The sequence below is a fragment of the Selenomonas sp. oral taxon 138 str. F0429 genome, assembly GCF_000318175.2.
GTDB classification, from domain to species: Bacteria; Bacillota; Negativicutes; order Selenomonadales; family Selenomonadaceae; genus Centipeda; species Centipeda timonae.
In genome coordinates this window covers 114,853-172,523 of record NZ_KB290930.1, presented here as the reverse complement: position 1 = coordinate 172,523, position 57,671 = coordinate 114,853, and the positions used below count along the sequence as shown (strand labels likewise).

Annotated in this window: 50 protein-coding genes, 2 tRNA genes, 2 pseudogenes and 1 riboswitch (1 of these 55 running past the window's edge); of the genes and pseudogenes, 35 read left to right on the top strand and 19 right to left on the bottom strand. The window is 58.2% G+C overall.

What is annotated here, in order from left to right:
* From HMPREF9163_RS02350 to HMPREF9163_RS02315, 9 genes are all read left to right on the top strand, one after another.
* Positions 1-164, top strand: the 3' end of a protein-coding gene (locus HMPREF9163_RS02350) for an MFS transporter (RefSeq protein WP_009440040.1). Its footprint begins 1,177 nt before the window's first position; only the last 164 of its 1,341 coding nucleotides appear in the window; its start codon lies beyond the left edge, outside the window; its stop codon occupies positions 162-164.
* A 165-nt stretch (positions 165-329) separates the two neighbouring features.
* On the top strand, positions 330-2,267 hold the full coding sequence (locus HMPREF9163_RS02345; RefSeq protein WP_009440039.1) for a SpoIVB peptidase S55 domain-containing protein: 1,938 nt from the start codon (positions 330-332) through the stop codon (positions 2,265-2,267).
* Positions 2,268-2,289: 22 nt separating this feature from the next.
* On the top strand, positions 2,290-3,585 hold the full coding sequence (murA, locus tag HMPREF9163_RS02340; RefSeq protein WP_009440038.1) for a UDP-N-acetylglucosamine 1-carboxyvinyltransferase: 1,296 nt from the start codon (positions 2,290-2,292) through the stop codon (positions 3,583-3,585).
* A 54-nt stretch (positions 3,586-3,639) separates the two neighbouring features.
* Entirely contained in the window at positions 3,640-3,777 is a 138-nt protein-coding gene (scfA, locus tag HMPREF9163_RS11570) for a six-cysteine ranthipeptide SCIFF (RefSeq protein ID WP_006691237.1), read from the top strand.
* A 191-nt stretch (positions 3,778-3,968) separates the two neighbouring features.
* Positions 3,969-5,366, top strand: a complete 1,398-nt coding sequence (gene scfB, locus HMPREF9163_RS02335) for a thioether cross-link-forming SCIFF peptide maturase (protein WP_009440036.1) — start codon at positions 3,969-3,971, stop codon at positions 5,364-5,366.
* Between the two features lie 80 nt (positions 5,367-5,446).
* Positions 5,447-5,522, top strand: a tRNA-Gln gene (locus HMPREF9163_RS02330).
* A 124-nt stretch (positions 5,523-5,646) separates the two neighbouring features.
* Positions 5,647-6,063: a DUF4418 family protein gene (locus HMPREF9163_RS02325; protein WP_009440034.1), complete on the top strand. Its 417-nt coding sequence runs from the start codon at positions 5,647-5,649 to the stop codon at positions 6,061-6,063.
* On the top strand, positions 6,060-7,265 hold the full coding sequence (locus HMPREF9163_RS02320) for an ABC transporter permease (RefSeq protein WP_009440033.1): 1,206 nt from the start codon (positions 6,060-6,062) through the stop codon (positions 7,263-7,265). Before HMPREF9163_RS02325 ends, HMPREF9163_RS02320 begins: the two co-directional genes overlap by 4 nt.
* Positions 7,262-7,942 carry an ABC transporter ATP-binding protein gene (locus HMPREF9163_RS02315; protein WP_009440032.1) on the top strand — a complete coding sequence of 227 codons (681 nt, stop codon included), beginning with the start codon at positions 7,262-7,264 and terminating at the stop codon, positions 7,940-7,942. The genes HMPREF9163_RS02320 and HMPREF9163_RS02315 overlap by 4 nt, the downstream gene beginning before the upstream one ends.
* Positions 7,943-8,001: 59 nt before the next feature.
* On the opposite strand, the gene HMPREF9163_RS02310 is transcribed toward HMPREF9163_RS02315, so the two are convergent.
* The 4 genes from HMPREF9163_RS02310 to moaC form a co-directional block, all read right to left on the bottom strand.
* Positions 8,002-9,048: a sulfate/molybdate ABC transporter ATP-binding protein gene (locus tag HMPREF9163_RS02310; protein ID WP_009440031.1), complete on the bottom strand. Its 1,047-nt coding sequence runs from the start codon at positions 9,046-9,048 to the stop codon at positions 8,002-8,004.
* Positions 9,045-9,716, bottom strand: a complete 672-nt coding sequence (gene modB / locus HMPREF9163_RS02305) for a molybdate ABC transporter permease subunit (protein WP_009440030.1) — start codon at positions 9,714-9,716, stop codon at positions 9,045-9,047. Before modB ends, HMPREF9163_RS02310 begins: the two co-directional genes overlap by 4 nt.
* Positions 9,716-10,519, bottom strand: a complete 804-nt coding sequence (gene modA, locus HMPREF9163_RS02300) for a molybdate ABC transporter substrate-binding protein (RefSeq protein ID WP_009440029.1) — start codon at positions 10,517-10,519, stop codon at positions 9,716-9,718. Before modA ends, modB begins: the two co-directional genes overlap by 1 nt.
* Positions 10,513-10,649: riboswitch (molybdenum cofactor riboswitch) on the bottom strand. (Overlaps the previous gene by 7 nt.)
* A 19-nt stretch (positions 10,650-10,668) precedes the next feature.
* Positions 10,669-11,151: a cyclic pyranopterin monophosphate synthase MoaC gene (moaC, locus tag HMPREF9163_RS02295; protein WP_037345721.1), complete on the bottom strand. Its 483-nt coding sequence runs from the start codon at positions 11,149-11,151 to the stop codon at positions 10,669-10,671.
* A 305-nt stretch (positions 11,152-11,456) separates the two neighbouring features.
* On the opposite strand from moaC, the gene HMPREF9163_RS02290 reads away from it, so the two are divergent.
* The 19 genes from HMPREF9163_RS02290 (at position 11,457) to HMPREF9163_RS02200 (ending at position 37,765) form a co-directional block, all read left to right on the top strand.
* Complete coding sequence (locus HMPREF9163_RS02290) at positions 11,457-12,485, top strand: molybdopterin-binding protein (protein WP_009440026.1); 1,029 nt, start codon at positions 11,457-11,459, stop codon at positions 12,483-12,485.
* Between the two features lie 81 nt (positions 12,486-12,566).
* Positions 12,567-13,772, top strand: a complete 1,206-nt coding sequence (gene glp, locus HMPREF9163_RS02285; protein WP_037345719.1) for a gephyrin-like molybdotransferase Glp — start codon at positions 12,567-12,569, stop codon at positions 13,770-13,772.
* 214 nt (positions 13,773-13,986) lie between these two features.
* Positions 13,987-14,982, top strand: a complete 996-nt coding sequence (moaA, locus tag HMPREF9163_RS02280) for a GTP 3',8-cyclase MoaA (RefSeq protein ID WP_009440024.1) — start codon at positions 13,987-13,989, stop codon at positions 14,980-14,982.
* 1 nt (position 14,983) lies between these two features.
* Positions 14,984-15,907, top strand: coding sequence for an MOSC domain-containing protein (locus tag HMPREF9163_RS02275; protein ID WP_009440023.1), 924 nt, complete (start codon positions 14,984-14,986; stop codon positions 15,905-15,907).
* A complete protein-coding gene (gene mobB, locus HMPREF9163_RS02270) occupies positions 15,904-17,037 on the top strand; it encodes a molybdopterin-guanine dinucleotide biosynthesis protein B (RefSeq protein WP_009440022.1) in 1,134 nt (377 codons plus the stop codon). The genes HMPREF9163_RS02275 and mobB overlap by 4 nt, the downstream gene beginning before the upstream one ends.
* A gap of 24 nt (positions 17,038-17,061) precedes the next feature.
* Positions 17,062-17,859: a formate dehydrogenase accessory sulfurtransferase FdhD gene (gene fdhD, locus HMPREF9163_RS02265; RefSeq protein WP_009440021.1), complete on the top strand. Its 798-nt coding sequence runs from the start codon at positions 17,062-17,064 to the stop codon at positions 17,857-17,859.
* Between the two features lie 100 nt (positions 17,860-17,959).
* A complete protein-coding gene (gene fdnG / locus HMPREF9163_RS02260) occupies positions 17,960-20,980 on the top strand; it encodes a formate dehydrogenase-N subunit alpha (protein WP_009440020.1) in 3,021 nt (1,006 codons plus the stop codon).
* Positions 20,981-21,066: 86 nt separating this feature from the next.
* Entirely contained in the window at positions 21,067-21,939 is an 873-nt protein-coding gene (locus HMPREF9163_RS02255; protein WP_009440019.1) for a formate dehydrogenase accessory protein FdhE, read from the top strand.
* Positions 21,940-21,975: 36 nt separating this feature from the next.
* The gene (locus HMPREF9163_RS02250) at positions 21,976-22,800 is read left to right on the top strand and encodes a 4Fe-4S dicluster domain-containing protein (protein ID WP_009440018.1); all 825 of its coding nucleotides are present in this window, start codon (positions 21,976-21,978) and stop codon (positions 22,798-22,800) included.
* A gap of 5 nt (positions 22,801-22,805) precedes the next feature.
* Positions 22,806-23,501, top strand: coding sequence for a formate dehydrogenase subunit gamma (locus HMPREF9163_RS02245; RefSeq protein WP_009440017.1), 696 nt, complete (start codon positions 22,806-22,808; stop codon positions 23,499-23,501).
* Between the two features lie 115 nt (positions 23,502-23,616).
* Positions 23,617-25,614, top strand: a complete 1,998-nt coding sequence (locus HMPREF9163_RS02240) for a penicillin-binding protein (RefSeq protein ID WP_037345895.1) — start codon at positions 23,617-23,619, stop codon at positions 25,612-25,614.
* Between the two features lie 169 nt (positions 25,615-25,783).
* Positions 25,784-26,719, top strand: a complete 936-nt coding sequence (cysK, locus tag HMPREF9163_RS02235; protein ID WP_009440015.1) for a cysteine synthase A — start codon at positions 25,784-25,786, stop codon at positions 26,717-26,719.
* 270 nt (positions 26,720-26,989) lie between these two features.
* Entirely contained in the window at positions 26,990-29,122 is a 2,133-nt protein-coding gene (locus tag HMPREF9163_RS02230) for an NAD(P)-dependent oxidoreductase (RefSeq protein ID WP_037345716.1), read from the top strand.
* Positions 29,119-30,024, top strand: coding sequence for a hypothetical protein (locus HMPREF9163_RS02225; protein WP_009440013.1), 906 nt, complete (start codon positions 29,119-29,121; stop codon positions 30,022-30,024). The genes HMPREF9163_RS02230 and HMPREF9163_RS02225 overlap by 4 nt, the downstream gene beginning before the upstream one ends.
* Positions 30,017-31,843, top strand: coding sequence for a DUF2194 domain-containing protein (locus HMPREF9163_RS02220; protein ID WP_009440012.1), 1,827 nt, complete (start codon positions 30,017-30,019; stop codon positions 31,841-31,843). Before HMPREF9163_RS02225 ends, HMPREF9163_RS02220 begins: the two co-directional genes overlap by 8 nt.
* Positions 31,843-33,282 carry a GT4 family glycosyltransferase PelF gene (pelF, locus tag HMPREF9163_RS02215; protein ID WP_009440011.1) on the top strand — a complete coding sequence of 480 codons (1,440 nt, stop codon included), beginning with the start codon at positions 31,843-31,845 and terminating at the stop codon, positions 33,280-33,282. Before HMPREF9163_RS02220 ends, pelF begins: the two co-directional genes overlap by 1 nt.
* Positions 33,263-34,735, top strand: a complete 1,473-nt coding sequence (pelG, locus tag HMPREF9163_RS02210; RefSeq protein WP_009440010.1) for an exopolysaccharide Pel transporter PelG — start codon at positions 33,263-33,265, stop codon at positions 34,733-34,735. The genes pelF and pelG overlap by 20 nt, the downstream gene beginning before the upstream one ends.
* Positions 34,736-34,737: 2 nt before the next feature.
* A complete protein-coding gene (locus tag HMPREF9163_RS02205; RefSeq protein ID WP_009440009.1) occupies positions 34,738-36,729 on the top strand; it encodes a Tat pathway signal sequence domain protein in 1,992 nt (663 codons plus the stop codon).
* A gap of 16 nt (positions 36,730-36,745) precedes the next feature.
* Positions 36,746-37,765 carry an endo alpha-1,4 polygalactosaminidase gene (locus tag HMPREF9163_RS02200; protein ID WP_009440006.1) on the top strand — a complete coding sequence of 340 codons (1,020 nt, stop codon included), beginning with the start codon at positions 36,746-36,748 and terminating at the stop codon, positions 37,763-37,765.
* A 55-nt stretch (positions 37,766-37,820) separates the two neighbouring features.
* On the opposite strand, the gene HMPREF9163_RS02195 is transcribed toward HMPREF9163_RS02200, so the two are convergent.
* Positions 37,821-38,990, bottom strand: coding sequence for a MalY/PatB family protein (locus tag HMPREF9163_RS02195; RefSeq protein ID WP_009440005.1), 1,170 nt, complete (start codon positions 38,988-38,990; stop codon positions 37,821-37,823).
* A gap of 5 nt (positions 38,991-38,995) precedes the next feature.
* Positions 38,996-40,150 (bottom strand): PLP-dependent aspartate aminotransferase family protein, encoded by a 1,155-nt coding sequence (locus HMPREF9163_RS02190; protein ID WP_037345710.1) that lies wholly within the window; start codon positions 40,148-40,150, stop codon positions 38,996-38,998.
* A gap of 222 nt (positions 40,151-40,372) precedes the next feature.
* On the opposite strand from HMPREF9163_RS02190, the gene HMPREF9163_RS02185 reads away from it, so the two are divergent.
* From HMPREF9163_RS02185 to HMPREF9163_RS02165, 5 genes are read left to right on the top strand one after another with little or no spacing between them, the layout of a single operon-like run.
* Complete coding sequence (locus HMPREF9163_RS02185) at positions 40,373-41,380, top strand: uroporphyrinogen decarboxylase family protein (RefSeq protein ID WP_037345708.1); 1,008 nt, start codon at positions 40,373-40,375, stop codon at positions 41,378-41,380.
* Between the two features lie 15 nt (positions 41,381-41,395).
* Complete coding sequence (locus HMPREF9163_RS02180) at positions 41,396-42,256, top strand: transporter substrate-binding domain-containing protein (RefSeq protein ID WP_037345705.1); 861 nt, start codon at positions 41,396-41,398, stop codon at positions 42,254-42,256.
* 18 nt (positions 42,257-42,274) lie between these two features.
* Entirely contained in the window at positions 42,275-43,033 is a 759-nt protein-coding gene (locus tag HMPREF9163_RS02175; protein WP_009440001.1) for an amino acid ABC transporter permease, read from the top strand.
* Positions 43,017-43,724 carry an amino acid ABC transporter permease gene (locus tag HMPREF9163_RS02170; protein WP_009440000.1) on the top strand — a complete coding sequence of 236 codons (708 nt, stop codon included), beginning with the start codon at positions 43,017-43,019 and terminating at the stop codon, positions 43,722-43,724. The genes HMPREF9163_RS02175 and HMPREF9163_RS02170 overlap by 17 nt, the downstream gene beginning before the upstream one ends.
* Positions 43,725-43,736: 12 nt before the next feature.
* Positions 43,737-44,501, top strand: a complete 765-nt coding sequence (locus HMPREF9163_RS02165) for an amino acid ABC transporter ATP-binding protein (protein ID WP_009439999.1) — start codon at positions 43,737-43,739, stop codon at positions 44,499-44,501.
* A gap of 61 nt (positions 44,502-44,562) precedes the next feature.
* Here the strand turns inward: HMPREF9163_RS02165 and HMPREF9163_RS02160 are convergent, their stop codons facing one another.
* Entirely contained in the window at positions 44,563-45,303 is a 741-nt protein-coding gene (locus HMPREF9163_RS02160) for a hypothetical protein (RefSeq protein ID WP_009439998.1), read from the bottom strand.
* 128 nt (positions 45,304-45,431) lie between these two features.
* Here HMPREF9163_RS02160 and HMPREF9163_RS12715 point away from each other — a divergent pair.
* Positions 45,432-45,539 (top strand): annotated as a pseudogene (locus HMPREF9163_RS12715) (secretion protein HlyD); the annotation flags it as partial.
* Between the two features lie 10 nt (positions 45,540-45,549).
* On the opposite strand, the gene HMPREF9163_RS02155 reads toward HMPREF9163_RS12715, so the two are convergent.
* Both HMPREF9163_RS02155 and HMPREF9163_RS12710 read right to left on the bottom strand, forming a co-directional pair.
* Positions 45,550-45,903 carry a hypothetical protein gene (locus HMPREF9163_RS02155; protein ID WP_009439997.1) on the bottom strand — a complete coding sequence of 118 codons (354 nt, stop codon included), beginning with the start codon at positions 45,901-45,903 and terminating at the stop codon, positions 45,550-45,552.
* 189 nt (positions 45,904-46,092) lie between these two features.
* A pseudogene (locus HMPREF9163_RS12710) lies at positions 46,093-46,207 on the bottom strand (secretion protein HlyD).
* 245 nt (positions 46,208-46,452) lie between these two features.
* Between HMPREF9163_RS12710 and HMPREF9163_RS02150 the strand changes: the two are divergent.
* A complete protein-coding gene (locus HMPREF9163_RS02150; protein ID WP_006307127.1) occupies positions 46,453-46,665 on the top strand; it encodes a DUF1858 domain-containing protein in 213 nt (70 codons plus the stop codon).
* 86 nt (positions 46,666-46,751) lie between these two features.
* On the opposite strand, the gene HMPREF9163_RS02145 is transcribed toward HMPREF9163_RS02150, so the two are convergent.
* The 10 genes from HMPREF9163_RS02145 to HMPREF9163_RS12300 form a co-directional block, all read right to left on the bottom strand.
* Positions 46,752-47,573: a class I SAM-dependent methyltransferase gene (locus HMPREF9163_RS02145; protein WP_009439994.1), complete on the bottom strand. Its 822-nt coding sequence runs from the start codon at positions 47,571-47,573 to the stop codon at positions 46,752-46,754.
* Between the two features lie 20 nt (positions 47,574-47,593).
* Complete coding sequence (amrA, locus tag HMPREF9163_RS02140) at positions 47,594-48,991, bottom strand: AmmeMemoRadiSam system protein A (protein WP_009439993.1); 1,398 nt, start codon at positions 48,989-48,991, stop codon at positions 47,594-47,596.
* A gap of 96 nt (positions 48,992-49,087) precedes the next feature.
* A tRNA-Leu gene (locus HMPREF9163_RS02135) sits at positions 49,088-49,172 on the bottom strand.
* A 29-nt stretch (positions 49,173-49,201) separates the two neighbouring features.
* Positions 49,202-51,457 (bottom strand): DEAD/DEAH box helicase, encoded by a 2,256-nt coding sequence (locus tag HMPREF9163_RS02130; RefSeq protein WP_009439992.1) that lies wholly within the window; start codon positions 51,455-51,457, stop codon positions 49,202-49,204.
* On the bottom strand, positions 51,454-52,785 hold the full coding sequence (locus HMPREF9163_RS02125; RefSeq protein ID WP_009439991.1) for an ATP-binding protein: 1,332 nt from the start codon (positions 52,783-52,785) through the stop codon (positions 51,454-51,456). The genes HMPREF9163_RS02130 and HMPREF9163_RS02125 overlap by 4 nt, the downstream gene beginning before the upstream one ends.
* Positions 52,772-54,301, bottom strand: a complete 1,530-nt coding sequence (locus HMPREF9163_RS02120; protein ID WP_009439990.1) for a TerB N-terminal domain-containing protein — start codon at positions 54,299-54,301, stop codon at positions 52,772-52,774. Before HMPREF9163_RS02120 ends, HMPREF9163_RS02125 begins: the two co-directional genes overlap by 14 nt.
* Before the next feature lie 281 nt (positions 54,302-54,582).
* Entirely contained in the window at positions 54,583-55,377 is a 795-nt protein-coding gene (locus HMPREF9163_RS02115; protein WP_009439989.1) for an ABC transporter ATP-binding protein, read from the bottom strand.
* Complete coding sequence (locus HMPREF9163_RS02110; protein WP_009439988.1) at positions 55,377-56,258, bottom strand: ABC transporter permease; 882 nt, start codon at positions 56,256-56,258, stop codon at positions 55,377-55,379. The genes HMPREF9163_RS02115 and HMPREF9163_RS02110 overlap by 1 nt, the downstream gene beginning before the upstream one ends.
* A gap of 211 nt (positions 56,259-56,469) precedes the next feature.
* Positions 56,470-57,462 carry an ABC transporter substrate binding protein gene (locus HMPREF9163_RS02105; protein WP_009439987.1) on the bottom strand — a complete coding sequence of 331 codons (993 nt, stop codon included), beginning with the start codon at positions 57,460-57,462 and terminating at the stop codon, positions 56,470-56,472.
* A gap of 24 nt (positions 57,463-57,486) precedes the next feature.
* Positions 57,487-57,671 (bottom strand): ABC transporter substrate binding protein (locus HMPREF9163_RS12300; protein ID WP_009439986.1); only part of this gene is annotated, 185 nt, incomplete at its 5' end.

The window sequence follows — 57,671 nt, the reverse complement described above, 5'->3', positions numbered from 1 at the left end:
TTGCCCCCATGCTCGTCGGTGTGATGCTTGCGAATGCCTTTCCGATGAGCGGTATCTTCATGATGTTCGCAGCGGTTTTTGCATTGATTTCAGGGGCAGTTATCATTCTCGGGAGAGAGAGCAAGCAGCAGACACTTGAGGAGCTGGAGCATTCACTGGGCTAACGGAAAAAACTAGCGAAAATTTCTTGACTGTGCTACAATAGAGCAGATAGACTCTATTGTAGCACATTTTTTTGAGGTGACATTTTGCGACATTCTTTGAAACGCCTTGTAGCGGCGTCTCTTTTTGCGTTGACAATAAATTTTTATACACCGGAAACTCATGCAATGCCTCCAATTCTCCCATACAGTGAGGTGACGGCGGGCATGCAGGGAACGGCATATACGGTGCTTGATACGTCCGGTGAGATCCGTACGTTCCCCATTGAGATCCTCGGCGTGATGGAGGGTGGAAAAGGCTCTCAGCGTATGATTATGGCGCGGACGAGCGGTGAATTTATCGAGCATGTCGGCGGTGTGCTCCAAGGGATGAGCGGAAGTCCGATCTATGTGGGCGATCGCATGGTTGGTGCGCTCGCAGCGGGACTGAAGGATCTGAGCCCCTATACGTTTTTCATCACGCCGATCGAGGATATGACACCGCTCTGGTCGATGCCGGATGTGAAGAATCAGACGAATATTGCGACCGTCGATCTTGTGAAGGAGATCGAGGAGCGCAAGAAGGCGGAGGAAAAACGCCGTCTGCGCGAGCGTGAAAAGGCATTTGAGAAGATGTCACGCGAAGAGCGCGAAGCAGAGTGGCGCGATATGATCGCGGTGCTGAAGGGGGAGAAGACGGAGGACACTGCGACGAACTCCGACAGGTCTGCGGCAGCGGAGGAGTCTTCTGCTGCCGCACATACGGACAGCGCCTCCGAGGATACGGAAGCCAAGTCTGGAAATGCGGCGGAGGAGAAGGCATATTTCTTTACGCAGGGATTTAACGCTGCGGGGCTGCGTTATTTGCAGAACAACCTTCCAATGAATGGAGCCTCCTTCCTGCCGCTCGGCGGCTTTGGCGCAAGTTCCAAGCTGCACACACGCTATGATGCGACGCTCACGGGCGGTCAGCCCGTCGGTGTGGCGCTCGTCTACGGCGATTTCAGCATCGGTGCGACGGGCACGGTGACGGCAGTCGACGGCAAGAAGATCTTGGCGTTCGGACACTCCTTTATGCACAAGGGGAATGTCAACTACTTCATGACGGATGCGGATGTCATCGGCACGATTGCAGGGCAGAGCAACGGTGTAAAGATTGCGAACATCGGCAGTGTGATCGGGCGCGTGAATCAGGATCGTGAGACGGGGATCGCGGGGGTTCTCGGGACATTCCCGACCTCGGTGCCCATGCAGATTCACGTAAAGGACAATGCACTTGGGACGGAGGAGACGTTCGGTGCACAGATCGCCTACGACGAGGATTTCCTGCCGATTCTTTCGGGCAGTGTTGCCTACGCAGCGATGAGCCGTGTGTCGGATGCACTCGGCAGCAGCACCGCGCGCATCCGCTTTGCAATTCGTACGAACGCCTACGAGGGCGGTCTGTTCGAGCGCCGCAATATGTACTATAGTCCGGCCGATGTCGGGCAGGTTGCCGTGACGGAACTCCTGCAGGCGATGAATCTGATTGTGACGAATGCGGAGCAGGAGTCCGACCTCATCGATGTCAATGTGGATGTGGAACTGAACGGCGAGCGGCAGACGGCGCTGCTGGTCTCGGCGACGCCGGACAAGATGACGGTGAAGCCGGGGGATACGGTGACGTTCCAAACGAAGATCCGTCCCTATCGGAGGGAGGAAGAGACGCTCTCCATTCCCTACAAGGTGCCCAAGACGCAGCCGGCGGGAACGCTGAATCTGGATATTCGCGGCGGCGGCTTTGTGCCCGTGAATCCGCTGATGCTGCTCGCGCAGGCGGGGCTTGAGGTTCCCGATGACGAAGAAAAATTCAAATCGACGGGTGATCGCCTGCGTGAACTGGCGGAACAGGGACAGAACAACGAGATCATCATTGCGCCCGGCGCGGCTCCCGCACCGACCTCCGAGAAGGAGATGAAGAAGCGCATGAAGGCGGCGGCAAAGGCGTCGGCGCGCGCGGCGAAGGAAGAGCCTGAGAAGCGCGTGACGCTGCTGGCCGATCCGAAGAAGAGGGAAGAGAAGGAAAAATTCTTTGCGCCGTATGTGATTGAGAACGTGATACACGCGACGCTCAAGGTAGAGGAATAAGCCGCAAGGAGGGGAACGGCGAATGGAACAACTGGTCATTCATGGGGGCAATCCCCTGCGCGGCCGCGTGAAGATCGGCGGGGCGAAGAATGCGGTGCTGCCGATCATTGCGGCGGCGCTCCTCGGCAGCCGTGGTGTGAGCGTGCTCGACGATGTGCCGGCGCTTGAGGATGTCTATACGATCTCCTCAGTGCTGTGCTCGCTTGGGGTAAAGGCGGATTACTCTGCCGCAGAGCATCGGCTGACGATCGATGCAACGCGGATTGAAACGCTCTCCGCACCCTATGAGCTCGTGCGCAAGATGCGTGCATCGTTTCTCATCATGGGACCGCTGCTCGCCCGTGAGGGGCGGGCGGAGATCTCGCTGCCCGGCGGCTGCGCGATCGGAACGCGTCCCATTGACCTGCATCTCAAGGGATTTGAGGCGCTGGGCGCGCAGATCGAGATCACGCAGGGGGCGATTCACGCCTCTGCACCGAACGGGCTCAAGGGAGCGCGCATCTATTTCGATTTCCCGAGCGTGGGTGCGACGGAGAACGTGATGATGGCGGCATCGTGTGCCGAGGGGCAGACGATCCTCGAGAATCCGGCGCTCGAGCCGGAGATTGTCGACCTCGCGAACTATCTGAACGTCATGGGGGCACACATCCGCGGCGCGGGAACGAATCAGATCAAGATCGACGGTGTGCCTGGGCTGATGGCGGCGGACTACACGATCATCCCCGACCGCATCGAGGCGGGGACGTACATGGTCGCGGCGGCAATGACGGGCGGCGATGTCTTCATCGAGAATGCGATCAGCGAGCATCTCAAGCCCGTTGTGGCAAAGCTCAAGGAGGCGGGCGCGCAGATCGAGGAGGATATTGCGGGCATCCGCGTACGCGCGGACGGGAAAATGAAGGCGATCGACCTCAAGACGCTGCCCTATCCCGGATTCCCAACGGATATGCAGGCGCAGTTCATGGCGATGCTCACTGTCGCTGAGGGGACGAGTGTCGTGACGGAGACGGTCTTCGAGAACCGCTTTATGCACGTTGAGGAGCTGCAGCGCATGGGTGCTGCGATCCGCGTGGACGGGCGGACGGCGACCGTCGAGGGCGGACGTCCTCTGACGGGGGCTGCTGTGCGTGCGACGGATCTGCGCGCGGGCGCTGCGATGGTGCTTGCGGGACTCGTTGCAGACGGTGAGACGCGCGTGGGCTACATCCACCATATCGACCGCGGCTATGATGATCTCGTGGCAAAGCTGGTTGCACTCGGCGCGGATATCCGCCGTACGGAGGGCATCTGGGACGAGTGTGAAAAATCACTTGCATAAATGGAATTTATGCGATAAAATCAGTGAAGAAGACCGATTGAGGAGGAATGAGTCATGAAGCACATCAAGACGGTCAACAAGCCGACGATGCAGTCCACGCTCTACACGGGCGGCTGCGGTGAGTGTCAGGCATCCTGCCAGTCCGCCTGCAAGACTTCCTGCACGGTGGGCAACCAGCCCTGCGCGAAGTAAGGCGGGGGAATCGGCTGCGGGGCTGTTGCATGAAGTCTTGTTGACTCGTGCAGCAGCCCCTTTATGCTTTTGTTCGTGATGCGCGTTCAAAGCGCCCCTTCCACCGCTTCGCGGTCCCCCTCCCCCGTCTCGCACGGGGGAGGCTTTGCGTTGCGGAATATCTGTGTATTTTATGAAATAAAGGAGTAGGAATGAAAGTCCGAACGCATAAGTTCAAGCAGAACGATATGCACATCCTCGTCGATGTGAACAGCGGCGCTGTCCATGTGATTGACGAGATGATCTACGATATGATGGATGATTTCGATGGGACAAATGACGAGGCGGTCATTGCGCGCCTTGCGGGGCGTTATCCCGAGAGTGAGCTGCGCGAGGCGTGTGGGGAACTGCACGAGCTGATGGCGGCGGGCGCACTCTTTGCGCCCGACATCAACGTGCCGCCGACGTTCAAGTCGCGTGGGCTCGTGAAGTCGCTTTGCCTTATGGTGGCGCAGGACTGCAATCTGCGCTGCAAGTACTGCTTCGGCGATGGCGGCAGCTATGGCGGACACCGCGCCGTCATGAGCCCCGAGGTTGGGCGTGCGGCGGTGGACTTCATCATCAACGGATGCGGCCCGCGCAAGCACTGCGAGATCGACTTCTTCGGCGGGGAGCCGCTCATGAATCTACGCACGGTGAAGGAGGTCACGGAGTACGTTAGAAAGCGCGAGCAGGAGACGGGCAAGGAGTTCAAGCTGACGCTCACGACGAACGGCATGCTCCTCTCGGACAAGAATATCGCGTGGCTGAATGACAATAATATCTCCGTTGTCCTCTCCTCAGACGGGCGGCGCGAGGTACACGATGCGATGCGCCCCGATGTGCGCGGCAATGGTTCCTATGATGTCGTGATGAAGAACTTCAAAAAGCTCGTGGACGCGCGCAACGGCAACGACTACTATCTGCGTGGGACGTACACGCGCGAGAATCTGGACTTTACGAAGGATGTGCTCGCGATGAACGAGGCGGGCTTCGACATCCTCTCGATGGAGCCGGTTGTGCTGAAGGACAGCCCTCTCGGCTTTACGGAGGCAGATCTGCCGCGTATCTTTGCCGAATACGATCATCTGACCGAGACGTATCTCAGCCGCGTACGCGCGGGGAAGGGGTTCTTCTTCTTCCACTTCAATATGGATCTGAATCACGGTCCGTGCGTGGCGAAGCGCCTTGCGGGCTGCGGCGCGGGACATGAATACTACGCTGTGGCGGAGAACGGTGATCTCTACCCGTGCCATCAGTTCGTCGGGCGCGAGGGCTATCGCCTCGGGTCGGTCTTTACGGGCGTGGAGAGCATGGAGATGCCGACGTATTTCCGCAACTCCCATGTGCTGAACAAGCCGCTGTGCCGTGACTGCTGGGCTCGGTTTTACTGCAGCGGCGGCTGCCATGCGAACGCTGACCTATTCCACGGGGATATCCGCCATCCGTACGAGCTCGGCTGTGAGATCCAGAAAAAGCGCCTCGAGTGTGCAATCCTCGTGCAGGCGGTGCTTGCGCTCGAACAGGAGGCGGAGGAGGAGACACCGGAGGAAATGCGCAAGCGGGCGTGATTTATTTCGTTTACGTTAAAAAATTCCTTGACAAGCAGTATGGTATCCGTTATAATTCTCCATGTTGCCGCAAGCGACACAGGGGTATCGCCAAGTTGGTAAGGCACGGGATTCTGAATCCCGCATGCGTTGGTTCGAGTCCAGCTACCCCTGCCATTCGTAAATTCGGAGCCGCAATTATTTGCGGCTCCTTTTGTATTTGTTGAAAAAATCATTGAAAATTATTCTTAATTTTGCTACGATGTGAAGACGATTGATCTCATCGAAGGAGTTGTTAGTTATGAATGAAAAGAAACGCAGGTGGGGCATTACGGATATCCTGCTCCTGGTGCTGAATCTTATCTTTTTTGTCGGCATACAGACGGTATTTGTGCCCTGTGAAGCGCGTCCCGACGGCTCGTGGATGACGTGCCACTGGGCGGGGCAGGCACTCATTGGGATTGCGGCAGTACTTGTTGTGATTGCCCTCATGCACCTTGTCATTCCGCGCACACAGGTCAAGATCGGCCTCTCACTTGCCGTGATTCCGGTCTCTGTATTGGCATTCGCTGTGCCGGATCATCTTATCGATCTCTGCATGATGGAGACGATGCACTGCCATACGGTGATGGAGCCGGCGGTGACAATACTCTCCCTGCTGAATGTGCTGCTTGCTGCTGCTGATATTTATGTCTATCAAAAAGGGGAGAACGGATGAACTTCGCATATCTGCTTGCTATGCGCACCTGCCGCAGGAATACGACGCGCTTCGCCGCACTTGCAGTGCTGGTGTCAATTCTCGCACTCGTGATCTTCGGCGGCTCCGAGGTTCTGCTCGGCCTTCAAGGGGGGCTCATGCGCTTTCAGCAGCGGCTTGGGGCAGATGTTGTGGTGCTGCCGAAGGAGGCAGGAGAGGCACAGGCGCTCGAGGGAGTGCTTGTACAGGGCGTGCCTGCGCATTTCTATATGGAGGCGCGTTATCTGGATGAACTGCGCGGAATGGCGGGCGTTGCCCAGGCAACACCACAGTTTTTTCTCGCCTCGGCGCATGCGGGGTGCTGCTCGGTGGCGGTGCAGCTGATCGGCTTTGACCCCGCGACCGATTTCACGATTCGCCCATGGATGCAGGAGAGCCGTGCTGCGGAGATGGGCTTCGGGGACATCCTCGTCGGCAGCGGTATATCGGTTCCTGCGGATGCGATGCTGACATTTTACAACACACCATGCCGCGTGGTAGGGCGACTAAGTCCGACAGGAACGGGGATGGATACGGCAGTCTATACGAATATGGAGACGATGCGTGCGATGATGGCAAATGCAGCATCGCTTGACTTCGATTATTTCCAAGGGATTCCCACGGGAAATGCCATCTCTGCCGTGATGATTCGGACAGCGGAGGGGTTCACGCCCGATGGGCTCGCGGCTGCCATCAACCAGACGTATCCTGCGCTCTCAGCGAAGCCAGCGCATGGGATGGTGCATCATGTGGAGGCGGGGCTCGGCGGCATTCTCGAAACGGTCGGTGTCCTGATTGCATTTGTTTGGATGATTGCCGTTGTCATTCTTGGCATTGGCTTTCATCTGTCGGCGCGGGAGCGGAGGCGTGAGTTCCTGATCCTGCGTATCGCGGGCGCAACACGCTCCTTCTTGCTGCGATTGATGCTGACGGAGGCGGTCATTACTTCGGCGGCAGGCGGAGCGGCAGGCATCGCCATCGGCGCACTTGTCCTGCTGCCGTTTGCCGGACTCATGAAGGAGGGGCTGATGCGTCCCTATCTCCTGCCGGATGTCGGAACGATCGCCATGCTCGCCGTGAATACACTCGCTGTGGCGATCCTGTCGGGGACCCTCTCAGCAGCGTGGACGGTGGGGCGCGTGACGAATACGCAGATCAGTGAGATGCTGCGGGAGGATGGATGATGGAACTTCGTGCGGAGAAAATTAGTCAGGATTTTTTGCGCTATAGTGCAAAGGATGGCTATTTCATAGCGGTGCAGGAGACGGATTTCCGTCTTGCGGCGGGGACTCTTACAGTGGTGACGGGGCGTTCAGGCAGCGGAAAGAGCACGCTGCTCCATATCCTCGGTGGGCTGATGAAGCCCGTGACGGGGCGCGTCCTCGTGGATGATCTGGACCTCTATGCGATGGGGGAGGATGCACGTACCCGTCTGCGCAGCCGCTGCATTGGCATCGCTCCGCAGCGTCTGATGTCGCTCGCCGCGCTCACGGTGCGCGAGAACATCCTGCTGCCCGCATTGCTGACGGGGCAGCAGGAGACTGCTGCCGTGCGTGCCGATGTGCTGATGGAACGTCTCGGCATCCGTAAGCTCGCGTCGGTCGCGCCGTCGGAACTCTCGGGAGGGGAACTCAGGCGCGTAACGATTGCGCGGGCACTCGTGATGCAACCGGGCATCCTCCTCGCGGACGAGCCGACGGGCGACCTCGATGAGGAGAATACGAGGAGTGTCCTCTCTCTCCTGCGTGAGACTGCCGACGCGGGCACGGCCGTCCTCCTCGTCACGCACGAGCGTGAGGCGGCGGCGTATGCCGACGCTGCCTATACCATGACGGCGGGGAAGTTGGACAAAATCGCATAGAAAATCCCGAACGGTGGCAAGTTTGTCATCGTTCGGGATTTTTACGTTTTAGAGTGTTCCTAGTCTCTTAGAAGCATAAGCTCCTCAACGGGGAAGTTGAAATGCAATGTATCGCCGATGCCGGCTTCGTGTGCGTGCCACGTTGCTTTGTCGATTTCCCAGCGGATGGGCATCGCTCCATCGGCGAAGCGCAGCATGACGATGTAGGTAAAGGTGCTCTCGATGACCTCGGCGATGCGTGCAGGGAGTGCATCCGCATCGCTTTCCGATGCCAGTACGAGATAGTGTGCGCGGACGGCGATGTGGCGCACGTTCGTCGTCGCGTCGGCGACGCGGAGCGTGATGCCCCAGTCGGTCGCCGTGACGTGCGTTTCGTCCACGCGGCGGGCGGCAGAGATGTTCTTGCAGCCCGTGAGCGTGGTCGCGGCACATGTGCCCGGATTCCGAAAGAGTTCGTGCTTGTCCATCGGCGTCGTAAGGTGTCCGCGATCGACGGTTGCAATTTCCTGCGCGATGCGGAACGCCTCATCGCGGTCATGCGTGACGAGGATTGCTGAGATGTCCTGCATGGCGAGGATCTCGCGCAGGGCGATCTCGATCTGCCACTTTAGGTGCGTATCGAGCGCGGAGAGCGGCTCGTCGAGGAGCAGCACGTCCGCGCCGCGTGCGAGGATACGTGCAAAGGCGACGCGCTGCTGCTGTCCGCCCGAGAGCTCTGCCGGATAGGCGTTTTCGAGCCCTTCCAGCGAGAACCGTGCGACGTTCTCTTTGAAGATACGCTCCTTTTCCTCACGCGTGCCGTCCAACGCGAAGATGATGTTCTCGCGTACGGTCATGTTCGGAAAGAGGGCGTAGTTCTGAAAGAGGTAGCCGACGTTCCGCGCCTGCGGCGGGAGATTGATGCCCTTTTCACTGTCAAAGAGGATGCGCTCGTTCAGGACAATCTGTCCGCGATCGGGACGCTCGAGCCCCGCGATGCACTTAAGCGTCATGCTCTTGCCGCTGCCCGATGCGCCGAGAAGTGCGAGCGTTGTGTCTGTCAGCGTAAAGTTTGCCGCAAGCGTGAAGTCGCGCAGGCGCTTTTCGATGTTGACGACGAGCTTCATTCACGCACCTCCCGTTTGAGGTACAGGTTCATCGCTCCGATAAAGAAGAGCGAGAAGAGGGAGATGATGATCGCCCAGCGAAAGGCGAGGTCGTAGTCGTTCGCCTGCACAGCCGCATAGATAGCGGTGGACATGGTCTGCGTACGCCCCGGAATATTGCCCGCGAACATGATGGTCGCGCCGAACTCGCCGAGCGCACGGGCAAATGAGAGGACGAGCCCCGCGAGGATGCCGTGCCGTGCATTCGGCAGAATGATACGCCAGAAGATGCGCCAGTTGCTGACGCTGAGGGTCTGTGCCGCATGGACCATATTGCGGTCGATCGCCTCGAATGTGCCGCGTGCCGTGCGGTACATGAGCGGGAGGCTCACGATGACCGCTGCGATGACCGCCGCACGCCAGGTAAAGACGAGCGGCAGGTCGATGGAGAGCAGGGCGCTCCCGATGGCACTGCGCTTCCCGAGAAAGTAGAGGAGGAAGAATCCGACGACGGTCGGCGGCAGGACGAGCGGCAGGGTAATCACGGCGTCGGCGATCGTGCCCGCGAGGCGGCTACGGATCTGCAGGACACCATAGGCAAGAGCGATGCCGACGAAGAAGGTGATGACCGTCGCAAGACCCGCAACCTCCAGTGAGATGATGAGTGGGGATAGTGTTTCGTCTGCCATTACTTCACTTTGAAGCCGTATTTCTCAAAGACTTTCTTTGCGGCATCGGTCTGAAGGAACGCGAGGAAGTCCTTTGCCTCCTTCATGTTCTTCGCATCCTTGAGGACGGCAGCGGGGTAGACGATGGGCTTGTGCGTATCGGCAGGGGCAACGGCGGTGACCTTCACCTTGTCCGAGACAGCTGCGTCCGTCGCGTAGACGACGCCACAGTCCGCATCGCCCGTCTCGACCCACGCGAGCACCTGACGGACATCCGAGCCGTAGACGGCGCGTGCCTTCACATCGTCGAGGATGCCGAGCTTCGTAAAGACTTCCTCACTGTACTGTCCGACGGGCACGCCCTTCGGCTCACCGAGTGCGATGTGTGCGACCTGCGGGTCAAGCACTGCCTTGAAGTCGGGCAGGTTCAGCTTGCTGTCCTTCGCCGTGATGAGAACCACGTCGTTGATGAGGAGATCGACGCGCGTGCCGTCTGCAAGCAGCTTCTTCTCATCGAGCGCATTCATCTGCTTCTGTGCGGCAGAGACGAAGACATCGGCAGCTCCGCCGTTCTCAATCGCCTGCTGAAGCGCACCGCTGCTGCCGAAGTTGAAGACGAGCTTCGTATTTCCGTGCTCCTTCTCATACATGCCGCTGAGTTCCTTCATCGCGTCCGTGAGGCTCGCTGCCGCAGAGACCTGCAACTCGACGGGACCCTCCTTCGGCGTGTCCATCTTGTTCGCACTGTCGCCGCCGCCAACGCAGCCGGCGGTAAAGAGTGCCATGGCGGTGAGACCCGCCGTAAGTAAGTTCCTGAGTTTCATGATTGTATTCTCCTTTACGAAATAGAGTAGGCACGACCGTTTCCAAGTCGTACCCCGTGACGGAATCCGTCAGGCAAGGCATCGTAGCAAATTTGCCTTAGATAATCCTTGCTCGGAGTGTGTGTTGGAAAAGCTGACCTTTCCCCGAATCAGCGGACAAATGTGCCGCTCTTGCCGCCGGACTTGCGCTCGAGATGAATGTCTCCGATCTCCATGCGCTTGTCAATTGCCTTGCACATATCGTAGATTGTGAGGAGTGCAACGCTCACAGCGTGCAGTGCCTCCATCTCGACCCCCGTCTCGCCTGTGACCTTTACAGTCGCAGTCGCACGTACGGCGCGGCGCGGAATCTCCTCAAGCGCGAAGTCGAGCGTGCATTTGGCGAGCGGCAGCGGGTGGCAGAGCGGGATGGTGTCCGACGTGCGCTTTGCCGCCATGATCCCTGCGATGCGTGCAACGCCGAGTACATCACCCTTCGCCGCAGTGCCTCCCTCGATGGCGGCATAGACCGCATCGCTCACATAGATGCGTCCGCTTGCAATCGCCTCGCGGTGCGACTTCTCCTTGCCGCTGACATCCACCATGATCGCGGCGCCGCCCTCATCGAAGTGCGTCAGTCCTGCGTTCGGCATGTGTATTCCTCCTTTCTGACCGAATGTTTTAATCATAGCGTAACTCGCATTGAAAATCAATCGTTTGCGCGCAATCTTCTGTTACAGAAAAGAGGGACAAAGGGCGCAAAAAACCTTTCTCATTTACGAAAAATCATAGAGAAAATTTATTTTATGTGTTATAATCAATAAGAAGAATATATAAATGAGAATGGTTTTTAAGTAGAGATTAGTTTGTCGCGAAGACCGTTCGAGTTTGATCACAAATGTGTATTGTATACAGTATGTTTTCGTAAATACATACCGATGGAGCGGGGAGAAAAGCGATGAGGGAGGTTCGTGTTCAGGATGCCGTGGGGATGATCCTCTGCCACGACATCACGGAGATTGTGCGCGGAGAGCGCAAGGGCGCGCGGTTTCGCAAGGGCGATGTGATTCGCACCGAGGATGTCGAGGTGCTGCTGCGGCTCGGTAAGGAGCATATTTACGTCTGGGAAGATGACGAAAATATGCTGCACGAGAACGATGCGGCGGCGATTCTGCGAGATCTTTGCCAAAGTGAATACATGACGGCGAGCGAGCCGAAGGAAGGTAAGATTGAGCTGACATCGACGGTCGCGGGCGTGTTCGAGGTAAATGAGGATGCGCTCGACGCTGTGAACGACATCACGGACGTGATGATTGCGACGATCGCACAGCACTTCCCCGTCAAGGCGGGCACGAAGCTCGCAGGGATGCGCGTCATTCCGCTCGTCATTGCAAAGGATATTATGGAAACGGTGCGCAAAACGGCGGGCACGGAGCCCCTGCTGCGCATTTTGCCATACAGAAAAATGAAGGTCGGCGTTGTGACGACGGGCTCTGAGGTCTTTCACGGACGCATCAAGGACACCTTTACGCCCGTCATTGACAGCAAACTGCGCGCGTTTGGACTGCAGGTAGACGAGCACCGTCTCTCAGATGATGGGACGGAGCATACGCGTGCGGCGATTGAGGAACTGCTTACTCTCGGCATGGACATGGTACTCTGTACAGGTGGCATGAGCGTCGATCCCGACGATCGCACGCCCGCCGCGATTCGTGCGACGGGGGCACGCGTGGTGACGTACGGCGCACCCGTGCTGCCGGGTGCGATGTTCCTGCTTGCTTACTACGAGAAGGACGGGCGCAGTGTACCGATCATGGGGCTGCCGGGCTGCGTCATGTACTCGCCCGCAACGATCTTTGATATCATTATGCCGCGCGTGATTGCGGGCAGTGAGTGGACGAGGCGCGAAATCACGCGCCTCGGCATCGGTGGACTCTGCATGGAGTGCAAGGTGTGCCACTATCCCGTGTGTCCGTTCGGAAAGTGAAATGTAATATTTCGCACAGACATAGAGACGAATATTTTGTATAAAGATATGTGTATGAACATCAAGGAGGGGACGGCTACGATGCAGGACATCGAACTCGAACAGGCAGTAGAGGTGCTGCTTGCACATGCGACACCGGTTGCGGAAACGGAACGCGTTCCCCTGCTGGATGCTGTGGGACGTGTCGCGGCGGAGGATGTGCGTGCGGGGTTTGACAACCCGCCGTTCGACCGTTCGCCGCTCGACGGCTATACCTTTGCAGCATCGAGTACGCGCACGGCGACGGCAGAGCGTCCGGTCGCTCTGCGCGTGATCGCGGAGGAGTGCGCGGGAGATTTCTTCGCCGGCACGGTCGACGCGGGTGAATGCGTCCGCATCATGACAGGGGGTGCGATTCCGAAGGGCTGCGACTGCGTGGTACGGCAGGAGGATGTGCGCGAGGATGGGGACACGATCTGCGTTCCGTTCACCTCCGAGTCGTACGAGAACTACTGCTATGCGGGTGAGGATATCAAGAAGGGGACCGTGCTCATTCGTCGGGGACAGCGCATTCGTGCGGCACACCTGGCGGTGCTTGCAAGTGAGGGCTATGGAACGGTGTGTGTCTATCGGCGGGTGCGCGTCGCGGTGGCGAGCACGGGCGATGAGCTGCTTCAGCCCGGAGAGCCGCTCCGCCCCGGCAAGATCTACAACAGCAATCTCTATCTGCTCGCAGGGCGCCTGAAGGAGCTCGGCGCAGAGGTGACGGTTGTCGGCTCTGTGCCGGATGATATTGACAAAGCGGCAGAGGTCATCGCTTCTTATGCGGATGTGGTGGACGTGTTCCTGACCTCGGGCGGTGTGTCCGTGGGCAAGAAGGACATCATGCACGGCGTCGTGCCTGCGCTTGGCGCAGAGCGTCTCTTCTGGCGCGTCTGCATGAAGCCGGGGGCGCCCGCGATTGCCTATACGCGCGGGAAGATGCTCGGCATTGCGCTCTCGGGGAATCCGTTCGCGGCGTTTGCGACGTTCGAGCTGATGGCAAAGCCCGCGCTGCTGTACCTTGCGGGACAAACGGATGTGCTGCCCGCGCGGCGGCGCGGTGTGCTCGCAGATGCCTTCCCCAAGGCATGCCTCGGACGTCGCTTCCTGCGTGCGCGGATGGAGGCAGACGGGCGCGTCTCGCTGCCCGATCAGCATGAGTCCGGCTCGCTCTTTTCGGCGGCGGGCTGCGATGCGTTCGTGGATGTGCCGGCGGGGACGAAGCCGCTGGCGGCAGGGACAGAGGTAGAGGTTGTGATTCTCTGATGACTTCCCACGCGAACGCTTAGTTACGCAAACGGTCGCGTACTTATTCGCCTAAATACCTGCGGACTTCTTAAACGCGCTTCGCTTGAACGAAAGAAATCCGCAGGGGGCGGGTCGCACGCTTTCCTCCGTTTGCTCCACTAGGGTTCGCTTAGGGAAATCAACACCCTCGTCACATAGTTGGATAGAGGATTATAGATAGAAGAAGGCTATTATGCAGGATCAGTTTCAGCGGAAAATTGAATATCTGCGCATTTCGGTGACGGACTGCTGCAATCTGCGGTGCCGCTACTGTATGCCCGCGCACGGCGTGAAAAAGCTGCGCCATGCGGATATCCTTTCCTATGAGGAGATTCTGCGCGATGTGCGTGCGCTCGCACAGATGGGCATTCGCAAGGTGCGCCTGACGGGCGGTGAGCCGCTTGTGCGCCGCGACATCGTACATCTCGTGCGTGGGCTGAAGGAGACACCGGGCATTGAGACGGTTGCTATTACGACGAATGGTGTGCTGCTCGGCGAGATGATGGATGAATTGCTCGATGCGGGGCTTGACGCAGTGAACCTCAGCCTCGACACGCTCGACGGCGGCAAGTTCTTCTCCATCACGCGGCGGCCAATGTTCGGTGCGGTGATGGAGGCTCTGGAGCGTCTGACGCGGGAGGCACGCATCGAGGTCAAGATGAACTGCGTGCCGATTGCAGGCATAAACGACGATGAGATCACGACACTCGCGGCGATTGCACGCGACTATCCGATTAAAATGCGCTTCATCGAGCTCATGCCGATCGGCTGTGCCCGCACGGAGGGCTATCGCGGCGTGCCCATGGACGAGGTGCGGGCGCGTCTGCGGGATGCGTTCGGCGCACTGCTCCCTGTTGGGGAGGCGGCGCATGAGGGGGCTGTTCCAACAGGACCCGCCGCTTATGTAAAACCTGCGGGATTTGCGGGTGCACTCGGTTTTATCGACGCGATGGAGCACAAATTCTGTGCGACATGCAACCGTGTGCGCTTGACGGCAGAGGGCTTTTTGAAACTCTGTCTCTACAGCAGTGCGGGACTGGATACGCGTGCACTCCTGCGCGGTGGAGCGACGGATGCACAGCTGACGGATGCAATCGCACATGCGGTCTGGAAAAAGCCAGAGGAACACTATTTCGAGATGGACACAGAGACGCGTGATCAACGCGCCATGTATCAGGTGGGGGGTTAATATGGGAGAGATCCGAGCACTCTGCATCAGTGAGAAGCGTGGGACGCAGAAGCACGCGTTGGATCGCGTTTTCTTCATGACGGAGTTCGGCATCGACGGCGATGCCCATGCGGGCGACTGGCATCGTCAGGTAAGCCTTCTCGGTCTTGGCGAGATCGACGATTTCCGTGCACGCGGCGCGGATGTGGACTTTGGTGCATTTGGAGAGAATGTCGTTGCCGAGGGATTCCGATTCAAGGAGCTGCCCGTCGGCACGCGCCTGCGCGTCGGGGATGTTTTTCTCGAGATCACGCAGATCGGCAAGGAGTGTCACAGCCACTGCCAGATCTACCATCAGGTCGGCGACTGCATCATGCCGCGCGAGGGCGTTTTTGCACGCGTGCTCCACGGCGGATGGGTAACGGTCGGGGATAAAATGGAGATCACGACGGAGAAAATTCCGCTCGATGCCGCCGTCATTACGGCGAGTGATAAGGGCGCACGTGGCGAACGCGAGGATGCGAGCGGTGCGGCGATTCGGGAGATGCTGACGGAGGCGGGGTATCATGTCGCGGGCTTCAACATCGTCCCCGATGAGAAGGAGGAGCTGAAACGCGAGATGGAGCTCTGGGCACAGCGCGGCGTGGGGCTTGTCCTCACGACGGGCGGCACGGGCTTCTCTATGCGGGATGTCACACCTGAGGCGACGCGTGAGGTCATCGAGCGCGAGACCCCGGGCATCCCCGAGGCAATGCGAGCTCTCTCCATGCAGGTGACGCCGCGCGCCATGCTCACGCGTGCAGCGGCGGGCATCAAAAAGCGCACGCTGATTGTCAACCTGCCGGGCAGTGAAAAAGCGGTGCGCGAGTGCCTGGGCTTCATCCTGCCGCAGCTGCAGCATGGCATCGAGATCCTGCGCGGCGATACGGGCGAGTGTGCGCGATGAATCTCTCCGATCTGACACTCATTGTAGCGGCAGGCGGCAAGAGTACACGCATGGGGCGGGACAAGCGCTTCCTGCCGCTGGATGGTGAATCGCTGCTTGCACGCACGCTCCGCAAGGGACGCGCGGCGGGATTCCGCTCCATCGTGCTTGCGGCCGAGGGCGAGCGCAGTGATCTCACGGCACTCGCGAAGGAATACGGGGTGCAGCTCGTCACGGATGAAATCCCCGCGCAGGGACCTGCGGCGGCGATTGCAGCAGGTCTTGGGGCTGCGAAGACGGAGTGGGCGCTCGTCCTCTCGGCAGATATGCCCTTCTACGATTTCGAGCTGGTACGGGCACTCCTGCCGGAGGCAGAGGGAGAGACGCAGGTCGTACTGCCGACCCTCCTCGGCTACTGGCAGCCGCTTACCGCACTCTACCGACGGGATGCAGGCATGACGTTTGCCGCCGCGATTGCACGAGGTGACCGCAAGCTCGGCATCATCCTGCGGGAACTCGTCGTGCGGGAACTTCCGCTCACGGTAGACGCAGGGCTGTTCTTCAATGTGAATACACCCGCCGCCTATCGGCTTGCATGCGGTCGTCTCGCGAACGAGCAGCGCGCGTGTCCCATTCTCTCCATTGCCGCACCTGCCTCGGGTACGGGCAAGACTACCTTTATCGAGCGGCTGATCCCTCTCCTGCACGAGCGCGGTGTGCGCACGGCGGTTATCAAGAGCGACAGTCACGGATTTCAGCTTGACACGGCGGGTAAGGATACAGCGCGGTTCACGGCAGCGGGAGCGGAGGCGGTTGCCGTAAGTTCTCCTGACGGATATTTTATTCAGCAAAAAACGAGGACTCGGCAGGATTTTCAGAATCTTATCGCGAAAATAATTCCTAATAGTGTGGATTTATATATAACGGAGAGCCGTTCACGCGGTGTCCTGCCTACGTTACTCCTCGACCGTGGTTTGGGGATGCCGGAAATCGACGAACGCATTGTCGCTTATTTTGCAAAGGGGCGCAGCATTGATACAGATGTCCTGAAGTTTGACCTCGACGATATGGATACCGCCGTGCGCCTTGCGCTCTTCCTGATGGGACGGCCACTCTACGGTGCAGACGGTGAGATGTTTTTGATGATGTAATGATTGGAATGGAAAGACTGGGAAATGGAAATTCAGCGCAGTGACTTTATCGATGTACCCGTAACCCGCTATGTATCGGAGAAGAATGCGTTCGTCCCCGATCATAAATATACTTCCGAGGAGGTCTACTTCGACATTGACCTCAACGGAGAGAACTTCACCACGGCATTCTGTTCGCCCCTTGACTTCGAGGATCTTGTCATCGGGATGCTCGCCCAGATGGGGCGCATCCGCACGTATGACGATATCACAGAGCTGACGGTGGATGCAGAGCACCTCCGCGCCTCGGTCACAACAACGGAGGACGCGCAGCGTTGGGCAGAGGAGGCCGTCAAGAATCCCCGCTACTTCTCAGCACGCAAAATTTTGAAACTGCGCCCCGAGGAGATCTTCGAGCGTCCACGTGACGTACGTTTTCATGCGTCGGATATTCTCGCGACGGCGGATGAGCTGCTCGCGCACCTCTCCAAGACGCACGACACGACGAACGGCGTACACAGTGGGGTCATTTACGATCAGGAGAACAAGAAAATCCTCGTCTTCCGTGAGGATGTCGGCCGTCATAATGTCTTTGACAAACTCTATGGCTGGGCGCTCAAGAACCACGTGGAGATTACCGATAAAATCATCGTTTTCAGCGGACGCTGCTCCTCGGAGATGATGCTGAAACTCGGGCGCATGGGCATCGGGGCGGTTGCGGCGAAGTCCGTACCGACCACCCTCTCGCTCGATGTTGCACGCAAACTCGGCATTACGCTGTGTGCGCGTATGGCACCTGGTTCGTTCTGTGTATACACGAACCCCGAGCGCATTGTACTTTAGGTGAAAACAGGGGATTTCCCCGTTTTTCATAGATGTAATCATTTATAAGGTTTAGGAGAGCCTGTCGGCGGATTTCCGCCGATATGAAAGGAGAATCACGATGAACCTTAGCAGACGTGACTTTTTGAAAGCCACCGGGCTAAGCGGCGTCGGGCTGGCACTTGCAAGTCTCGGTCTGGACGTCGGCAAGGTCGAGGCGGCGGCGAAAGAGTACAAGCTGACGGGCGGTCGGGAATTTACCTCCGTCTGCCACTTCTGCGGCTGCGGTTGCGGCACGATCGGCTATGTCAAGGACGGCAAACTGATCAACCTCGAAGGTGCGGCGGATGCCCCTGTGAATCGCGGAGGCCTCTGCCCGAAGGGAATCGGCTACGGGCATATTCCGAATGCGGAGCTCCGCCCGAAATGCCCGATGTACCGTGCGCCCGGCAGTGATCATTGGGAGGAGATCAGCTGGGAGGAGGCGATCGACCGCGCAGCACGTGCTATGAAGAAGGCGCGCGATGAGAACTGGGTCGGTCAAGACGAGGCGAACGGCTACAAGTTCATGAGCAACCGTACGGATGCCATCGGATTTGTCGGCGGCTCGCAGGTCAACAATGAGGAGTGCTACCAGCTGATCAAGATGGCGCGTGCACTCGGTGTTGTCTTCATTGACAACCAGACGCGTGTCTGCCATGCGACGACACCGCCGGCACTCAATGCGGCGTTTGGGCGCGGCGCAATGACAGGCTCGTGGTACAACCTCAAGCACGCGAAGATGATCTGGATCGAAGGCTCGAACATGGCGGAGTGTCATCCGATGGCGATGAAGAACGTCATGGAGGCAAAGGACAACGGTGCCATCATCGTTCATGTCGACGTGCGCTATACCCGCACCTCGCGCGTGGCAGATCATTTCTTCCAGCTTCGTCCAGGCACAGACATCGCATTCCTCGGAGCACTTATCAATTATATTATTCAGAATAAGAAATACGATGCCGACTATCTGCGCCGCAACACGAACGCCTTCTGCCTCCTGCGCGACGACTTTGACTTCGATGCTGGCATCTTCTCCGGCTATAACGAGAAGACGCGCACCTACAACAAGGAGACGTGGGGCTACAAGCTCGATGCGAACGGCAAGCCGGTGAAAGCCCCTACGATGGCGGCGAAGGGCACGGTCATGGATCACCTTGCGCGTCATTTCTCACGCTACACGTTCGAGAAGGCATCGGCGATTACGGGGATGCCTGTGGCGGATATCAAGAAGGCAGCGGAGCTCTTCTCGACGATCACGCCGACCGTCATGATGTATGCACTCGGTATGACGCAGCACACGATCGGCGTGGAGAATATCCGCTGCTTTACGATCATCCAGCTGCTGATGGGCAACATCGGTGTCTCGGGCGGCGGCATTGACGCAATGCGCGGACAGCCGAACGTGCAGTCCTCGACGGACTACGGCATTATGTTCCAGTATTATCCCGCATACCTCTCCTATCCGACGCATGTGGATGATACGCTTGCGAAGTGGACGCATCACAACGGTACGTTCCGCGCGAAGTTCCTCAAGAACCTGCTCAAGGCATGGTTCGGTGATGCGGCAAATGCCTCGAACGATTACATGTTTAATGCGTTGCCGATCCGCAACGGTACGCACAACGATTCCATGTATATTATGTTTGAAAAGGCGATGGCGGGCATCGTCAAGTGCATCTACGTCTGCGGCCAGAACCCGCAGATGACGAACGCGAACCTCACAATCGTCAACAAGGGGCTCAAGAACCTCGACACACTCATCGTGCAGGATGTCTTCGTCAACGAGACGGCGGCGTTCTGGGAGCGTCCGGGCGACAATCCGGCGGACATCAAGACCGAGGTCATCTTCCTGCCGGCGGGTTCCTACCTCGAACGCTGCGGCTCGATGACGAACTCTATGCGCATGCTTCAGTGGCGCATGAAGGGGCCTGATCCGACGAACGACTCGCGTCCCGACTACTGGATCTGCGACAAGCTCTGGAAGCGCATCGTCTCGCTCTACAAGGACTCCACGGATCCGAAGGACAACACGATCAAGCTTCTCACATGGAACTACGGCGATCCCGAGGCAAACGGAGAGGCGTACGTCGAGAACATCATGAAGGAGTGCAACGGCTACGATCTGAAGGATGGGCATCTCCTGCGCGGCATCCGCGAGATCCGCGACGACGGCACGACGATGGCGGGTATGTGGATCTTTACGGGCGTGTTCGGTGACGGTGTCAATATGACAAAGCGGCGCGGACAAGAAGATCGCGGCGGTATGGGCATCTATCCGAACTACGCGTGGGTCTGGCCCGACAACATTCATATGCTTTACAACCGTGCCTCCTGCGACGAGAACGGCAAGCCCGTACGTCCCGGACAGAAGATCGTCTGGTGGGACGAGGAGAAGGGCATATGGGACGGTTACGACGTTCCCGACGTTGCCGACCGCACGCAGGGCCCGAATACGCCCGGCGGGCAGAAGCCGTTCCGCATGAACGCCGAAGGCTTTGCGCGTCTCTTTGCCGCCGAGCACAGCGATGTGGAGAACGGCGAGACACGCGATCATTCCTATGTACCCGTGGACGGTCCTATGCCTGAGTTCTATGAGCCGGTCGAAAGCCCGACGAAGAATATGATGAACGAGGGACAGAAGACCGAGTTCAACCCCTGCGTCATCTATCCGCGTATTCCGGAACTGCAGAAGATCGGAACGCCGGACGAATATCCGTACGTCCTCTGCTCCTCGAGTCTGACGGAGCACTGGTGCTCGGGAACGATCACGCGCAACATCCCGTACCTCAACGAGCTGGTCAAGGAGCCATTCGTCGAGATCTCTGAGCAGCTTGCAGCCAAGCTTGGCATTCGCGGAGGCGACCGTGTCCGCGTCAGCACGACGCGCTCGGCAATCGAGGTCAAGGCAATGGTCACGAAGCGCGCACAGCCCCTGATGGTCAACGGGAAAGAGACACATATGATCTGGATGCCCTACAACTGGGGCTTCAAGGGACTCTCGAAGGGACCCTCGACAAACTACCTCACCATCGACGCGCTCGATCCGAACGTGCAGGAGCAAGAGTTCAAGGCCTGCCTTGCCAACGTCGAACGGTTGTAACTCCCCTTGCGGCATGAACCGCATGGGACATGACCGCGCAGAAAATCAATAGGAATAACGTCTGAACAGGCGGGGAGACCCCTTTTATGAAAGCTAAGAAAATTGATCCGATGAAGAGCTTCCTTAAGAAGTATCCGTTTCTGAAGGAAAGCGAGCGGATCTATCATTTCGTTGATGAGGCGATCGGCACGCCGGAGACCATCCAGCTGCCCGAACGCGCCGTCCATAAGACGATGACGGAGAAGCTGCCCATCCTGCAGCAGGAGACCTATCGCCGCCGCATGGTGCGTGCGGTCTACCTTATGCAGGAGAAAGTGTTCACCAACATCGCGGAGGCGGATGTTCCGCCGCTCATGCAGGAATCGGCACGCGCATATCTCGCCGTGTTGAAATCCATGCGCAAGGGAGAGAAGGAACAGCTCATCACGGAAGTTCTCACGCAGGACAAGGCCGCATTTGCCGCAACCTGCGAAGCACATGCGCTGAACGAGGGCTTTATCCGCAGTACGATCTGGCGTATCATCGCACATCTCACGCCGCCCGCGCTCAAAGAGCCGGAGACGTGGGCTCCTGACGCAGACCGACCGGAGTTCCGCGAGAACTTTTGTCCCGTCTGTGGACGGCGGCCGGTGATCGCAGATCTTCGCAAACACCGTGAGGGACGAATCCGTCATCTTGTGTGCGGCGGCTGCGGTACGCGTTGGATCTATGCGCGTGTTGGCTGTGTCTACTGCGGCAATACAAATCTGGAGAAGATGCACACCCTTGAGCCGGAACATGACAGCGCGATGCGGCTGGATGTCTGCGATGTCTGCGACAGCTATATCAAGACCTATCGCGGCCCCGTAGACGGCAGTCCGGAGGATGCTATCTACCGGCAGGACTGGGCGAGCGTTCATCTCGATCTCCTTGCCGAGGAGAAGGGCCTTCATAAAAAGGGAAACCCAATATTAGAATAGAACATTTCAATGTACATAAGGAGAGGAGTAAGTGTCATGACACAGGAAATTGCAATGCTGCATGATATGTCGCGCTGCACTGCGTGCCGCGGCTGCATGGTGGCGTGCAAACAGTGGCACGACCTGCCGCCCGATATGGACACACCGTTTGAAGGGCAGTATCAGTCGCACAAGGATCTCAGCTCACGCGTCTATACGCTCATCCAGATGAAGGAGCGCGTTGACGACAAGGGGAAGTTCCACTGGGACTTCTACAAGAAGAACTGTTTCCACTGCGGCGATCCCGCCTGCGCGAAGGGCTGTCCCGAGAACGCCATCGACCGCAATCCGAACGGCACGGTCGTCATCAATGAGGAAAAGTGCGTCGGCTGTCATTACTGCGAGCACAACTGCCCGTGGCACATTCCCAAGATTGACGAGATTCGTCATAAGTCCACGAAATGTGATCTCTGCTACGACCGCATCGCGCACGGCTACGAGACGACGGGAGAGATTCTGAAGCCCTCGTGCGCCAAGACCTGTACGGCACACGCACTTGAGTTCGGCACGATCGAGGAGATGAAGCAGCTCGCGGCGGAGCGCCTCGCGATGATCCAACCGAACCATCCGAACGCGAACATCTACTGTCCCGAGGGGGTCGGCGGCACGCACATGATCTACGTCCTGCCCGACAAACCGGAGGTGTTCGGTCTGCCGGCAAATCCCGTTACGCCGCTCTCGATCGACCTCTGGAAGGCAGGCCGCACCTTTACGAAACTTGCCATCGGCGGCGCTGCTGCCGGTATCGTCGGCGCTATGGTGCTCAGCAAGATGGTTAAATCGAGCGCCAAGAGTGCGGCGAAGGAACAGGAGAAGGGGTGAGCACCATGCTGATCAACAAGAAATATGTGCCGCGCCATGAGAAGGCATTCGCCGTCTGTCACTGGCTCAACGCATTTGCATTCTTCATGCTCTTCCTCACGGCTCTGCCGCTGTATACGGATACCTTCCGATTCATGTACAACATCTTTGGTGATAAGACCCTTATGTATGCGCACCGCGTCTTTGGCGTCATGTTCATCATGACCCCGATCATCGGCTTCATTATCGCACGCAAGGGCTACATCATCATGATTAAGGAGATCTTCAGCTTCGGCAAGAGAGATATGGAGTTCATGCAGAAGTTCCCCATCGAGCTGATGGGAAAGGATCCCCACATGCCTCCGCAGGGCTTCTACAACGGCGGTGAGAAGATGAACATCGCCCTGCAGCTTGCGCTGTCGGTCGTCATCGTCGTCTCAGGTCTCATCCTCTGGATGGGTGACAGCATCCTGCCGGCAACGATCACATCGCTTGCCATCCCCGTGCACAGCATTGGGGCGGCGGTCTGCTTTGCCGCTGCACTCGGTCATATCTATCTTGCGGCAGGGGTCAATCCGGACTCCCTGCACGGCATGAAGGACGGTACGATCAAGGCGTCCTACGCGGCGCATCACCACGGCGCATGGGTGAACGAACTCATCTCCGAGGGCGTTGTGACGCGCGAGGAGATCGAGCAGGCAGAAAAAGAGGATCATCACTGATTCCGTCACATTGACGAAAGTCGCTGCGGCGCAGAGCGCTGCGGCGGCTTTTTTTTCGTGCGCGTTTATGGTATGATGACACGGGAATGATTTGATGAGCGGGGGCACAGACACGATGAAAAATGTTCGAGCGACGGTACAGGGGCGCATTGCGCGGGTTGCCCTTTTGATGTTCGCATTTCTCGTCATGCTGACCTTTCGCTATGGATATCTGCAGGTTATTCAGGGGGACGATCTTGCGCAGCGCATGCGCGACCAGAGCGGCTACGAGTTCCGCATCCAATCCCTGCGCGGCGCGATTCTCGACCGCAACGGCAAGGAGCTCGCCGTCAGCAATATGACGAAATCGCTCTTTATCGATCCGAACCACGTCTATGAGTCGCATGATCCTGCAGAGATTGCTGCCGATATTGCGCCGCTCCTCGGGCTCTCGAGGCAGGAGATCCTCGATGACATCGCCGTCGGCGGCGGCTTCGTCTGGGTCAAGCGGAGACTTGAGCACAGCGAATACGAAGCGGTGCGCGCCGTCATCCGTGAGAAGGGCTACAGCGACTGCCTCGGCTTTCAGAACGAGGCGAAGCGCTACTATCCGAACGATGCCCTCGCGGCGAACGTGCTCGGCTTCGTCGGCACGGATGACGAGGGACTCGACGGCGTGGAGCAGGCACTCGATCCGCTGCTCAAGGGGGAGGTGCGCGAGGAGCGCCTGACCGTAGACGGACAGCGGCGTCCGATCCTCGATTCCATCTTCTTCGGGCGGCGCACCTATCGCGGCGACTACTGCAAGACAGCGGTGCTGACGATCGACAGCACGATTCAGTTCATGGTGGAGCAGGAGCTCGATCGCGCGATGGCGGAGAACAACCCCGCCTCGATCACGGCGATCGTCATGGATCCGAAGACGGGTGAGATCCTCGCGATGGCATCGCGCCCCTCGTATAACCCAAATCGCTTCTGGGATTACCCGCAGGAGAATTGGAAGAACCGTGCCGTCTCCTTTATCTATGAGCCGGGCTCCACGTTCAAGGCGATTGTTGCAGGCGCGGCGCTGCAGGAGGGCATCGTCACACCAAATCAGGTCTTTTTCGACCCCGGCTACGTCATGGTATCGGGGAGGCGCATCCAGAACTGGAGCAATGAGAGCTACGGCGCCGTCACCTTCACCGACATCGTGAAGAACTCACTCAATACGGGCTTTGCGCAGGTCGGGCTCTCACTCGGAGCGGAGAAGCTCATGCACTATACGCGGCTCTTCGGTTTTGGTGCACAGACGGGGATCGATCTGCCGGGCGAGGAGGAGGGCATTCTTTTCAAGCCCGAGGATATGCGCGATTCGGATATTGCGACCACTGCCATCGGGCAGAGTATTGCCGTAACACCGCTCCAGCTTGTGACGGCAATGTCCGCGATCGCCAACGGCGGCACACTCATGCGCCCGCATATCGTGCGCGCGATCAAGAATCCTGACGGCTCCGTCTATGAGGAGCGCACACCGCAGCCCATCCACGAGACGCTGCAGCGCACGGTGAACCGCACGCTCATCGGCCTCCTCGAGCAGGTCGTAGCAACGGGCGGCGGCTCGAAGGCGGGGGTCAAGGGGTATCGCATTGCGGGCAAGACCGGCACGGCGCAGAAGATCCGCCTTGACACCTCCGGCTATATGGAGGGGCGCTATATCGCCTCGTTCTGTGGATTCGCCCCCGTAGAGGATCCGATCTTCACCGTGCTCGTCATGATCGACGATCCGCGCGGCGGCAACTTCTACGGTGGACAGATTGCCGCGCCCGTTGCCTCACGCATCTTCGCACAGCTCCTGCGCTACGCGCATGTCGAGCCGTCGAGTAATCCCTTTACACAGGCAGAGGAGAGCGAGGAACCTGCACGCACGACGGGAGAGGAGAAGCGCATGGAGGCCGTTGCGACACCGCCCGAGGGCAAGGCTCTCGTGCCGGACTTCACGGGGCTCTCCATGCGTGAGGCGGCGCGTCTCGCCGAGCAGCGCGGTCTCTTCTTCGAGAGCGAGGGCACGGGCGCTGCTGTTTCTCAGAGCCTCAGCACCAACGATATTGTCGATCAGGGAACACATATCAAGGTCTATTTCGCGCCGACATGAGGATGGTATTTGGAGCGAAAATAGATCAATGGAATCGCCACATAAAGAATGCTTTGTGTGGTGATTTTATTTTTCACGGAGCACTTGACATGCCATGCAAAATGGAGTAATATATAAACATACTTTTTCGATATGTTTACTTTTGAGAAATAATAAAGGAGAATGGGGCATGGCAAATATCTACCAATCGGTGACAGAGCTGATCGGACGTACGCCACTGCTTGCGGCAAAGGCGTTTGCAAAGGAGTATAATCTTCCAGCAAACATCGTCGTAAAGCTCGAGTATTTCAATCCGGCGGGTTCGGTGAAGGATCGCATTGCAATTGCGATGATCGAGCAGGCGGAGCGTGATGGTAAGATCGCGCCAGGGGCGACACTGATCGAGCCGACGAGCGGCAATACAGGTATTGGCATCGCTGCCATTGCAGCTGCGCGTGGTTATCATGCGATCCTCACGATGCCGGAGACGATGAGCGTGGAGCGCCGCAACCTCCTCAAGGCATATGGAGCAGAGATTGTGCTGACGGATGGCTCGCAGGGCATGAAGGGGGCGATTGCACGCGCCGAACAGCTGCAGAAAGAGATCCCGAACTCCTTCATCCCGTCGCAGTTCGAGAATCCCGCGAACCCTGCGGTGCACGAGCGCACGACGGGGCCTGAGATCTGGACGGACACGGATGGCAATATCGATGCGTTTATTGCAGGTGTCGGAACGGGCGGCACGGTCTCGGGTGTCGGCCGTTATCTCAAGAGCAAGAAGCCGTCCATTCATGTTGTCGCCGTGGAGCCGGTCGACTCGCCCGTCCTTTCGGGCGGCAAGCCGGGCCCACATAAGATCCAGGGCATTGGTGCAGGATTCATCCCCGCGACTCTCGATACGAAAGTATACGACGAGGTCATTCAGGTGAAGAACGAGGATGCCTTTGCCTACGGAAGGGAGTTCGCACGCCGCGAGGGCGCACTGGTCGGGATCTCTTCGGGCGCTGCCCTTGCGGCAGCGGTGGAGCTTGCGCGCCGTCCGGACTTCGCGGCTAAGACGATTGTTGTGCTCCTGCCCGATGGCGGTGACCGTTATCTCTCCACGGATCTTTTTGCTGATCGATAATTCATAGACAGTCTGCCACCCGATACAAAATACTGTTTCGGATGGCAGACTTTAGTAGAATAGACCCAGATGAATAAAGATTAATTTACCACAAAAACTAAATAAAAACCTTGCGACATTGTGCCTAACAATATATACTAGACGCATTACCTGTAATTGATACAGGAAAAGTCGGCTTTATTTTATGAATCTTAGAAAGCCGTCTAATTTCTGTGAATAATTGGGGCGTTGCTGTTCTGAACGCACTGACTGAAACTATGGGACTAGTGTATGAGCACATGGACAAAAAAAGTAATGTTTGTGGGGCTTCCACGTTATTTTGAACAGATTCTTGCAGCGTGTTTTCGCAAGGAGGCGTGGGAGGTTTCGCGCATCGCGGCAGGGGAGGGGAATTTGCCGCAGGGGATTCGGACGTACGACTGTACCATCGAGAGTGAGGAGGCAAAGACCGTTTTTGCCGTGCAGAATCTGGATCTCCTCATCTATCGCCTGGAGCGCGATCCCGCCCATGCCGCTGCACGGCTCGATGCGCTCCTCCGCCTTGCAGTGGGCGCTCGCGTGCGGCGTATCTTCTTGCTGTCGAATGATGAGGTGTTTGCGCCGGGAACCCAGCCCGTGGAGACGGATGCACCCGCGCCGCAGACGGAGACGGGGCGTCTCCTCGTGCGCTTGGAGAGCATTGGGCTTACCTATCGCGCACAGGGTGCACCCGTTACCATCCTGCGCCTCGCTGAACTCTATGCACCGGGACAGACGTCCGACGATGGATTCATCGGGCGTCTTTTTGGTGCGCCTTTGATGCGCCGTCCGATTCCGCGTTATTCGGCGACTGAGGAAGTCTCCTACGGACTTCTCGATGCGCGGGATGCGGTCTTTGCCGTCTATCAGGCGGCGGATCGCGGCTTCGACAGTTCGCATTTGCACATTCCTGCACCGCAGGGGACGACGATCGCAGAGCTGTATCAGATCTGTTCCGATTTTTTTCCGCGCATGAATGCGCAGGAGGAGCCGCGCGAGCCGAATGGGCGTGCTGTCATGAAGAGCTCTCTCATCGAGGAGCAGCTTGGCTGGCGCTCGCGTCGTCCGCTTGCCCCGGGGCTGAAGGAGACATGGGAGGCAATGGAGGCGGCGCGCGATGCCTATGTGGAGGATATCCGTGAATTCTCACGGCTTGCATCGCTTGGACGGATTCGTCTGAAGATGATACCTTATGCGGAAAATCTGGTGGGTGCACTTGCGACGTTCGGCGTCTCCTATTTGCAGGGCGGCTCATCCGTGAACAGCATGACCGCATTTGATTTTGCCTTTCTCTATATCGGCTGCATGGGGCTTCTCTACGGAAAGCGGCAGGCGCTCATTGCTGCGGTGCTCTCACTCATTCTGCTCATCGTCAACCTGCTCGGGCAGGGCGGGGATCTCGTGGCGATGCTCTACAATCCGGGCGAGTTCCTGCATTTCGTCTCGTATTTCTTTGTTGCTGTTCTGACGGGCTACTTTGCTGACCGCGCAAGCTATCGCCAGGAGTCGGACGGCCGTGTGAAGCGCCGTCTGCAGTACCGCTGCTCATTCCTGGAGAAGATTTTCAAGGAAAATCTCGCGGTAAAGGATCGTCTGTATCGTCAGATTGTCAACTCCGACGACAGCATCGGACGTCTCTACCGCATCATCTCGCGGCTGGATTCGGTCGAGACGGAGAATCTGTTCACCCAGACCGCCTCGATCACAGCAGATATTCTGGATGTCAGCGATGTTGTGGTCTATGTCGTCGGCGAGGGCGGCTACTATCTGCGCCAAAAGGTGCGCCTTGGGAAAGGAACGGCGGATATGCCGCGTTCCTTGCGCGTCGAGGACTACCCCTATCTGGGTGAGATGCTGCGTGAAAAGAAGATCTTAGTGAACCGCGACCTGGTGCAGGGGCTGCCCGATCTGGCGGCGCCGATTTCCTACGAGGGGCGGGTTATTGCGGTGCTCCAAATCTACCATTTGGACTTTGAACAGTGGAGCCTCTATCAGCAGAACCTGCTCTCCATCACAGCGCGGCTTGTCTCGAGCTCGCTCGGGCGCGCCTATGAGTGGGAGAAGGAGACGGCGGGGCGCAAGTATCTCGATGAGACGCGCATTCTGCGTGCGGAGGAGTTCCGCAAGGTGGTCGAGGAGTTCCGCGAGCGTCGCCGCATGCAGCAGGATTATCCCGTGACGCTGCTCCCGATCAAGGTGAATGGGATGACGTACAGCAAGCTCGATCATCAGATTGCGAACAGCATCCGCGCTGAGGACTTCATCGGAGCAACACCGGAGGGCGTCTCCCTCCTCCTGCCCGATGTTGCAGGCAAGACGCTGGACATGGTGCGTGAACGCCTGGCGAAGGCCGGTGTAGAGACAGAGGAGTGCCAGGCGTTATGATGGGCGGCGGATTTGCAGGAATAGAGGCGGGGGTCGCCGTATATGCGGCCACCGTACTTGTCTATACAGCAGCTGAGGCGCGCCGCCGGGGGAAAATCTCCGCCGTTGCCAAGGGGGCTTTTTCGCTTGCTATTCCGGTCGCGGGGTTGGCGATCCTCGTGTTGTACGATTTTTTTGGCAAGACACTGGGGCTCATGGATCGGACGGAGCCGAAGGACGGAGACGAGAACCTGAGCCTATCTTTCGACGAGCATGCGTATAGCGGGGATATTGTGCCGCTGCATGACATATTTCTGATGGACGATGCGAAGCTGAAGCGCAAGTTCTTCACCGATGCAATCAAGCAGAATGTGGTGGAGCGGCAGTCGATTCTGAATGAGGCCGTGCATGACAGCGACCGCGAGATCGCCTACTATGCCGTGTCGCTGATGACGGCGCATATGGAGCAGCTGAGTGAGGAGATCTATGCGCTCGAGGAGGAGATCAAGCGCGGGAACGACGATGACGTACTCCTGAACGAATACGTTGCAAAGGTGCGCGAATTCCTCCTGCGCCAGTACGGCGACAGCGTCATCCGCGCGCAGCAGCGGACGCGCTACATGGAGATGCTGCGCGTCCTCGCCGAGCGCCATCCGGAGCATCCCACCTATCAGGCAGAGAGCATCCGCGAAATGATCCGCGCGGGGCAGCTCGAGGAGGCGGAGCACTCATGTGCTGTGTTTCGTGCGCAACATCCGAAGGCGGAGCTGCCGCTCCTTCTTCTGCTCCACCTTGCGCAGGCTGCGCATGATACGGATCGTCTGCGGGAAACCATCGACGCATTGAAGAGGCTCCCGGTGCGTCTCAGCAATGAGGCGATGCAGGCGATCCGCTACTGGGACGGAGGTGCGGCGCATGAATAACCGCAGTCTCTGCCTCCTCCTGCTCATTGCCTTCCTCCTCGGGTGCTTCTTCCAGTACAGCCGTCTGGACGGATTCCTGCATCTAGGGGGAGTGGACAACGCGCTGTCGATCGATGGTTCTCTGCGTCCTGCGCCGCCCGAGGAGGAGCTGCCGCGCGAGAAATTTCTCATTATCTACGATCCGGAGGATGTGCCGAGTATGTACGCGCGGCACAATATGGAAAAAATCCTGACGGAGAAGCGGAAGGCGTTCGAGAGTGTTCCTCTCACGGCTTCTTTTGTCATAGATCAGTCCAATCGGGGGGTCATCCTCGCGACCGGGCGTCTTGGCGCGGTAAAGATGCTGCCCGCAGTTCTGGACTATGGAAGCGCAGGCGGCAGCATTCTCCTTCTGCAAAAGATTGAGCAGGAGGAGGTCTTTCCAATCTCGGCGGATGTGCTGCGGACGTTTGGCGTTGAGCAGCTGGGGGCGACGACGGATGTGCTGGGGATTCACCTCCTGACGAATTTCCTCGTCGGCGGCAAGGATTTCAGCTTTGGCGAGGGATCGGTCTACACGACCCATGCGAATGTACTCAGCCTCGCTCCGACTGTGACCTCGCACATACAAAGTCTCGATGGGACGCCGATCCTATGGGAGCAGCCGATCGGCGCGGGGCGCATTTACGCCTACAACGGGGTGGAGCGCGACGATAAGACGAATGTCGGCATTCTGACCGCAATGATTGCACATTGTGGGGAGGATACGATCTACCCTGTGGTCGGTGTGAAGATCTTTTTTATTGACGACTTTCCGGCTCCCATTCCGGAAGGATATTTTTACAAGATTCACGATGAGCTGGGCGTTGATACGGAGACGTTCTACCGCAAAATCTGGTGGCCGTTCATGCAGCAGCTCGCAAAGGATGAGGACATTTGCTACACGGGTGTCATCATCGAGACATACGGGGATCAGGTCAAAGGTCCGTTCCGTCCGCTTGGGGGACGTGCGGCGCGCGATGGGCTCATCATCTACGGACGCGAACTCCTCAATATGGGCGGTGAGCTTGGTCTGCACGGCTACAACCATCAGTCCCTGGCACCGGATGGCTACGGGCAGGGTGAACTGGACTATGTGCCGTGGGAGAGCCAGGCGGATATGGAGGAGTCGCTGCGGGAGCTGCGCAGCTATATCAAATCCGTCTATCCGAACTATGTGTTCCGTTCCTATGTGCCGCCTTCGGACATCCTGAGCCCCGAGGGGAAGCAGGCGGTGGAGAACGTCTTCCCCGAGGTCAAGGTGTTCGCTTCACTTTTTGACGGCCCTGCGGACAAGAAGGCGTACTATCAGGAGTTTGAGCGTCGGCCCAACGGCGTCTATGAGATCCCGCGCATCAGCTCGGGGCATGCCGCAAGCGGGCTCATGTACTGGCAGGAGATCGGCGTACTGAACTACAACGGCACGTTTGCGCACTTTGTCCACCCCGATGAGATTTTCTACGAGGAGAGTAAGGACAGCAGCTGGCGTGAGATGGAGATCGGGCTGAAAAATTTCATGCACGATGTGAATAGGCGGTTTCCATGGCTGACGACGACGACGATCTCTGAGAGTTTGCCGTACTACTCGGATTACTTCGATATGGACTACCGCGTACGGCGGACGGATGAGGGGATGGAGCTCTATACCTGGAACTGCAGAGGCGAGCTGCGCTTCCTCCTGCGTACAGCGCATGAAATCGAACGTACGGAAGACTGCACAGCGGAGATCGTGGACGAAGGCGTCTATCTCATTCGCACGAGCGCACCCGAGGCACGCATTTATTGGAAGGAGGTGGACTGATGCGGATATGTCTCCTGGCAGAAGGCTCCTACCCCTACGTTGTGGGCGGCGTGTCCTCCTGGATTCAGATGCTTATGTCGGGGCTCCCGGAGCATGAGTTTGTCATATATTCGATCGGTGCGGAGGCAAAGGATCGCGGAAAATTTAAATATGAGCTGCCGAAAAACTGCATCGGTGTTGAGGAGATGTTCCTCGACGAGATCCTCTCGCAGCGTGCGGCGGAGATGCAGGAGGGCATCCTCACGGGGGAGGAGCAGCAGACGCTCTATGAGCTGGTGTGCGGCGAGTGGGATGTCCCGCTTGCGCGGCTTGCAGAGATTTTCTCCTATGGCCGCTGGAAATCGCCGCTCGCGGTCTTCATGTCGAGTGATTTCTTCGACGTGATCGTCCGCGTCTACCGCAGGGAGCACAATAATCTCCCGTTCACCGATTTCTTTTGGACGATGCGCTCGATGCTCCTGCCGCTCTTTTATCTCATGCAGCAGAAGCTGCCCGCGGCCGATGTCTATCACAGTGTTGCGACGGGATACTGCGGCGTGATCGGCGGACTCGCGGCACAGCTGCATCAAAAGCCGTTCATCATCACAGAGCACGGCGTCTATGCGCGCGAGCGCGAGGCGGAGATCATCAAGAGCGACTGGGCAAAGACGGACTTCAAGGGCATCTGGATCCGCTATTTTTACTATCTCGCGCGCCTTTCCTACCATGCGGCGGATCATCTCTATACGCTGTTCGGACATAACGGCAGGATTGCCGCAGATCTCGGCTGCGCGCCGGAAAAGATCAGCATTGTCCCAAACGGGGTGCATATGGAGCGCTTTGCCGGTGTTCCGGAGCTCACGGATCACGGCGAGCCGATCACAATCGGTGCGGTGGTGCGCGTTGTGCCGATCAAGGATATCCTGACCCTCCTGCGCGCCTTTGCGGTCGTCAAGCGCGAGCTGCCGGATGCGCGGCTCATCATCATGGGCGGCATGGACGAGGATCCGGACTATGCTGCGGTCTGTCATCGGACGATCCGCATGCTGGGACTCGAGGATGTGACGTTCACCGGCTCGGTTCCAGTGGCGGACTATCTGCCGCAGATCGACATCATGGTGCTCTCGAGCATCAGCGAGGGTCAGCCGCTCGCCGTGCTTGAAGGATTCTCGGCGCACCGCCCCTACGTGGCAACAGATGTAGGGTGCTGCCGTGAGCTGATCTATGGCGACGGCGATGCATTTGGTTCTGCGGGCGCGGTGGTCGCACCGATGGACTACGAGGCAATGGCATATGAGATTGTGCGTCTGGCTCGCAGCTATGAGCTGCGGCGCACGATGGCGGCAGCCGGCTTTGCGCGGGCGCAGGCGCGCTACACCTATGAACAGTTCGTTGCCTCGTATCGGCAGGCGTATGAACACGCAGCGAAGGAGGGACCGCATGGCGGGCGTCGGATTTGAACTCAAGCGTCTGTTTCGGGCGCGTACGGCAGCGGGACATATCAAGGCGTATTCCTACTCCGCGCTGGTCACATCGGGGCCGTTTGCGCTCCTCGCCGGCATGGTGCTCGCGGTTCAGATGCTCTTTCAGGTCTTCAATGCGGGTGCAGATGAGTCGGCGGTCTTTTTGGGGGCGGTCGTTTACTCCTTTGTATTCTCGCAGCTGCTTTCGTGCGGCTTTACGATCGTCCTGACGCGCTATCTTGCGGACTGTATCACGGTGCAGCACTACCGCGACGTGACACCCTCCATGTTTGGCATGAGCGCGATCCTGCTCACGCTCGGGACGATTGCCTCCGTGCTGTTCTTCTGGGGCAAGCCGCTCGCGTTTGAGCTGAAGCTGCTGTCTCACATCTTCTTCTCGCTGCTGCTGCTCGTCTGGGTCGGCAGCGTCTACCTCACGGCGGTGAAGAAGTTCAAGTATCTGATCCTCGGCTATCTCGGCGGCGTTCTGATCAGTCTCGCACTGGCGGCATTCCTCCTGCACGGTGCCTATCTTCCGCCCGCGGCGGCAGCACTGCTCGGAATGGATGTGGGGATGGGCGCACTCGTGCTTTTCTTTTTCCTGTATGTGACGAGCCGGTTCGGGCTTCCGCACGATGGGATGCTCTTTGCCTTCCTGCCCTACCTTGGGCGGCATGGGCGGCTCTTCATCGGGGCATTTGGCTATACACTCGGACTCTTCCTGCCGAACATCATCATTTGGCAGGGGCCGTGGGGCGTGCTGATTGAGGATACGTTCCTTTATGCGCCGCGCTATGATGTCGTCGTGTTCTATGCGCTGCTGTCGATTCTGCCGCTCACGGCCATGTTTGTCGTGAAGGTGGAGACGCATTTTTACGAGCGCTATGTGCATTACTTCAATGCGATTACGCGCGGCGGCAACCTCCACCTGATTGAGGATACGCGCAAGGATCTGCTCTACGTCATGTGGTTTGAGCTGCGGCAGGCGTTTGAGTTCCAGTTCGTATTCACCCTCGTATTCCTGGCGTTCGGCAACTATGTGCTCTCGTTTGCGGGGCTGGACTATAACTCCGTGAATATGTTCAGTGTCATGCTCTTTGCCGCATTCTTTACGGGTGCACTGCAGGTGCTCATGATCATGCTGGAGTACTTCGATTTTCAGAGCAGCGTCTGGCGGATCGGCGCGCTCGCGGCCGGGGGCAATTTCGTCTTCGGTATGATGAGTCTCTGGCTGGGAGAGAAAAGCTACGGATTCGGCTTCTTCCTCGCCACTGCCCTTGCGCTTGCGTACGCCGTATGGGCGCTCATCCGTTTCGGGCACGGGATCAACTACTATGTGTTCTGTGCGCAGCCTGTGTTCTACCAGGCGAATGCGGGGATTTTCTACACGATTGCAAATTGGCTGTACGGGGAGGAGCTTCCCGATCTCGAAAGGATGGAGAAGGCGTGAGGATGATGCGAAAGGCGCTGCAGCGCCGCAATGCCCTCCTGCGTTCTGCGGCGGTGTGCGCGCTCTGCCTCGGGGCGATGGCGGACGATGCACTGGCAGCGAGTCACGACACGCTGCATGATGTGCCGGGCTACTTTTCCTATATGTCGAATGTGGAGGCGGAGATCCGCTCCTATCATGCCGCGGTGAACGCTCTCGCACAGGCGAAGACCGATCTCGAGAATGCGCGTGCAAATCTCGCGGAGGCGCGCGCGGCAACGGAGGATGCGGCGAAAAACCTCGTCCTCGTCGGGCAGAATCTCAGAGCTGCCGAGGACCATCTTGCCGCTGTCCGTACTGCCCTCTCAGTTGCCGAGGAGGCGAGCGCAGCACGCACGGCAGAGGCGATCGCCGCACAGCAGGCGGAGGCGGACTATGCGCCGCAGGTCTATGCACAGCGCGCTCAGGTCAACGCGCTGAGTGCGCAGGAGAGGCGTCTCACGGATACGGGCACAGGCAGTGCCGCCGGCTCTCGCCGCGCGGAGGTCGTCGCACGCGTTCTCAGCGAAGTCGGCTATGAGCAGAACCGCATCGTGGACGCGCAGATCATGGTTGAGGCGGCACTGGCGGGCGGCTCTGTTGGCGCGGGGGTGGAAGGCGGTACGACGCAGATCGATGCCATCTCGGCGCAGCTGACGGCGGCGCAGGCGGCACTCGATGCTGTGGAGGTACATTTTGACGCGCTGACGGCGGCACGCGAGATGGCGGAGGATGCCGAGCGCGACGCGCGCGAATTGGTTGCGGAATATCGGCAGGAACTGACCGCGAGCACGGCAGATCTCACACAGCTGCAGAGCGACCGCGTCGAGGCGGAGAACTACGACCGCGAGGCACGGGCGTGGGCATCCGAGGCTGCGCGTGATGAGGTGACGGCACAGAAGCAGCTCGCACAGAGCGAGCACGCGCTGAAGTACCTCGGCGAGGGCGAGGGCTATCAGACTGGGCTCGAATACTATGCCTGGCATGGCGACCATGCGGGGCATCAGCTCTATCTGCCATTCTCCTACTTCGCACGCACCCATGCGGGCAGGACGAAGCTGGACTATGGGCTTTCGACAGGCTACGTGAAGTCGGATACGGGCTATGAGAACGGCAGCGTTTCCGGATGGACAGATACGCAGCTGAGTGTTACACTGCGGAACGAGAAAAAGGTCAATCGTGTCAACTATGGCTTTGCGCTGAATGTACCGACGGGGCAGAGTCGTTTTGCACGCTATGCTGTTGTGCCGGAGGGGCTTGCGCGTTTTACGGACTTTGGTGCAGGATGGCAGTACATTCCGAGCATTGAGGTTGTCCATCTCTTCACCGAGCGTGATCGTTTGACGGGACGCTTGAGCTACGCCATGCGGAGTGGCTATGACTACGCGAAGGAAGTGCCGAGCGCACATGTCTCGCCGGGCAATATTTTCTCACAGGAAGTGGAATATCTCCATGCGGGAGATAAGAAGCAGTACATGGTGCAGCTCTACCATAGCTCCACTGAGCACTCCGAGCAGGATGCGGCAGATACGGACAACGGCACGATTACGGGAAAGAACCACTATCGTGACGGTGATGAGTGGGAGCTGCGCTTCTTTCACAATCAGCAGATCTCGAAGAAGAACGAGCTGCAATTCTATACCATCTACGCTCTGACCGAGGCGGCGAGCGGCATCACCTCGCAGTCGGTTGCGCGCCAGTACTATGGGCTTGGGGTGCGTCACCGTATCTCGGATAAACTCACGTGGCAGCTCATGGCGCACTATGCGCACGTCAACAACACCTCTGATCCGCTGCGCACGGCACTCAATACGGGCGGTGGATTCAGTCGCCGTTCCCTCGTCGCGGGCGTGGAGTGGAAGATCACGGAGCGCAGGAATTTCACCTTTCAGGCGGAGCGCTATGTCCGCCGTGATGAGGGTGGCTTTGGCTACAACGGCTGGGACTTTACCCTCTGGTATCAGGAGAGCTTGTAAAAACACAGGAGGGCGTATGGGAAAGATCAAAAAGGGCGTTGCAGCGCTTCTCGTGGGAGCTGCGGGGATGTTTGGGCTGCAGCAGCTGCCGCATGCGGCATGCGATGAGGTGCAGGGCGCTCCAACAGAGAAGGCATTCACGCCGGAGACGGCGATGGTCGATCTCACGGAGCAGCTCGGCGTCTATGCACGGGGGCGCATCCCCACATTCCTCCTTGTCGGCAACGGTCCCACAGGGCTCCTCGAGGTGACAGAATACAATTCGGAGGAGAATGTCGCACGCCTCATTCGTGCGCTTGACGGATTTTTTATGGAGTCTCGCTTCTATGACGGCTACGAAGAGGACGGGGAGAAGGCGGAGCGCCATGACAGCGAGACAGATGAATTTCTCGCGGCAATGCTCCGCAAGCCGCTGCTCGCGGGCAAGCAGGTCTTTGTCCTCGACTATGTCAAGGGCAAGAAGCTCCGACATGTGCAGGAGCTGGGCGCTGCGGAGGGCTATGTCGCCGACGGCGGCGACCGCCTCCTCAATGTAATTCCCGACCGTCGTCCAATGCACGAGAATGCGGACGATGTCACGCAGTTAAAACAGGTGAAGAATTTCCTCGTGCTGCTGAATCCCGAGCATTTCAAGACACGTGAATCCTACATCAACGCGCTTGCGGCGACGAACTACGATCTCCTCATCGTCGACCTCTACTATGATGACCGTCCGCTCACGCGCGAGGAGACCGCGCGGCTGAAATGCAAGGCGCACGGCGGGCAGCGCCTCCTCCTCTCATATATGAGCGTCGGCGAGGCGGCGGTCTATCGCCCCTACTGGCAGAGCGCGTGGACGAATGAGCGTCCGCACTGGCTCGCGGGGGCGAACCCGGAGTGGCCGGGCAGCTACAAGGCACGCTATTGGTCGCAGGAGTGGAACGACCTCCTCTACGGCAGTCCAAACGCCTACCTCGATATGATTATGGCGGCAGGCTTCGACGGCGCGTTTCTTGATGTTATGGACGCGTGGCAGTATTTTAGAGAAAATGAATGAACATAAAAATGGGAGACACCGTGAAGATGCGGTGTCTCCCATTTTTTGTGCGATTTTAGGCAAATGCCTCGGCGAGATTTTTAAGCCCTTGTTCGAGCGTTGCCCATGGACAGGCGATATTGATGCGCTGAAAGCCGCTGCCGCCCGCACCGAAGATGGGGCCATCGTCGAGCCAGAGGTGCGCGTCGCGGATGATCTTCTCGTTCAGCGCCTCGTCGGTCAGTCCGTAGGCGGAGAAGTCGAGCCAGAGGAGATACGTTCCCTCGGGCTCGATGAGCGTCACCTTCGGGAGGTGCTGCGCGAGGAATGTCCTTGTGCGTGTGTTGTTCTCTTCCAGATATGCGAGAAGCTCTGTGAGCCACGCTGCGCCGTGCTCATACGCCGCCTTTGCACCCGTGAGACCAAGCGTGTTCGGTTCGTCATAGCCGGTTTTGCTCAGTTCGTCCTTGAAACGGCGGCGTAGTTTCTCGTTTCGGATGAATATATTGGAGATCTGAAGCCCCGCGAGATTGAAGGTCTTACTCGGCGAGGTGCAAGTGACGGTGATTGCTGCTGCCTCCTCCGAGAGCGAGGCAAACGGGATATGCCGGAAGCCCGGGCGCACGAACTCCTCATGAATCTCATCCGCGACGACGATGACGTTGTGGCGGAGGCAGACGGCGGCGATCTGTTCGAGTTCCGCACGTGTCCAGACGCGACCAACAGGATTGTGCGGGCTGCACAGGATGAAGAGCTTGACGCTGTGCTCGACGATTTTCTGCTCGAAATCCTCGAAGTCAATCGTATAGTGCCCGTCCTCAAGGCGCAGTGGATTATCGACAAGCGTGCGTCCGTTTTGCCGGATCATGTTCGCAAAGGGATAGTAGACGGGCTGTTGGATGAGCACGGCGTCATTTGGATTCGTAAATGCGCGGATGGCGGTCGCGATCGCAAAGACAACGCCGGGTGTGAGGATGAGCTCGCGCCGCTCAACCGTCCAGTCATGGCGTGTGCGGAACCAGTTCTGAAGGACGGCGAAATAGTCGTCCTTCACCTGTGTATAGCCGAAGATGCCGTGCTCTGCGCGTGCTTTGAGCGCGTCAATGACGGGGGCAGGGGCGCGGAAGTCCATGTCCGCGACCCAGAACGGCAGGATATCCGCAGGGTAGCCGCGCTCGACAGCAAAGTCGTGTTTTAGACAGGAGGTGTTTCTGCGGTCGATGATTTCGTCAAAGTTGATGGGCATATTTATTATCCTTCCTGAGTAGCCTTCTTGAGTGCCTGTTCCAGATCCTCCTTCAGATCCTCCACGTCCTCAAGCCCCACGGAGAGGCGCAGGAGACGGTCGTCCAGTCCCGTGCGCTCAATGAGATCCTTCGGCATCTCCGCGTGTGTCTGCACGATGGGATAGGTGAGGAGGCTCTCGACGCCGCCGAGACTCTCGGCAAATGCGATGAGCCTCAGATGCGCGAGAACATTTTGTGCGATGGCGGGCGTTTTCACTTTGAATGAGATCATACCGCCGCAGCCCGTGCTCTGGGCCTGATGGAGCGCGTACTGCGGGTGATCGGGGAGACCCACATAGTAGACATCCGTGACCATGGGCAGTGTGCGCAGCCACTGGGCGATGGTGAGCGCACTCTCCGCTTGACGCTCGACGCGCACGCCGAGCGTCTTCAGGCTGCGCAGCATGAGCCACGAGTCCATCGGAGAGAGGTTTGGCCCCTCGGATTTTACGAGGAGCTCGATTTCCCTTGCAAGATCGGAGTCCGCATCCTTTACAGCGAGGAAGCCGCAGATCACATCGTTGTGGCCGCAGAGGTACTTTGTGCCGCTCTCGAGAACGATGTCCGCGCCGAGGTGCAGCGGCTTTTGGAAATGCGGTGAGAGGAATGTATTGTCCGCGACGAGCAGTGCGCCATATGCGTGTGCAACCTCTGCTGCTGCGCGGATGTCGGTGACGAACATCATCGGATTCGACGGTGTTTCAACGAAGACAATCTTCGTTTCTCTCCGCATCTTTGCGCGGATGTGTGCGGTGTCGCGCATATCTATATATTCGAAGTCGATGCCGTAGCGGCGGTAGATGTCATTTGCGAGACGTACCGTGCCGCCGTAGAGATCCTCGGGCAGGAGCACGTGATCGCCCGCTTTGCATAGGGCAAAGACGAGGTTGATCGCCGCCATGCCCGAAGAGAGTGCCCACGCGCGCCCTCCGCCCTCAAGGAGTGCAATCGCCTCTTCGAGCGCGCTGCGCGTCGGGTTCGCCATGCGTCCGTAGTCGTAGCCCGTGCTCCGGCGAAATGCGGGATGGCGGAACGTCGCGGACAGATAGACGGGCGTTGTGAGTGCGCCCGTTGCGTCATAGTGGTGACAGCCATGCACCTCGGCAGAAAAATCTTTCATCATATGTCCTCCTTCAGACCCTTTCTTGTTGCAGGTGCGTTCATCGCGAGGTGTGCCTCGTGTATGCGCTACGTTTTCATCAATTATAAGCGCCCCTCTATTTCGTGTCAACAAGAAAATATATAAAACATACTTGACAACTAAGATATTTACCTGTATGATATGTGCAAGAAAAACATATATGCAAGATATGTTATAGGTGTAAAAAAAGAAGGGGATAATATGGCAATCTCAAAGAAAGAATTGGTATTGAACGCGATGGATTGTAAACCCGTGGAGCGCGTGCCTGTGGGCTTCTGGTTCCACTTCCTCGACGATGAGATTCACGCGGACGCATACGCGCATCCCGAACTCGAGAAGAAGGTGCTCGACGGAGAGCTTCGCTTCATCGAGGAGGCACAGCCAGATTTCGTCAAGATTATGACGGACGGCTTCTTCTCCTATCCGAATCCCGTCGTGCAGAAGGCGAAGACGGCGGCGGAGCTGGCGAAGGTTCAGCCGCTGCCCGACGATCATCCCTTCTTTACGCGGCAGGTTGCGTACGCGAAGGAGATCACGAAGCGTTATGGCTCGGAGATTGCTACGTTCTACAATCTCTTCTGTGCGGGCACGACGATCAAGTTCATGCAGCCGGGCACACTCGCCGAGGATGAGGCATTCCTCGCCCGCCTCGTGCGCGAAGACAAGGCGGCGGTGAAGGCTGCGTTCGACGTCATCTCCGCCGATCTCGCGAAGCTCGCCGACCGCATCATCCGCGAGGCGGGCGTGACGGGAATCTACTTCAGTCTGCAGAACCTCGTCGGCGAGGGCGCAGACCGCGCCGTCTATGAGGAGGTGTTCGCGCCGGGCGAGAAGGAGATCCTGCGTGTCGCGAATGCGGCAAGCCCCTACAATATCCTCCACATCTGCGGCTATGCGGGGCATCGCAACGAGCTCGAGTGGTATCGTGACTACGATGCAAAGGCAATCAACTGGGCGGCGGTGGTCGAGGGTGTACCGCTCGAAGAGGGACGCAAGATCTTCCCCGCGCACGCTCTCCTCGGAGGGTTCGGCAACCTTGCAACGGATATCCTCTACAGCGGCACACGCGCAGAGGTTGAGGCGGAGTCGGCGCGCATTCTTGCGGCGGCAGGGCGCACAGGCGTCCTCCTCGGTGCGGACTGCACCGTTCCGCGTGATATTGACTGGAATCGTTTTGACTGGGTACGCAGCGCAGCAGGCGCTGTCTGACAGGGAGGAAGTATGATGGACTTCAAGAAAATCGGCAAGGCGGCACTCACGGGCCTCCTCGCAGCGGCACTTGCCGTAGGGCTCGCGGGCTGCAGCAAGGACAGCGCGGACGGCGCAAAGTCCGCAGATGGCAAGAAGACGATCACGGTCGCGCATACGAATTACTATGTCCCCTATGACTATGTGAATGAGCAAGGTGAGTCGGACGGCTTCGAGGTCGCTGTGATGAAGGAAGTAGCGAAGAAGCTGCCACAGTACGAGTTCAAATTCGTGCCAACCTCGGATGACGATCTCCTGATCGGCGTAGAGTCGGGCAAGTACACGGTCGGCACGAAGGGTATCTGGATTACGGACGCGCGCAAGAAGAAGTATGTCTTCCCGCAGAACAATATCGGTGCAAGCGTGATCGGTCTTGCGATCCGCAAGGACACGGCGAATGAGATTGTGGATCTCCCGTCCTTTGCGAAGTTCAGCGGCAAGCTCGTGCCGATCGCGCCGCAGGACGCACGCTATATGGTCATTGACACATACAACAAGGAGAACCCCGGCAATGAGATCAAGCTGACCTCGTCCGAGTCCTTCCAGAATGCGGACGCATACAGCTGGGTCATGGAGGGGCGTTATGACGGCTACCTCGAGGTCGAACTGAGCTACAAGAACAACATCGAGAAGGAGGATGCCCCCTACCACGCATTCAGCGACAAACTGACCTACATCCGCTACAAGGGGATTCCGACCTATCCGATCTTCAACAAGAAGGAACAGGCCTTTGCGGACGAGTATGACAAGGCGATCGAGGAGCTGCGCGCCGAGGGAAAGATTGCAGAGCTCGAGCAGAAATATTTCGGGGAGAGTCTGTCTGCATATCTAAACTAATGAGAGGGGGCACACGGGATGGAAACACGGGCATTTGACATAGGGATGATTGGGCAGGTTTTGCCGCAGCTCCTCACATATCTCGATGTAACCCTTCTCGTGGGCTTCATCAGCATCGCACTTGGCTCGCTGCTCGGCGGCGCGCTCGCATGGGCGAATCTCAGCGGCACCGCACCCCTGCGATGGGCGGCAGTCAGCTATGTCTACGTCATGCGCTGCACGCCGTCCATCGTCCTGCTCTTCATCGTGTTCTACGGTCTGCCGAAACTCGCATTTGCCGTATTTGACTACGATATGAACGGGCTGCACCGTGCCGTCTTTGCGATCATCACGTTCACCCTGCTCTTTGGCGCGTACATCTCGGAGGTGTTCCGTGCGGCATATAAGGCAGTGCCGCGCGGACAGTACGAGGCGGCGGTGAGCGCGGGACTGACGCCGTTCCAGGCGTTCCGTCACGTCATGCTGCCTCAGGCGGCGATTGTCGCCCTGCCAAACTTCGGCAATGCGACCATCAACCTGCTGAAGGAGGGCTCGCTCGCCTATACCATCGGGCTGATCGACCTCATCGGCAAGGGCAATCTCATCATCGCACAGAACTTCGGGGCGTACGGCATTGAGGTCTATCTCGCCGCCATGCTGATCTACTGGGTGCTCGTCCTCGTGCTCGAGCAGATCTTTGGCTGGATCGAGAAGCGGCTGGATGTAGGGACGAGCCTCTCCGCCGTAGCGAAGGGGCAGGAAATGGGAGGAGGGGACGCAGTTGGAGCTGGATCTTGACTTCATGCAGGAAACCTTCCTGCTCGTCTGGCAGGGCGCGGGTGTGACTCTCTCTCTGACGGCGCTCTCGCTTCTCCTCGCGGCACCCGTCGCCTTCTACTTCGCTGTCCTGCGCGTGCGCGGGGCGCGCTTGGGCGGGCGGCTCGTGCGCGGCTATGTCTCCTTTGTGCGCGGCACGCCGCTCATTTTGCAGATACTCCTGCTTTACAGTCTTCTGCCGAGCATTGTGAACGAGATCGTTCGCGATCTGGGACTGGACATCAATGTATTCGAGGCGGTCGATCCATTCTACTACGCCGTCTTTATCTTTACCATCAACACGATTGCCCTCCTCACGGAGGCGTTCCGTGCGGCGCTGCTCGCAATTCCGAAGGGACAGCTTGAGGCGGGACTCGCGGGCGGGCTGACGGCGTTTCAGACCTATCTGCACGTCATCCTCCCGCAGGCGCTCGTCGTGGCGCTGCCGAGCATTGCGAACATCACGGTCAACCTTATCAAGGGTACGTCACTCGCGTTCCTCATGACGGTCAAGGACATCATGGCGGTCGGCAAGATCGCCGCGTCCTATGGCTACAACTACATCGAGGCATATCTCGATGTCTTCATCGTCTATCTCGTGCTCTGCACCATCGTTCAGCTGCTGTTCGCGGCGGCGGAACGGCGCGTTGGGGCATTCCGTGGTCAGAATTAAGGAGGGGTGCATATGCTGCTGCACGTTCAGAATGTGCGTAAGAATTTCGGAGAAACCGAGGTGCTAAAGGACGTCAGCCTCAGCGTCGAAAAGGGGGATGTCGTCGTCATTCTCGGTCCCAGCGGCTCGGGCAAAACCACCTTCCTGCGCTGCCTCAATTTCCTCGAGCGCGCCGACGGCGGGACGATGGACTTTCACGGGATGCAGGTATCGCTCGCGGAGGCGTCGGATCGCGAGATTGCAGATGTGCGGAAGAAGACGGCATTTGTCTTTCAGAACTACAACCTCTTTGCGAATAAGACCGCACTCGAAAATATCACCCTCGGGCTGACCGTTGGGCGCGGGATTCCGAAGAGCGAGGCGCATGAGATCGCGATGGAAGCACTGCGCAAGGTCGGCATGGAGAGCCGCGCGGACTACTACCCGTCGCAGCTCTCGGGCGGTCAGCAGCAGCGCGTCGGCATCGCGCGCGCGATTGCCGCAAAGCCTGATGTCATCCTCTTTGATGAGCCGACGTCCGCGCTCGATCCCGAGCTTGTGGGCGAGGTCTTACAGGTCATGAAGACACTCGCCGAGGAGGGGACGACGATGATCGTCGTAACCCATGAGATGAAGTTCGCGCAGGAGGTCGGGACGCACGTCATATTCATGTCAGACGGCGTCATCGTCGAGGAGGGAAGCGCGCACGAGATCTTTACCGCGCCGCGCGAGGAGCGTACGCGCCGCTTCCTCCGCCGCGTCCTCCCCGAGGAGTATGAGCCAGCAGCACTGATCTGAATACATATGAAAACGAGGTTGTCGCTTTTGTGCAACAACCTCGTTTTCATGTCAAAAATTCCTATGCATCCGCCGCATTCTTATTCGTTGGAACGACGACCATACTCCGATCCGCATTCTTCTTTCCAGCGGCGGTCTTTTGGTATTCCCTCAGCGCGGCGAGTGCGGACAGAGAACCTGGCTGCAATGCCTCGAGTTCTGCTCGCTCCTTCTCCTGCGCCTTTGTGATCTCTGCATCACGATCAGCCCGTTCCTGGATCGCCTGACCGCGCAGCTTCATATTGTGGTGCTCTTTCGCCTTCATCTCGGATTCCAGACGACCAATCTGCGACTGGTACAGACTGCGCTGTCCTTCGATTTCTCGGATGTCTTCGCCAGTGACAACACCATCTGTCACAAGCTTGTCGAGTTTCTCCACCTTGCCGTGCAGCTCGCTCAGCTTGTCCTCGTCCGTCATGCCCGCGCGCTTCAACTCATCTGCGCACTTTTGCAGCTTTGCCTTGTCCTCGTCCGTGAGGCTTGTATCTGTCTGAATGCGCTGCTCGATTTCCGCCGCCTGTGCTTTCTTTGCCTTTTTGTCGGCGAGCTCCTTATCATTCGCCGCAAGCGCCGCCTCGGCAGGCGTCAGATCCTCCTCCATCTCGGCGCTCTCGCTCAGGGACTTCCCCTTTGCGCTGATATAGACCTCGACCGCATGGTTCAGCACCTGCGCCACTGTACTTGGCTTTCCGTTCTGTGCTTTGCTCGCCGCATTCTCGCCGTGCAGGAACGGCGGCTTGCTCGAAATCTGCATTGTGCCCATTTCACCAGCTCCAATCCGTGGAATACAAGTCTATCCAATAGTATTATCGAGGTTTATGCTATCATATTAAGGAATCGCTGATAAAATGAAGTCCGTCAGATTGGCGTAGATTTTTTCGTCCGAATTAGGAGGTAAACCGGACGCATAGCAAAAGCTATGTGGAGGATTTGCCGACGAAGTGCGGGCAAAAAAGATGCGCTAAGATGGCGACGCTGAATTTATCAGTGCTTCCTTAAATAAGCCGATTCATCTGAAATGATCGTCATCATAGCCCTCATTCCAATCATCCCAATCGTCATAGAGCGGGTCGTCTACAGGCTCATCTTTCTCATAGATGTATTCGTCCTCATATCTGTCTTCAGCAGGATAGTCCCACGTATCATCCGAATACTCATCTGTGGTATTGTTTGAGGGGAATGCCTGATTGTCCTTGTCCGCATGAGAGGACAGCCCCGCGGCGCTGACATTGGGCAGGAGGATGCCGAAGAACTTTGCCGCGAGATAACTGCCGAACAGGGCGAGCAGCAGCTTTTTCCACCCTGCAAGCGGCTTCGTTGGCGGTACTTCTTTTTGTTTGAGAACTGTCTTTTGTGCAGGCATCGCATTCTCTCTTTCATTTTTGATTGTGGAAAGATTGTAGGATACACTAATTATTCAACATCGATTGTACGTATCCTGCCTTGTTTATGAGGTGGAGGCAGGGGCTTCGTACAGTGTCTTGTCAAATCCAGTTTTTCGCGGTACAATTTTTGGCAGTATCCTTCATACAAGAAAATGACAAATACGGTATTAAGGAAGTACTGATAAATTCAGCCACCGCCATCTTAACGCATCTTTTTTGCCCGATTTTTGTCGGCAAATCCTCCACATAGCTTTTGCTATGCGTCCGGTTTGCCTCCTCAATCGGGCGAAAAAATCTACGCCAATCTGAGGGTCTATTTTATCAGCGATTCCTTAAGTTATAACAGAAAAATAGAGCAAGGTCAATCAGTGCACGTATTCCACGCTCCACAGAAACATTTTCTCTTATGAACATACCTGCAAATGTTGCAAATGATACTTCCCTTTTTGAAATCTTGTGTTATAATTTAGCCAATCGGGGGATTCCCCTTTACAGTCAATTTCCTTTTACGATATAGGAGGTCTATCATGGCGATTACAAAGGATATGAGCATCATCGAGATCGTGCAGACGTATCCCGACACCGTTGAGATTCTGATGAATGCGGGCATGGGCTGCCTCGGCTGCGCGGCGGCGCACTTCGAGAACATCGAGCAGGGTGCAATGGCACACGGCATCGACATCGACGCCCTCATCGATGAGCTGAACGCCTCGATCGGCGAGACGGCTGCGGCACAGTAAAAACATACAGCACACGCGTCAAATACAAGCGCCCCCTTACAGGCTAGTAGTCTGCAAGGGGGCGTTTTCTGTCAGAAGACATAGGACTACGAAACAATATCTCTCCGATCCCACCAGATGACAGCAGATCGCGTTGCGACCGTACACAGACCATCCCGCGCCTCGGCGAGAACCTCCCTGCGGAGCTTTTCCTGTGCAGCCGGAGTAAGGTCACCCGCATATTGCTCGTATGCGAGCTTTCGATATTGCAGCTCGTCCTCCACGGAGCGCTCGCAGCGATAGTCAACCACACTGACGTTGGCAAAACGTCCCTGCGAAATCAACATATTGTAGAGAATCTGGAACTCCTCGACATCGCAGCAGCTCGCCGACCTCGGATTTTTATGATCCGGAATCTCCGCAATGATCGCGCAGTATTTGCTCGAATAGGCCTCCATCTGCGAAATCAGCGGCCAAACATCCTCATACATCCAAAAGACGAGCGACACCGTCACAAGATCAAATGCAGAATCAAGTTCGCCGCCGATTGGAAGATCCTGCATGATTTCTTCGATGAGCGCATAGTTGTCGATGCCCGCCTCTGCGGCATTCTCCCGCAGGAGATTCCCCATCTTATGCGACGGCTCGACCGCTGTGACGAATTTGATATGCTCCGCAAACGGGATGACAAAAGAACCGGGGCCTGCGCCAATATCCAGCATCGAGGAATCTGTATCCAAGACAGAGCGCAGCGCTCCATAGACCTTCCTGCCGTAATCGTACCCATTGCTCTTGCGCATCGCAGAGAAGTCTCGTGCACGCTTGTCCCAATAGTCCACCTGCGGATTTGCACGGATATGCCGCACGCGTTCGCAAAACTTCTCCTGCCACTGCGCATTCCAAAAGGAAAACGACGGATTCTCTCCCATAAATATAATACTCCTTTTCCCTATCGATGCCGAACAACCGTAAAGCGCGCGAGCGCAACCTCCTCCTTCGGATGAATACGCGCCTTCTCACGTGCAACGGCGAGCTGCTCCTCTGCCGTATCAATGCCCGCGAGATCGGGCAGCAGAAGCCCGCGCCGATTGTCCGCAATGCTCTTGACGATGACGCCGTAACGCTTCGGATCAAGCTCTGCTGCTGAGGAGATCGGCTCTGGTTCACTCAGGACATCGACAGAGTAAACGAGGCGATTCAACTCGTCCTCCTCAATCGGCTCGAAACGCCCGTCATGCACCGCCGCCGAGACGGCATTGTAGAGGATCTCCTCGGCAAGAGTCTGCTGTGCGGGCACAAACGTCCCAATACAGCCGCGCAGCTTGCCATATTTCTTGATGGAGACAAATGCCCCCGCGCGTTGCTCCAGAAGCTCTGACGGCAGTCCCTCAGGCAGCGGCACATACCTATGCTCCCGTACATAGTGCTCGATGCTCGTCCGTGCGAGCCGCACATATGCGTCCTCGCGTGCGCGCAGCTCTGCAATCGCCGCATCCTCTGTCTGCACGAGCTGATCTGCATAGTCTCGGCGCTCATCCCGCCCCGTCACCGTGAACGAGGCGACGGCATAACCCACGCCGAACGGCCCTTCATAGCTGTGCAGTCTGCTCGTAAGCACCGCGCGGTCAAGTGCGCCCGCGAGTACCCACAGCCCGTTCAGCCCACAGTGTCCCGCCGTCTCGGCAAAGCTTCCGGGAATCTGCAAGAGTGAGAGGAAGTCCCCCGCCTTCATAAACGCCGTGCAGAGTGCATCAAACTCTGCGCCCTCGGGCGCAATGCCGTACGGCCCGTCCTCCTTGAGGCGGTGCGAGAGATCACCGCTCGCAATGCAGATCGTCCGCCGCCCGAGCTGCTCCGCCGCCGCAGCAATCGCCTGTCCGAGCATGGCGTGCGTCTGGGCGGGCAGCCCCGACACGCCGATGCGGACGAATTTGGTTGGTGCATCGCCAAGGTACTCGCTCAGGAAGAAGAGCGGGATCATCGTCCCGTGATCGAGCGCCGGATTCTTTTCCCCAAGCGTACCCGCAGGAACATCACGCTCCCCCGCCGCCTGAGAGAGCGCATGTACAAAGTCTGTATCGTATTCAATGCCGACCGTGATCTCTGGATGTCCAAACGCGGCAAAATCCCCTTCTGCCGCCTCGCCCGGCGAGATGTGGAAGAAATCATCGTATGCCGTCGCATGCGGGCTGATGATGACGACGGTATCGGGGCGCAGCTCCGCAGCCGCACGCATCGCCTCATGATATGCGCGGACAGTCGCAGCGATCTCCTGCTCGCGTCCCGCACCGATGGCGGGAATGATGAGCGGCGGATGCGGCACGGCATAGGCGGCAAGAATCGACATGATCTTCACGCTCCTCGATAGAAAAAAAGCCGACTGCAAAACAGTCGGATGATCTATATGCACTAACGTCCAGATTGGTGCAGAAAAATTCCAAGATGGTGCGGATGAAGGGGGTCGAACCCATACGCCTTGCGGCACTGGATCCTAAGTCCAGCGCGTCTGCCAGTTCCGCCACATCCGCCTGTGAGAAAACTCAGCTAACGTATTCTATCACGACGGCGCGGGGCTGTCAATCCGTGCATACGCCCATGAGAGCACCGTCTCCCGCATCCCCTTCACATCCAGAACGCCGTGCGCAAAGCCGCGCCGCACGAGCTCCGTCGGGAGGAATTCATCGTACTTGTCAAAAATCGGTACTTCATCGGGATAGAGCAGCTCCATCGGATCAAATTCCTGCGCTGCCTCCTCCGCAAGCACAGCAAAGAACTCCGCAGGTGATGCTTTCATCGTGAACTGCATGAAGTACGGGCGCATGGACTCGAAGCCGCGCAGGCCAATCCGCGCGCCGCAGCGGATGCGCAGGAAGCGCTCGAGCGCGAGAAAAGCATAACTGCCGAGCCACGGTAGGAGCGCGTACATCTCCCCGCCCAGCGGAATGAGCACAGCCTCCGCCGCACGCGAGTGACGCGCCGTACTGCGCGCCTGTGTGAGGCGTGCTACGGCGTTCTTCATGAGATACGGCGGCAGCAGCTCCTCACGGAGTACCTGACGCATCCGATGCAGGATATGCGTATGGATGTCTCCGGGACACTCGCCGAAATAGGCGGGCACATTCCCCTTGACCAACTCGCAGTAGATGAGATGGCGCTTGCGGTCGACCTCCAGTACGCGCCAGACGTGCCCCGCAATCGCGATCTTCTCCCCGACGGGCGGCGGCGTAACAATCGTGCCGATCTCCTGCGACTCACTCCGCACGGTGTACTCCTCGTTCTCCTGAAAGACACCGTAGAATCGGAAGGACTGCACGATGCGTTCCCCCGCAAGTCCGACGATCAGCCCGCCGCGCTCCGTCATCTGCAGATGCTCCTGCTGCACGAGATGACGCAGGAGTGTGCGATAGTCCTCCTGCGTAATGCGATGAAAGACGTGCAGTGACAGCACGCGATCCGCGAGTGCGCGCGGCGCGAGTTCCCCGCAGGACGCGGCAACGCTCATCGTCTGATGATAGAGCAGGCTGAACGGCAGACGGTCAAGACGCGGCGGCTCCACCCAGCGCTCCTCAAGATAGAGCTGGATGAGGGCAATCCCCTGCAGGAGTTTCCACGGGATCGTTGCGGGCAGAAGTGCGCGCGCCTCGGGCGCATCCTCGCGCACGACGAAGTGCATCTCCTGTGGCTGTCCACGCCGCCCCGTCCGCCCCATGCGCTGCAGAAACGAGGAGACCGTCCACGGCGCATCGATCTGAAAGGCGCGCTCGAGCCTGCCGATGTCAATGCCGAGCTCGAGCGTCGCCGTTGTGCACGTTGTGTAGAGGCTGTCCTCGTCCTTCATGCGCGCCTCTGCCGTCTCACGAAACGCGGCGGAGAGATTGCCGTGGTGGATGAGGAAGCGATCCGGCTCGTGCTGACGCTCACAGTAGGAGCGCAGCGTTGTCGTCACCGCCTCGCACTCCTCGCGCGAGTTGACAAAGACGAGACATTTCTTCCCGCACGTATGGGCAAAGATATAGCCGAGCCCGGGATCGGCATGCTCGGGCGGCGTATCGGTCGGCGCATCCAGCACGGGCTGCACGCTGATGTCATCGCGCCCGTCCCCCGCCTGTGTGTCTCGCACGTAGAAATGCTCGAGGGAGAGCCGCCACTTGCTCCCCTTTGCCTCGATCTGCGGCACAAACGTCTGCCGCCCCGTACCCGCCGCGAGGAAATCCCCCACACGCTTGGCATCGCCGATCGTCGCCGAGAGACCGATGCGGCGTGGCGTGACGCCTGCGATGCGCGAGAGCCGCTCGATCAGACAGAGCGTCTGCCCGCCACGATCGCCGCGCAGGAGGGAGTGCACCTCGTCGATCACAACGAAGCGCAGGTCACCGAAGAGCTTCGGTATCGCCGCATGACGGTGCAGAAGCAGCGCCTCGAGCGATTCCGGCGTGATCTGCAGGATGCCCGACGGACGCTTCATCAGCCGCGCCTTATGCGTCTGCCCCACATCACCATGCCAATGCCAGACGGGAATATCCGCCCTATGGCACAGCTCCGTCAGGCGCTCGAACTGATCGTTAATCAGTGCCTTGAGCGGGCCGATGTAGATACAGCCGACGGAGGTCGGCGGCTCCTCGTGAAAGAGCGTAATGATCGGAAAAAATGCCGCCTCCGTCTTGCCGGAGGCGGTGGATGCCGTCAGGAGGACATGGTCGTCCGTGTGAAAGATCGCCTCTGCCGCCGCAATCTGGATGCCGCGCAGATTCTGCCACTCCTGCTCATAGATATAGTCCCGCACGAAGGGCGCATAGCGCTCAAATACGCTCATAGTTCGAACTCCGCAAACTGCGCGCTGATCTCCGCGCCCTCCACCTCGTTCGCAGCGTAGGCAAAATCGTCCGAGCCGAGGAGATCGGCGAGTTTCAGCGCGGGATTCTGATAGATGATGTCGAGCACCTGAATGAAGTCACGAATCACCTCACGCGGCGTGATATGCGTGTCCGCCCCAATGCGTCCAAACTCGATGCGGATGAAGTCCGCAAGATCGTCCTGTGTGACAATCTGCTCGTACTCGTAGAGCCCCGCATGGATGGCAGCGAGCTTTTCGATGAGCACGAGCATCTCCTCATGCGTGAGCGGCGCAAGCCGTATCACGGGCGAGAGCAGATCGCGGTGCTCCCCCGCAAACCGTCCCTCCGCAAGTCGCGAGCGCAGCGCCTCATAGCTGTATACCCCACGCCGCGTGTCCTCCATACACGCGGGCGTGCCGCAGAGAATCATGCCGAGGTACTGCGCGCGCCCCTGCATTGCATCGTTATACATCGTGAGAATCTTTTCATAGTTGTACTGGCGCGTGACGGCGTGCGGAATCTTGTAGATGTTCACGAGCTCGTCAATCAGAATTAGCATCCCCGCATAGCCCGCCTGCCGCAGAAACGCGGCAAAGAGTTTCAGATACTCGTACCAGTCGTCGTCCGTGATGATGATGTTCACGCCGAGCTCGTGCCGCGCCTCGGTCTTTGTCGTATACTCCCCGCGAAACCAGCGTGCGACGCGTGCGCGCATATCATCGTCGCCGTCCCGATAGGCATGATAGTAGAGTGTCAGAAGCCGCGTAAAATCAAAGCCGTGCACGAGATCGTTCAGCCCGTAGATGATGGAGGCAATCCGACGATCCACCGCCGCTGAAAAAAGTGGATTATCCGCTGTGATTCCATCCTCCGCCGCAACTTCCTGCTGCACGCGGCTGATCCACCGATCGAGGATGAGCGTGAGAGCACCGCCCTCGGCCGTCGTCTTGGTCGCCATGTTGCGAATCAGTTCGCGATACGTCGCCAGCCCCTGCCCGCGCGCCCCCTGCAAGCGGCGCTCCGGCGAGAGATCGGCGTCCACCACAACGAAATTCTTCGCCATAACATAGCTGCGGATTGTCTGCAAGAGAAAGCTCTTGCCGCTGCCGTATCGCCCGACGATGAAGCGAAAGGACGCCCCGCCGCCCTCGATCATCTCCACATCGGAGAGCAGGGCCTCGATCTCGCTGCGCCGTCCGACCGTGATATATGGGAGCCCAATGCGCGGCACGACGCCGCCCTTGAGCGCATTAATGAGCGTCTGCGCAATGCGGCGCGGGATTTTCTTCGACTCATTCGCTGCCATGCAGGTACCTCGCTGTCAATTCATCCAGATAGTCAGGGACAACGGTGGGCGGATCGCCCTCGATCACCGTGTCCGCAAAGTCCTCGTACAGTTTTTCGTTCAGCCCGTCGACCAGCACAGAGAGCATCAGCCCCTCCGCACGCACCCATGCGAGATCACCATCTGTCAGGAGAGCACGCAGGAGATGCAGCTCGGATGCCGTCAGTTCTGCCGCCCCGTCCGCTGCGGACAACATCTCGGGCGGTGCAGCAACCGCCTCTGCCGCAGGAGGCAAAATCTCCGGAAGCGCAGCGGCTTTCCCCTGTGACGGAGAAAGCAAAGGCATGGACAGCTCTTCCTCCTCCACAACGAGGCGCTCCTGCGTTACATCCGCATCCGCACGAATGCGCGCCAGCTGCGAAAAGTCCAGATGCACACGCCGCGCCTCCGCCGCCCGCCGCTCCGCAACAAAGGCGTCAATCTCCTCACGGATGATCTTCGCCTGCCACTGCTTCAGCTTGGGCGGCTGAATCTCAGCGATTCCATAGTGCGCACGCAGAGCGGCATCCAGCCCGCGCAGAAGCGCACCCAGGCGCTGCGCCGCGCCGTCTGCACGCTCGTAGGAGTGCAGTGTCCAATAGCCGCCCGTGCATTCATAACGGCGCAGCGGATGCATCTGATAGACGCGATCCTGCTCCGTACCGGACGGCTGAAATACGGCGGACGCAAAGAGCCGCACGGGAATTGTCTGCGGCACGGCAATCAGGTCGGCAAACGCACTGACCTGCCGATGCTTTCGGTAGTATTCTGCCACGCGATCCAATACACGGAGTGCGAGGACATTCACATCATCTGTATGGGCGCGATAGAGCTTCGAACGCTCGAGACGATAGGACGAGAGCACGCAGACAGCAGCCATAACCTCCTCTGCGGTGTGCTCCGAACGATGAAGCATCGTGAGTACCGCATCGTCTTGCTGCCGACACGCACCGTTTCCGCGCACGATGATAAGATCGGGATTCAGCCCGTAATAGATGATGAACTCATTCTCCCACTCCGCTATATAGCGCCCGATCTGCGGATCGAGCTCACAATATGCCTCACAGAAATCATGCAGCATCTCATAGGCATCCTGCGCGTCCGCACAGCCGATGAGATGCAGCAGCTCATAGACATAGAGGGATGCGTAGGACATCCCCCGCTTTTCGATCTGCCCGCGCCGCACCGCCGTCCGCCACGTAAAGTAACCGCGCAGCTCCGCATCCGAGAGCGAGTCATAGGTCGGAAAGTACTGATTGACGACGCCGTAATAGGCATAGTCGTCCTCGTAGTCCGCCATCAGGCGCGCCTGCTTTAGAAACAGCTCTGCACGCGACTGCCAGTAATCACGTGAGGTCGTCACCAGAGAACGCATCGCGCCTATCAGCTTCGGTACGGGCTGCGGTCGCTGCCCTTCGGGCGGAGGCGGGATGCGTTCATCGCGGTAGATCATTCTGAGTGCACGCTGCACCGAGCCCAACTTGCCCTTTCCAGCCATCACACACCCCCGTCCGTCTGTTCGATTTACTCCCCCTATTTTACTACGAATCCCAAAAATAGCAAGAAAATATGCCTCCCGCCGGGCAGCAGGAGGCATATTTTCGATAGAGAGAAAGAAATGTAGGGAATGTATGTGAATTCCGCGGAAGGGAAGGCCGCAGAATACGCACCGAAAGTCAGAGAGTATGAAAGCATATCTGCATTCTTAATATCTCTTGCTTTCATGGATAATATAACGAAATGGCTTTAGAGCGTCTTGTGAAGGACGTTAGAACTTTGTTAGCTTAGGAGTAGACTATCATTAGCGAGCTCGCTGCCCGCCGCCTGCTCGAACATCGACAGGAGGTCACGCGTCGTGAGCCCCTCCTTCTTCTCCTGCGGTACATCGAAGAGAATGCGCCCCTCATGCAGCATGATGAGGCGGTTGCCGTAGCGCAGCGCATCCTTCATATTATGCGTAATCATGAGCGTCGTGAGCTGATCCTCCGCAACAATCTGCTGTGTCAGCTCAAGCACCTTCGCCGCCGTCTTGGGATCGAGCGCAGCCGTATGCTCATCGAGGAGCAGCAGATTCGGCTTCACAAGCGTTGCCATGAGCAGCGTCAGCGCCTGACGCTGTCCGCCCGAGAGCAGCCCCACACGCGAGGAGAGGCGATTCTCAAGACCGAGCTTGAGCCGCGCCAGCTTCTCGCGGAACACATCGCGCATCTCGCTCGTCGAGCCCCAGCGCAGCGTCGGCGTCTGCCCGCGCCGCGCGGCAATGGCGAGGTTCTCCTCGATCATCATGCGCGCCGCCGTCCCCATCATCGGATCTTGGAAGACACGCCCGATGAACTTCGCACGGCGGTGCTCCGGCCACTTCGTAATGTCCTCGCCCGCGATGGAGATCTTCCCCGTGTCCACGGAGATTGCGCCCGCGATCGCATTCATCAGCGTCGACTTGCCCGCACCGTTGCCGCCGATCACCGTAACGAAATCGCCGGGCTGCAGGTGGAGCGTGATGCCCGAGAGCGCCTTTTTCTCCGTAATCGTCCCCGGATTGAACGTCTTTTTGATATCCTCAATGCGCAGCATTACTCTGCCCCCTTCTTCATCGCGTGGTATTTCGACTGGATGAGAGGCAGCGAGAGCGCGATTGCCACGAGAATTGCCGTAAAGAGCTTAAGATCATTCGGCGGCATGCCGAGCTGCAGAACGATTGCAATGACTGCGCGATAGACGACCGAGCCGAGCACGACAGAGATCAACCAGTTCTTGAAGCTGCGCGTGCCGAACAGCACCTCGCCGATGATAACCGACGCGAGACCGATGACAATCGTGCCCGTGCCCATGCCGACATCCGCAAAGCCGTTGCTCTGCGCCACAAGCGCGCCGCAGATGGCAACCATGCCGTTCGACAGGAGAAGTCCCAGAACGATCATCACATCCGTATTGACGCCGTTTGCACGGATCATATGCGGGTTCGCACCCGTCGCACGGATAGCGGTTCCGAGCTCCGTGCCAAAGAACCAATACGTGAGGAGAATGGCAAGCACAACGACAACCGTACCGATGAGGAGGATATTCGTCGCCGCATCCAGCCCCCAGATATTCCACTCAGTGAACAGCGTTTCCTGCTGCAGGAGCGGGAGATTCGCCTTGCCCATGACGCGCAGATTGATGGAGTACAGCCCGATCATCGTCAAGATACCTGCAAGCAATGCGGGGATCTTGAGCTTCGTGCAGAAAAAGCCCGTGACAACGCCCGAGATACACCCCGCCGCACAGGCGGCGAAAATTGCTGTCAGCGGCGTATAGCCCGCCACGAGCATAGACGCGGCGACGGCAGCGCCCAGCGGGAAGCTGCCCTCGACCGTCAGATCGGCAATATCCAATACGCGATAAGTCAGATAGACGCCGAGTGCATAGAGTCCCCAGAGGACACCCTGCGCCGCCGTCGCAATGACGAGATCCATAACGTCACTCCCTATAAGTCCGAAAAAAAAGGTTGTTGCATGAACCTGATGCAGATTTCATGCAACCCCCGTCTTTGTGTCTACGATCGCTTGAAAGGCAGAACACAGTGATTTTTAGCTCCCACCAGCAGGGCGGAGCCTGTGCGCGGAACGCGTAGAAGTAGTGAGCACAGCGAGCCGATAGGGGCGCCCCATGCCCGATGTTTCATCCTTACGGCACAATCGTCGCACCATTCAGCACATCTGCCGGAATCGTGAGACCGATCTTCTCCGCATTCTTCTTGTTGATAACCACCGTGAGATCGCGCGCCGTCTCGATCTTCATATCTGCCGGCTTCGCCTTGCCCTCGAGAATATCAGCAGCCATATCGCCCGTCTGAACGCCGAGCTTGTAGTAGTCAATCCCCTTGGTTGCAAGGCCGCCGGCGGTAACCCCACCGGCAAAGGCGCAAATCACACCTTTTCCTGCGGGATCAGTGACACTCGTGAGCGTCGGCATTGCCGAGGCAATTACATTGTCCGTCGGCTCATAGAACACATCCACCTCGTCGACAATGCTCTGTGCCGCCTGCTGGATGTCGTTGACCGTCGAGATCGTTGCAACACGCACATTCAGCCCCTTGGACTGGGCGTATTCGGTCATCGCCTTGACCTGAATCTCGGAGTTGATCTCGCTCGACGAGTAGATCGTGCCGATCGTCTTTGCATTCGGATAGAGCTTCATCAGGAGATCAATCTGATCGGCAATCGGTGTGAGATCACTCGTTCCCGTGACGTTGCCGCCCGGCGCCTCGTTCGACTTCACCACCTTTGCGCTCACATAATCCGTCACGGCAGTGCCGACAATGGGAATATCCTTCGTCGCATTCGCCGCCGACTGCACCGCAGGGGTCGCAATCGCGCAGATCAGATCCACCTTGTCACTGATAAAGCGCTGTACAATGTTCTGGAGGTTCGACTGATCCGCCTGTGCATTCTGGCGGTCAATCGTGAGATTCTTGCCCTCCTCGTAGCCGCGCGCCTTGAGCCCGTCCACGAACCCACGGTTCGCATCGTCGAGTGCGCTGTGCTCCACGAGCTGAACAATGCCCACTTTATATGTCTTTTCGCCCTTCGCGTCCTGCTGTCCGCAGCCTGCCGACGCCAGAATCCCAAGGGCGGCGATGCCAAGCGCAATACATTTTGCGAGTTTTTTCATCCGCATCGTATCCCCACCTTTACTATTTTATCAGTCCACCAGCGTGGCGTCCTTCACCACATCCTCCGGAATCGTCAGCCCCAGCTTCGCCGCATTGCCCTTGCTGATGACGAGCGTGAGGTCGCGTGCCGTCTGGATCGGCATATCGGCAGGCTTCTTCTTCCCCTCGAGGATGTCCGCCGCCATATCGCCCGTCTGAACGCCGAGCTTGTAGT

What these genes read in the sequence shown, in the direction of transcription:
- HMPREF9163_RS02195 (WP_009440005.1), bottom strand. Translation starts at nt 38,990, where the DNA reads ATGCCCATCAACTTTGACGAAATCATCGACCGCAGAAACACCTCCTGT.
- HMPREF9163_RS02120 (WP_009439990.1), bottom strand. Translation starts at nt 54,301, where the DNA reads ATGGCTGGAAAGGGCAAGTTGGGCTCGGTGCAGCGTGCACTCAGAATG.
- HMPREF9163_RS02155 (WP_009439997.1), bottom strand. Translation starts at nt 45,903, where the DNA reads ATGCCTGCACAAAAGACAGTTCTCAAACAAAAAGAAGTACCGCCAACG.
- amrA (WP_009439993.1), bottom strand. Translation starts at nt 48,991, where the DNA reads ATGTCGATTCTTGCCGCCTATGCCGTGCCGCATCCGCCGCTCATCATT.
- moaC (WP_037345721.1), bottom strand. Translation starts at nt 11,151, where the DNA reads ATGCCGAACGCAGGACTGACGCACTTCGATGAGGGCGGCGCCGCGATC.
- HMPREF9163_RS02250 (WP_009440018.1), top strand. Translation starts at nt 21,976, where the DNA reads ATGACACAGGAAATTGCAATGCTGCATGATATGTCGCGCTGCACTGCG.
- HMPREF9163_RS02180 (WP_037345705.1), top strand. Translation starts at nt 41,396, where the DNA reads ATGGACTTCAAGAAAATCGGCAAGGCGGCACTCACGGGCCTCCTCGCA.
- pelF (WP_009440011.1), top strand. Translation starts at nt 31,843, where the DNA reads ATGCGGATATGTCTCCTGGCAGAAGGCTCCTACCCCTACGTTGTGGGC.
- HMPREF9163_RS02190 (WP_037345710.1), bottom strand. Translation starts at nt 40,150, where the DNA reads ATGAAAGATTTTTCTGCCGAGGTGCATGGCTGTCACCACTATGACGCA.
- HMPREF9163_RS02320 (WP_009440033.1), top strand. Translation starts at nt 6,060, where the DNA reads ATGAACTTCGCATATCTGCTTGCTATGCGCACCTGCCGCAGGAATACG.
- HMPREF9163_RS02130 (WP_009439992.1), bottom strand. Translation starts at nt 51,457, where the DNA reads ATGAGCGTATTTGAGCGCTATGCGCCCTTCGTGCGGGACTATATCTAT.
- modB (WP_009440030.1), bottom strand. Translation starts at nt 9,716, where the DNA reads ATGGCAGACGAAACACTATCCCCACTCATCATCTCACTGGAGGTTGCG.
- HMPREF9163_RS02200 (WP_009440006.1), top strand. Translation starts at nt 36,746, where the DNA reads ATGGGAAAGATCAAAAAGGGCGTTGCAGCGCTTCTCGTGGGAGCTGCG.
- HMPREF9163_RS02185 (WP_037345708.1), top strand. Translation starts at nt 40,373, where the DNA reads ATGGCAATCTCAAAGAAAGAATTGGTATTGAACGCGATGGATTGTAAA.
- HMPREF9163_RS02275 (WP_009440023.1), top strand. Translation starts at nt 14,984, where the DNA reads ATGGGAGAGATCCGAGCACTCTGCATCAGTGAGAAGCGTGGGACGCAG.
- HMPREF9163_RS02325 (WP_009440034.1), top strand. Translation starts at nt 5,647, where the DNA reads ATGAATGAAAAGAAACGCAGGTGGGGCATTACGGATATCCTGCTCCTG.
- HMPREF9163_RS02160 (WP_009439998.1), bottom strand. Translation starts at nt 45,303, where the DNA reads ATGGGCACAATGCAGATTTCGAGCAAGCCGCCGTTCCTGCACGGCGAG.
- HMPREF9163_RS02225 (WP_009440013.1), top strand. Translation starts at nt 29,119, where the DNA reads ATGATGGGCGGCGGATTTGCAGGAATAGAGGCGGGGGTCGCCGTATAT.
- scfB (WP_009440036.1), top strand. Translation starts at nt 3,969, where the DNA reads ATGAAAGTCCGAACGCATAAGTTCAAGCAGAACGATATGCACATCCTC.
- HMPREF9163_RS02255 (WP_009440019.1), top strand. Translation starts at nt 21,067, where the DNA reads ATGAAAGCTAAGAAAATTGATCCGATGAAGAGCTTCCTTAAGAAGTAT.
- fdhD (WP_009440021.1), top strand. Translation starts at nt 17,062, where the DNA reads ATGGAAATTCAGCGCAGTGACTTTATCGATGTACCCGTAACCCGCTAT.
- HMPREF9163_RS02345 (WP_009440039.1), top strand. Translation starts at nt 330, where the DNA reads ATGCCTCCAATTCTCCCATACAGTGAGGTGACGGCGGGCATGCAGGGA.
- HMPREF9163_RS02175 (WP_009440001.1), top strand. Translation starts at nt 42,275, where the DNA reads ATGGAAACACGGGCATTTGACATAGGGATGATTGGGCAGGTTTTGCCG.
- HMPREF9163_RS02310 (WP_009440031.1), bottom strand. Translation starts at nt 9,048, where the DNA reads ATGAAGCTCGTCGTCAACATCGAAAAGCGCCTGCGCGACTTCACGCTT.
- HMPREF9163_RS02145 (WP_009439994.1), bottom strand. Translation starts at nt 47,573, where the DNA reads ATGGGAGAGAATCCGTCGTTTTCCTTTTGGAATGCGCAGTGGCAGGAG.
- HMPREF9163_RS02105 (WP_009439987.1), bottom strand. Translation starts at nt 57,462, where the DNA reads ATGCGGATGAAAAAACTCGCAAAATGTATTGCGCTTGGCATCGCCGCC.
- HMPREF9163_RS02150 (WP_006307127.1), top strand. Translation starts at nt 46,453, where the DNA reads ATGGCGATTACAAAGGATATGAGCATCATCGAGATCGTGCAGACGTAT.
- HMPREF9163_RS02240 (WP_037345895.1), top strand. Translation starts at nt 23,617, where the DNA reads ATGAAAAATGTTCGAGCGACGGTACAGGGGCGCATTGCGCGGGTTGCC.
- cysK (WP_009440015.1), top strand. Translation starts at nt 25,784, where the DNA reads ATGGCAAATATCTACCAATCGGTGACAGAGCTGATCGGACGTACGCCA.
- HMPREF9163_RS02165 (WP_009439999.1), top strand. Translation starts at nt 43,737, where the DNA reads ATGCTGCTGCACGTTCAGAATGTGCGTAAGAATTTCGGAGAAACCGAG.
- modA (WP_009440029.1), bottom strand. Translation starts at nt 10,519, where the DNA reads ATGAAACTCAGGAACTTACTTACGGCGGGTCTCACCGCCATGGCACTC.
- HMPREF9163_RS02245 (WP_009440017.1), top strand. Translation starts at nt 22,806, where the DNA reads ATGCTGATCAACAAGAAATATGTGCCGCGCCATGAGAAGGCATTCGCC.
- glp (WP_037345719.1), top strand. Translation starts at nt 12,567, where the DNA reads ATGCAGGACATCGAACTCGAACAGGCAGTAGAGGTGCTGCTTGCACAT.
- HMPREF9163_RS02315 (WP_009440032.1), top strand. Translation starts at nt 7,262, where the DNA reads ATGATGGAACTTCGTGCGGAGAAAATTAGTCAGGATTTTTTGCGCTAT.
- HMPREF9163_RS02110 (WP_009439988.1), bottom strand. Translation starts at nt 56,258, where the DNA reads ATGGATCTCGTCATTGCGACGGCGGCGCAGGGTGTCCTCTGGGGACTC.
- HMPREF9163_RS02220 (WP_009440012.1), top strand. Translation starts at nt 30,017, where the DNA reads ATGAATAACCGCAGTCTCTGCCTCCTCCTGCTCATTGCCTTCCTCCTC.
- HMPREF9163_RS02230 (WP_037345716.1), top strand. Translation starts at nt 26,990, where the DNA reads ATGAGCACATGGACAAAAAAAGTAATGTTTGTGGGGCTTCCACGTTAT.
- HMPREF9163_RS02290 (WP_009440026.1), top strand. Translation starts at nt 11,457, where the DNA reads ATGAGGGAGGTTCGTGTTCAGGATGCCGTGGGGATGATCCTCTGCCAC.
- murA (WP_009440038.1), top strand. Translation starts at nt 2,290, where the DNA reads ATGGAACAACTGGTCATTCATGGGGGCAATCCCCTGCGCGGCCGCGTG.
- HMPREF9163_RS02115 (WP_009439989.1), bottom strand. Translation starts at nt 55,377, where the DNA reads ATGCTGCGCATTGAGGATATCAAAAAGACGTTCAATCCGGGGACGATT.
- moaA (WP_009440024.1), top strand. Translation starts at nt 13,987, where the DNA reads ATGCAGGATCAGTTTCAGCGGAAAATTGAATATCTGCGCATTTCGGTG.
- HMPREF9163_RS02125 (WP_009439991.1), bottom strand. Translation starts at nt 52,785, where the DNA reads ATGGCAGCGAATGAGTCGAAGAAAATCCCGCGCCGCATTGCGCAGACG.
- HMPREF9163_RS02205 (WP_009440009.1), top strand. Translation starts at nt 34,738, where the DNA reads ATGATGCGAAAGGCGCTGCAGCGCCGCAATGCCCTCCTGCGTTCTGCG.
- scfA (WP_006691237.1), top strand. Translation starts at nt 3,640, where the DNA reads ATGAAGCACATCAAGACGGTCAACAAGCCGACGATGCAGTCCACGCTC.
- pelG (WP_009440010.1), top strand. Translation starts at nt 33,263, where the DNA reads ATGGCGGGCGTCGGATTTGAACTCAAGCGTCTGTTTCGGGCGCGTACG.
- mobB (WP_009440022.1), top strand. Translation starts at nt 15,904, where the DNA reads ATGAATCTCTCCGATCTGACACTCATTGTAGCGGCAGGCGGCAAGAGT.
- fdnG (WP_009440020.1), top strand. Translation starts at nt 17,960, where the DNA reads ATGAACCTTAGCAGACGTGACTTTTTGAAAGCCACCGGGCTAAGCGGC.